Source organism: Fundidesulfovibrio putealis DSM 16056 (assembly GCF_000429325.1).
In the GTDB taxonomy this organism is placed as follows: domain Bacteria; phylum Desulfobacterota; class Desulfovibrionia; order Desulfovibrionales; family Desulfovibrionaceae; genus Fundidesulfovibrio; species Fundidesulfovibrio putealis.
On record NZ_KE386885.1, the window covers coordinates 95,100 to 150,179 of the forward strand.

The window sequence follows — 55,080 nt, forward strand, 5'->3', positions numbered from 1 at the left end:
GGTTAGCTTCGCGTAATAACCTGTTACGCTTCAAAAATCTTGTTCTAAAGCCCAGAAACGCGCAAAGCCGCGTTTCTGGGCTTCCTAATTCTTGAAATCATCGTGCCCGGCTACGGCTGTGGGTGGGTGCTGTCACGGTCGGGTTCTGGCGGGCGGGCGACGAATCGTCTTCAAATCGGTTCTAGCCCGCCCGCCAGGACACGAACGGGACAGCACCCACCCACAGCTCGCCGCAAATCTCCCGCCCACGACGCGAAGCGAATAGCCGGGTGCAGGGGAGGCTTCTCCCCTGGCGGGTGCAGGGCGGAGCCCGCCGGGGTGCAGGGGCAGCGCCCCTGCCGGGTTCGGGCAGAGCCCGATTACCTCCTCGCGGCCTCGTAAATCCGTTCCAGCTTCGCCGCCACGGCGTCCCAGTTCAGTTCATCCCGCACCAAACGCGCGGCGTTGGCCTGAATGGCCTCACGGCGGGTGGCGTCGGTGAGCGCCTCCACGATGCGGTCCCCGAAGGCCGCCGCGTCGGTGACGGGCGCCACGTAGCCGCAGTCGTACTCGCGCAGATAGCGCTCGATCTCCCCCACGGCGTTGGACACGATGGGCACGCCCGAGGCCAGGTAGTCGCCGAAGCGGATGGGGAAGCGCGCCTTCTCGATGGGGTCGTCGTCCATGGGCAAAAGCAGCGCGTCGGACGCGGCCAAGTAGGCGGGCACGTCAGTGGGCGGCTTCTCGCCAAGGCGCAGAATGCTGTTGCCAGCACGCTCAAGGTAGGGCTGCAAGCGGCGTTCGAACTCGTCGGGAATGTGCATCTTGCCCAGGAAGGCGAGCTTCAGGTCCGGCACGGCGACGCGGGCGCGCTCGAAGGCGTCCAGCAGCAGGAAGAGCGACTCGGTGTAGGTGTGGCCCATGGACAGCACCAGCGGCACGCCGGAAGGCAGGCCCACGTGCGCGCGGGCCTCGTCGCGGGTGAGCGGCGAGCGAGTCATCGTCGGGCAGTTGGGAATGGCGTGGATGCGGCTGTCCGGCACGCCAGCGGCCCGGAAGGAGTCCATGAGCATGGCGCTGGCCGCAGTGCACTGCTGTGCCATCAGGGGCATGTTGTCGTTGAACCAGCCGACCACTCGCTGATAGGGGCCAGGATGCTGGTTGGCGAAGCCGCCCTTCCAGAGGTCGTCGTGATCCAGCACCAGCTTGAGGCCGGGGCGCAGGTAGCGCGCGGCCAGGGTGGGCACGGCCATGGGGTGCAGCGGGAAGGCGAAGGTGTGCAGCACGTCGTAGCGCGAAAAGAGCGCGTAGGCCGTATTGTAGAGCATGCGCAGGGTGTGCAGCGTGTGGAAGCCGCGCAGCTTGTACTTGGGCAACAGCACCGTGGTCAGGCCGCCATCCACGCGTTTGGTGGTGGCCAGGGTGTCCTCGCGGTTGGCGCACAGGAGCGTCACCGTGTGGCCGCGCCGGGTCAGGCCTTTGGCCAGATGGTAGCAGCGGAAATAGGTGCCGTAGTTCTCGACGTTGTGATTCAGAAAGAGGATGTGCATCAGAGATTGGTCCGTTTGAAGAGGCATTCCGGCAGGTTGCGGATGATGAACATGATGGGCCGCCAGATGGCCTTGGTATAGATGGAATCCTTGCCGGAGCGCCATGCGGCGTGGATGTCTCGGGCCACGCGCTCGGGCGTGGCCGTGAGCGATGCGGGCAGGTCCAGGTGGGCGGTCATCTTGGAGCGCACGAAACCGGGCGTGACCGTGAGCACGTTGACGCCCGAGGCGAACAGGCGGTGGCGCAGACCCGAGAGATAGGCCGTCAGCCCGGCCTTGGCCGCGCCGTAGGCGTAGTTGGACTTGCGCCCGCGCTCGCCCGCCACCGAGGACAGGCCGATGAGGAACCCCTCGCGGCGCTCTTCGAAGTCCTTGGCGATGATTTCCAGGACGCTGGCCGCGCCGGTGAGGTTCACTGCCAAAAGGCGCAGCGGGTCGGAGGCTTCCAGCAGGCCGAAGGCCAGCACCGCGCCGTCCGGCTTGTGGGGCAGGGACTGGTAAAACGCGGCGTGGGAGGCTGTGTCCGTGGCGTCGAAGGAGACGACGTCCACCTCCACGCCGAAGTCGCGCCGGAGTTCGACGGCCTTGGAATCCAGAGACGCGGTGTCGCGCGATGCCAGGATCAGGTTGGAACTCTCGCGAGCGGCGAACTCACGCGCGATGGCCAGCCCGATGTCCGAGTTGGCCCCCAGCACCAGCACGCGCTCGGCCTTGGGGGCCTTCTTCGGCGCGCCGGACAGGGTGTTTTTCAGCAGGCGGAAGCCGAAGCGGAAGTAGTTGGCCAGGATGCGCCGGTCGGTTCCGGCCTGGAGGAGCTTTCGCCCGATGTAGCTCGGCCGCAGGTGGAACTTCAGCAGCACGTCGCGCCGGAACTTCTCGATTTCCGGCATGGTGAGGGTCATTGTGCCTACGGTAGGGGCGTTGAAGTAGTCCTTGCCCAGCACGGATTCCTGGATCAGGCCGCAGCTGACGGCCTCGGCGTGCAGCTCGGTGCCGGGATAGGGCACGGCGATGTGCAGCTCCAGGAAATCCGGGTCCAACTCGAAGATGTGGCGGCGGGTGGCTTCCAGGTGCTCGCGGCCCTCCCAGGGCATGCCGATCAGGAAGAACCCGAAGGTGAGGAGCCCCGCTTCTTTGGCCCACTTGGCGGCCTGGATGTTCTCCTCCGCCGTGGTGCCCTTCTTGGAGCGGGCCAGCGTCTCCGGGTGGCCGGATTCGTAGCCGAAGGCAACCAGCCAGCACCCGGCGGCCTTCATGGCCTTGAGCGTCTCCAGGGTCAGGGGCTTCACCTTGGAGTTGGCCACCCAGCGAACCTTGCCCGCCAGGTCGGAATCCAGGATGGCCTGGCAGACTTTTAACGTCCACTTCTGGTCGATGGTGAAGGTGTCGGACTTGAAGAAGAAGTCCCGGATGCCGTGCTTGTGGTAGCACTCGCGCATCTCTTCCAGGATGTTCTCGGGCGAACGCAGGCGCAGCTTGGTGCCCGAAATGGTGGGCGTGACGCAGAAGACGCAGCGCGAGGGGCAGCCGCGCGAGGTGGCGATGGTGGCCTGGGGTTCGCCGGTGTCCGGGCGCACGTAGAGATGATTCTCCATGAGCGAGCGGTCCGGGAAGGGCAGGCTGTCCAGGTCCGTCTCCCAGGAGTCGAAGAAGGTGCGCTGCCACGTATCATTCTGCTTGTACAGGATTCCGCGTATTGCCGGGACTTCCTCGGGCGCGTCGAAGTGCGCGGCGGCCAGCTTGCCCACGATGAAGTCGCTCTCCAGGCCGATCAGGTAGTCCACGCTGGCGAGGTCCAGCTGATCCAGCAGCCCCTGCTCGGGATTGAAGAAGATGGCCCCCTTGAGCATGACCATCAGGTTCGGGCGGCGCTTCTTGAGGTCCGCCACCAGCGTCAGGTCCCGGAAGATGGTGGCGTTGGTGATGGACATGAAGACGGCGTCCGGGGCGAAGCGGTCGAAGTCGGCCAGGAGGTCGTCGAGCGAACGCAGGCTGGTCTGGTAGTCGCGCAGGAAGACCTCGAAACCGTGGGCCTTGAGGGTGGCCGCGCCGTAGCCCAGGTCGTTGGGGGCGCGCATGGTGGTGGCCGTGGAGTTCTCCACGTTGCCCTGGGACCGGTCCTCGCCGCGCTGGTAGAATCTGCCGGGCGGGTAGAAGAGCATCACCCGCCGAGGTGCTTGTGTAGTGTGCATGCGCCGGGGAAGTTGGCCGGATTGCGGCTTTCCGTCAAGGGGTTCGTGGGGGGAGGGGGTATGCAGCGAAGCTATCATGCCTCGCTTGCGGCCCTGAAACAGAACGACCCGCTTTTCGAGCGCACCATGCACGTCATGGAGCACTACCTCGGCAAACTTCCTCAGGTAATCAAGAACATGTTCATGCCCGTCCTGGCGAGGGATTTCAGGCAATTCGTGTGGCTTTATGAGCACCTGCGCGAGGCTGCGGCCTTGGTGGAGAATCACGCGCATCACAAGCGTCGCAAGGAAAAGCGCAAGCAAGAGGGTGGTGCTGGAATACGCGCACCAGAAACCGGAAGGACTGCGGCGGACGTCTCGGCGCGCGATGCGGAACGCCGCGCCCTGGTCTCGCGGGTGAAGGCCGGTGGGGCCAAAGAGGGCGACCTGCTCAGGTATCTGGAACTGGTGGGCGCGGGCGAATAGCCCGGCCAACGACGAGCGTGCAAATAATACAAACAAAGGAGAAGAACTCATGGGCTTCAAAGCGATCGCCCTGGATTACATGATGGATAACGGCATGGCGGATGCGTCGCCGAAGACGGCTCTGGCGTGGTTTTCGCCGGAGGAGGCGAAAAAACAAGGTGATTTTCTTCAGCCGCTATCGGCTCAAGCAGGAACGGAACCTCAGTCGGATATGACCACCCCGCAAGACGGAGGCAATGGGATGACTTCTTTTGAGAGGGAGTCCCGAGGCAGCGCTGGGAGCGCTACGCCCGAAAGCCAACCGCCCGGGAACCGTAACACAGCTCAAGCAAACTCTAATCCCAGCATTACATCCTATAATGGGGTGATGGTTGACGTCAGGGATAATGGAGGTCGCCATTATGAACAAAATGGCAAAATTTTCTATAAGAAAGGCGAAACGTTTTACGGCGTCGAAAAAATACCCGGAGGCAACTACTCTGTTGCGGAAGTGCCAGAATCAGAAGCAAAAGGCATCATCGCCAAGGAAATCATGGACAATGGCAAGAGCCTTTACGCCAGAAACAGGATCTATTATTTGCACGACGGCACCGCATATGACATTGGGCAGAAGGCCGACGGCTCCACCGAAGCCTATGCCGTGTCGCCACATGAGGACGCGGACATCTACACCGTCGCTCACTCAAAAGGGCGATCCATGCCCACTGCCGAGGATCCGCTGATTGACCCTGTAGAGGTAGCAACCGCAGGTCTGATTGGTGGAGTTTCTGCTGCCGCAAAAACAGGAGGAACATTGATGGCACGCATAGGGGCTGGGGCTAAGTCCGCAGGCAGGGACATGGCCCAGGAAGCAGCCACACAAGTTATTCAAAACACTCTAAAGCGATGGTAACATTTTAATACAACACCGATGCCAGCCAGCCAAGAGCTGGCTGGCACCAGTATTGCTTGTGCACTTTGTTTTTTTACAAATGCATACATAGAATTCACGAACACAGAGGACAATGTCTTGGACCAGAACAAGCGCGACCGCCTGATAAAGACGCTCATTAACATTGCATACATAGTTGCATTCTCAACCACAATAAACTTGCTAAAGGAGTGCACGAAATGAAGTCTCAAACAACTACATGTTTCACGTCCCACGCCATTACAATTCAACATGACTGCACTTCTTACATGGCCGACACGGCATAAAATCCAACAACAGCGCACAAACAGGCAATCTACCAGAAATCATTTCCCACGCAACTGCCATGCCAACCCCTCTCCCTAGTCGACGAAATCGCTTTCCCGAATCATAAACGCCAAGCGCATGGCAATGGCAACCTGCGGGATGTGGCAGATCTCAAGCCCCACACGAAGCGCACGGGGGGGGGCGGGCCAAAAGGCGGCGGCTAACCTCCGCCATGCAAGTGGGCGAAGTCGCCCCCTTCGTTATTTGAAATGAAAAGTTCGGCAAAAGTTGAAATATGGCTCTATTTGAAAATAGTACAATATTACAAACAGCACAGTCTGCCCAACGACCCGCGAGATGGTTAGGTGTATGATGAACTTCATTTTGGGCACATGTCAAAGTATTCTGCGAACGCGTAATAAGTGAACACGAGCACATACGTATACCCATGCACCATGGACAGAACAAAATCTACGTAGTCTCCGCCTTTGTATACAAGCATCACCACCACCTCACAAACCTATTTATAAGGTAAATAGCAAGCACACTGAGGGGGATGGAGATGGCAAGCGGGACCACTGAGAGAAGAACCTTCTTCCAAATTGGCATTTTGTAGTATTTATGCATGCGTACATTCCTCTTCAAGACATTGCTGTAGTACTGGGCACAAGACCGTACTTTATGCGTTTGACTTGGGCAGCTTGATGCCAAATGGGCAAGCCCCTGGCCGAGCGCCCAACCGCACCGAATCATCATAAGCTTCTTCACTTAGGGCAGCTGGCAAAACAAGGCATTATTTTCCCATCTATAAGGGAATAGCAAAGCACTGCAACTATCAAAAAATGCAAAATTGTCATTGCAACAGCTTTGTTATAGCGCATCACTATCTTCCAAGAATTTTGCACAGGTTCATTGAATTTGCTATCTCTTCAAAATAATTACTCAACACAAGCCACACAAGAAACAGCATAGAAGAAATATTATTAACCCAGACGGTCCAGGCCGGGGGAGGTGATTCACCGGACGTGTCATACAGCCGAAGGTCCGACGTTATCGTCCCTTGGCCTGCCAGTTCCTCAGGCGACAGCGCCTCCCGCATGGCCGACGGCTCTATATTCTTTGACGGCTGGAACGGCCTGGGCTTGAACATCAGCAGGAGAAAGAGAATCGGAATAAGCGCGAGGGACACAAGCCAGACCATCGCCCAGAATTCATTCGCTACTCCACTGACCACATGGCCCTCTCTTTGATTCTTGATGAAAATCGCCTTCTCGAAAATACTACGCCAAGCACGTACTCAAATCAACGCCGCGCCAGCCCTCCCCCCTCTTGTAACCATCCCCCCGCCGTACCCCTCTTGCCTACAGGTGGCCGCGAGGCCTGCCCAATCAGCGAAACGCGCGAGGTCTCATGCCCCCGTTCTGGAAAAATCCGCTCATCCTCGACCCTGCCCTAGGCTGGCTCCTCGGCACGGTCCTTCTGGCCCCCATCTCGTTCTCCATCGGCAACGCCGAGCTGTTCCCGAAGGAGCACGTAATGGGCATCGCCTTCAGCCCCGTGGCCGTCTACCTGGACTGCGTCTGCCTGTTCGCGGGCATGGCCTGCGGCTGGTTGCGGCGCAGGGCGCAGCTTCACGCGGCCCGCCAGCAGGAGTTGCTGCTGGAAAAAGAGACGCTCCTGCGCATTCTGTCTCACGATGTGGCGGGCAGCGTGGACGCCGCCAGGACGCTGGCCGAGTCCGCCGCGCGCGACGGCGAGAGCCACCTCGGCCCCCGCGCCGGGGAGAGCCTGATGGCCGCGCGCCGCACCCTGGAGAACTCCTCGCGCCTGATAGATTTTACGAAGCGGCTGATGGCCATGGAGAACGGCAGGTGGGTGGTGTGCCTGGTCCCCGGCGACATGGCCGGGCTGACGGACGAGTGCGTGTCGCTTCACGAGCTTCAGGCGCGCGAGAAGGACCTGCTCCTGACCCGGACCTTTGCTCCCGGCCCTTGCGAGGCCCTGGTGGAGCCGGTGGGATTCCTCAACTGCGTGCTGGGCAATCTGGTGGGCAACGCGGTGAAGTACTCGATACCGGGCGGCGAGGTGCGCATCGAGGGCAAGCCCCACCCGCGCGGCTACCAGCTGGAGGTAGTCAACCGTGGGCCGGATATTTCCGCCGAGGCAGCCCGGAGCCTGCAAAACCTGTCCGGGCAACGCGACCCTGGCTTGGGCCTTGGCTTGTCACTTGCGGCCCGCTTCACGCGCCTCATGGGCGGGGAGCTCAGCGTGCGCTCCTGGCCGCTTGGCGGCGGGGCCTACGACACCATCTTCCGGGTGGTGCTGCCCGCGCCGCAGGCCCGCAAGGCCCTGACTCCGGCAGCAACCCACGGTGAGGCGCCCCGGCTGGATCTGGCCCGGGCCTGAGCCCATACGCTGAGATCCTTATCGTACATATTTGAGGCCCCGTCCCGGCGTCACGCGCCTGGGCGGGGCTTTTGCCGTTCCGCCCTGACCTGCGTGTGCCGGAAAACAAATGCGGCCTTGGCTGATACGATCCATGGTGCTATGAATACGTCCTTGAGTTGCAGGCTCGCGACGCCCCGGTCCGGCTCCAGGCTCCGACTCTGGCCCGGCCCTGCAGCCTGCCGACAGCTTTACGACGTACATCTCCACGGAGGACTCACCATGAAAGGCGGCACCCGCGCGATCCGAGGCACTTTTTTCGACCTGATCGACGACCCCTGGAAACATATCGGCAAGGAACAGGAGGCAGCGCGCTTCGTGCGCGACGGGCTGCTGGTGGTCAAGGACGGCGTCATCGCGGATTTCGGCCCCTTCGACGAGGTCTCGCCGCGCCATCCGGGTCTTGAGGTCACGCATCTGCGTGACCGCATCATCCTGCCCGGCTTCATCGACGGCCACGTGCACTTCCCCCAGGTGCGCGTGCTGGGGGCCTACGGCAACCAGCTGCTGGACTGGCTCCAGACCTGGATCTTCCCCGAGGAGCTCAAGTACCGCGACCGCGACTACGCCCGCGAGGCCGCCGGGAAGTTCTTCGACGCCCTGCTGGCGGGCGGCACCACCACCTGCCAGGCCTTCACCACCTCGAGCCCGGTGTCCTCAGAGGAGTTCTTCGAGGAGGCCACTAGGCGCAACATGCGCGTGCTGGCCGGCCTCACCGGCATTGACCGCTTCGCTCCGGCGGACTTTCTGAACACCCCCGAGGACTTCTACCGCGAGTCCAAGCGGCTGATCGAGCAGTACCACCGCAAGGGCCGCAACCTCTACGCCATCACCCCGCGCTTCGCCGTGGGCTGCACGGACGAGCTGATGCGGGCCTGCCGCCGCCTGAAGGAAGAGTACCCGGACTGCTGGATCAACACCCACATCTCGGAGAACCCCTCGGAGATCCGCACGGCCAAGGTCCATTACCCGGATTGCGAGGACTACACCCAGGTGCACGAGAAGCACGGCCTGCTGGGGCCGAAGTTCACCGCAGGCCATGGGGTGTGGCTCTCCAACGACGAGATGCGCCGCTTCTCCAAGGCTGGCGCGGCCATATCCTTCTGCCCGCTTTCCAACATGTTTTTGGGCAGCGGCCTGTTCCGCCTGGGCCGCGCCAAGGACCCCGAGCACCCGGTGCGCCTGTCCGTGGGCAGCGACGTGGGCGGCGGCAACGCCTTCAGCCTGATCCGGGTGCTGGAGGAAGCCTACAAGGTGGGCATGTGCAACAACACCATGCTGGACGGCTCGGTGAACCCGCGCGAGCAGGACATGGCCGAGGCCGAGCGCAACAAGCTCTCCCCCTACCGGGCCTTCTACCTGGCCACGCTTGGCGGGGCGCACTCGCTGTACCTGGACGATACCCTGGGCAACTTCGACGCGGGCAAGGAGGCCGACTTCGTGGCCCTGGACTGGAACGCGGGCCAGCTGGCCATGCGGTGGCACCAGTCCCTGGCCGTGGGAGGCGAAGGACCGCAGACCATCGACCAGGCCGCGCAGCTGCTGTTCGGCGTCATGACCTGCGGCGACGACCGCAACATCGACGAGACCTGGATCGCCGGGGAGCGCGCCTACAAGAAGGGCGAGAAATAGCCGTGGACATGCGCGTATCCCGTGCAACAGCAGTCGTGGTGCAACGGGTCCCCGCCGAGAGCGCCGAATGGTTCATGGAGTGGCAGCGGGGCGTCAGCGCCGCGTCCGAGGCCTTCAGCGGGCACCTGGGCACGGACGTCTACCCTCCGCCGGGCGGCAGGGGCGGCGACTGGGTGGCGGTGGTCAATTTCGAGGACGAAACATCCCTGAGGGCCTGGCTGGATTCGCCGGTTCGCAGGCAGTGGGTGGACAAGCTCCAGGCGCATATCGGGTCGTTCGACCTGAAGGTGACGCCGGGCGGGCTGGGGCCGTGGTTCGCGGGGTGCATGCAGGGATCGGGCGCAGCGGCCGTGCCGGGCTGGAAAATGGTGCTGGTGGTGCTTTTGGGGCTCTACCCCACGGTGATGCTGCTGACGCTCTTTCCTGGGCCGTACACCCAGCACCTGGGGCTGGCCGTGTCCATGCTGATCGGCAACGCGCTGAGCGTTTCGGCCTTGCAGTGGGTGGTGATGCCGGTTCTGAACGTGCTGTCCAAGCCGTGGCTCGCGGCCAACGGCGAGGAGCGAAAGACCTACTCGCGCGTGGGGCTTGTCGTGATCGTGACGCTGCTCTTTGGCCTGACCGTGTTCTTCCACGGGCTAACGGGGTGATGACGGGCTGACGCCCCGCACTGTGAGGGCGGGAGCTTGCAGTGGGGGAACGCCTCCGGCGGCCAAAGGGCTGCGCCCTTTGGAATCCGCAACCATCCCAGGTTGTTGCCCTGTCGTGCTTCTGTCTGGACGATGGACAGCGAAGAGTTTGGCACGTCCTGGTGCTCCATCCGGCGCTGCAAGCTAGCGCATGGACCCGCCGAAGGACCGCACCGCATCGATGACGCCCTGGACCTGGTCCTGGGACAGGTCCGGGCGGATGGGCAGCGACAACGTGCGCAACGCGAACTCCTCCGCAGCCGGGAAATCCCCGCGCGCGAAGCCCAGCACGCGAAACCTGGGGTGCAGGTGCAGCGGCACGGGATAATGAAGCCCCGTGCCGACCCCCATTTCGTCCAGGTAGACGCGCATGTCGTCGCGGTCGGGGATGGTCAGGGCGTAGATGTGGCGGTTGGGCAGGTTTCCGGGCAGCACGGCAAGCGGCTCGGTGTAGCCGGTGCCCACGAAGGCCTTGTCGTAGGCGGCGGCCACGGCGCGGCGTGCCTCGTTGGCGGCGTCGAGTCCCTTGAGCCTCACCCGCAGCACGGCGGCCTGGACGCAGTCCATCTGGGAGTCAGCCATCTCCACTTTGCCGCCGGAGCCGAGCCCGAGCCCCCTGGCGCGAACCGCGCGCACGGCCTTGGCCAGCTGCGCGTCGCCCGTGGTCACGGCCCCGCCCTGGCCCAGCGCGCCCAGGTTCTTTTCGGGCGAGAAGCTGAACACGGCGGGGAAGCCGAAGCCGCCAGCCTTGCGCGCCTCGCCCCCGACCCGCTCCGAGCGGGCCTTGTCCGCCGGGGCGAGCGCCCCATGAGCCTGGCGTGCGTCCTCGATGAGCACGAACCCGTAGCGGGCCGACAGGGACTCGAGCCCTGCGATGTCCGCGCACTGGCCGAACAGGTCCACGGCGATCACCGCGTTGGCACGCGGTTTGGACTCGTCGCGCAGGCGGTCCTCAAGGCGGTTCAGGTCGATAAGGCCGGTAGCGGGGTTCACGTCCACGAAGTCCAGGCGCGGCCCGGCCTGGAGCACGGCGTCTGCCACCACGCTGGAGGCGTTGGGCACGCAGAGCACCACGTCCGGCCTGGAAAGCCCCAGGGCGGTCAGCAGCAGCCGGAAGCTGTCCGCGCCGCTGCCCGTGGCCACGCAGTTGCCCGCGCCGAGGTAGGCCGAGAACTCGTCCTCGAAGGCTCCGATTTCCTCTTCCGCCATGAACGAGCCCGCATCCAGGACGCGGGCCATGGCGGCCAGAAGCTCGTCGCGGCGAGCCTTATCGGCAACGGCCAGATCATGATAAGGGACTATGGGCTTGGGCATGGCCCTATTGTTAGCCGATACTGCCCGCAAAAGCCAGACGCTACTTGAACACGTAGAGAATCAGATAGCAGGAGGCAACCCACAGCCCGATCACCACTTGGATGAAGGGGTCGCGCAGCAGCACCTGGGTGGGCGAACCGGAGCGGCTCTCCACGAAGGTGATCTGCATGTAGCGCAGCATGCCCGCCACCACCCACAGGGAGGTGAGGTACAACTGGTCGGTGCCATGTTTGGCCATCACGTCCGGGGAGAGCGTGTAGAGAATGTAGCTGACTATCACCACCCCGGCCATCACCGCCATGCACAGGCTGACGTACTCCAGGGAGTACCCGTCCAGGCATTTGCGCGTGCGCGACCCGCAGGCGGCCAGGAGCAGGTCGTCGCGGCGCTTGGCCAGCCCCAGGAACAACGCCAAGAGGAAGGTCATGATGACGATCCAGTGGCTGGGCGTTATGCCGGAAGCCGCACCGCCCGCGAAGATGCGCAGCACGAAGCCGATGGCGATGCACATGAGGTCCACGATGGCCGCGTGCTTCACCCCCAGCGAATAGGCCACGTTGATGCCCATGTAGGCCAGCACGATGCCCGGAAAGGCCCGCCCTGGCACAAGCGGGGTCAGGGCCAGGGCCGTGCCGGCCAGCGCGGCCAGGAATACCCAGGCCTGGGCGGTGGAAACCGCGCCGGATGCGATGGGGCGGTTCTTCTTGGTGGGATGTTTGCGGTCATCTGCGGCGTCGCGCAGGTCGTTGAACACGTACACGGCGCTGGCGGTCAGACAGAACACGCCGAAAGCCATGAGCGAGCCCCACACCGAGGCCGCGTCTCCGAGCTTCCAGCCGAAGAACAGCGGCAGGAGCACGAAGAGGTTCTTGAGGTATTGGTGGGGCCGGGCCAGCTTGATCAGGCCCCGGATCAGTTCCATGGTGGAGGTGTTCATGGCGTGGGCGTATCCCTACCCTGTTTGCCGCCCGATGAAAACCGACCAGGAGAGAAGGCGGCATAAGCCGCGCAACAAAGACACGCCAGGAGCCCCAGCCCCCCGACGGCCAGGGTAACGCGGTTGCCCACGTCGCGCAGGCGCTGGGGCGAGAAGACCAGTTCCAGATTTTCCTGCGGGGCCTTCGGCAACACGTAGGCGTTCATGAAGCCGTAGGCCTTGAGGGGCGGTTGCGCGCCCGCCAGCCACCTGGGGTTGTAGCCCTCCGAAAACAGCATGAGCCCCCCAGGCGGCATCGCGCCGGACACCTCGTAGCGCGCCTGGTTCACGCGCCGCACCTCCAGCTTGGCGTCCTGATCCCCGGCGGGAGGCGCGATGCTTCCGAGACCTGCAGGCGCATCCGGTACCTGGCTCTCCAGCACGAACATGTCGCAGGCCGTTCCCGGAGGACCGCCGGAGAGGTCCATCACGCCCTGCGCGTCGGTCTCACGCAGGCCCATGTCGAACCAGCGGGGGCCGTCCTGGGTGAGAAGCCGGGCCTTCACCCCATAGCGCCCCGGCCTGAAGGCCGTGGCCGTGAACCGCGCCGGGAGCAGCACCGCCTGCCCCATGGAGGCCGCGCCCGGATAGGGCTGCGCGGGCTCCAGCAGCAGGCGCATGGGCTGGTTGGGGGGCGTGGAAAGCGAGTTGAGCTGGGCCTGGCGCATGGCGAAGCGCAGGTGCACGGTTCTGGTTCGGGCCGTGACCGAGATGCGCGCGCGGCGCACGTACACGTCCTCCCATTTGCCGTCGGTCGCGCCCGGAGTATCGAAGAGGGGCTGCCAGTTCTCTCCGTCCGGCGACCACTGCGCGCGCACAAAAGCCAGCCCGCCCGGATCGCCGAACAGGCGCGGCGAGCACTCCAGGGTGAACCCGGACACCTCCAGGGGCAGCTCCAGCCGGAACAGGACCTGGCCCACGTGTTCGCCCTCCGCTGCCAGGGTGCCGGACCCCACGCCGTCCGCGCCTTCAAGGCGCACGCCCTCGCGCGATGTTTCCAGGCCGGGATGCCCGCCCAAAAGCGGCACGGCCATGGTCCGCGCGTAGGGCCACGCGCCCGGACCGGCCACGGCCTCGGCCTGCACCGCTATGGTGGTCGCGCCGGAGTCGGGAAACGCCGCGTCCAGCGACGCCCTGGCCGATTCGAATTCACGCGCAGGGACAACGAGCATCCCCGACACAATCGCGCCGGGGCCATGGGCTTCGACGATCAGGGGGTCTCCCGAATAATCCAGAACGCCGAGATCCAGCCAGTTCCAGCCCCGGTCCATGGGCGAGGGCGGCTCCTGCGCCACAAGAACCGCACCCTTGTGCCGGATGGACACGCCAGACTGCCCCGGCAGGCTCATGACCCGCACCAGCACCCGGTGCGGCCCGGAACTCCCGACGCTAAGAGGCAACTCCAGGCGCGCCGGTCCCTGGCTCCAGAGGCAGGCCCCATTGAGCGGGGAGCCTTCCAGCCACAGGCTCTGGTGCCATCGGTCGCCCGGAACCATCCAGCCAGCAGGCGCGGGGGAGGAACCGGCCAGGGCAGGCTTCCAGCATTCCGGCGAAAGCCACGGGAGCAGCAGCTCCGGCCAACTCCCGCCCAATACGGTCACGCCGCGCCTTGTCGCGCCCAGCCTGTCCAGGCCCGCCGGGTCGATGTCCGTGGCGAAAAAAAGCGCCCGGCTCCTGAAACCGTCGCCGGGAATCTCGGCCAGCGAGGCCAACAGCGGCAGGCCGCCGCTGGCCAGCCCCGCCGACGCGGCCACGCGCACGCGTGGCAGATAGTCACTGTTGTCGAGACCAAGTATCGGCCCGAAGCTCCAGTCCGGATCCGGACGCAGATCGCGCTGTGCGGCCAGGAAGCGCTCCAGCACGTCGCCGGGGTCGCTCAGGGTCTCGGAACCGCGCTTGGTCTGGGGCATCCAGCCGTAGTCATAGTAGGACAAATAACTCGAGCCCCGGTCGAAGAACACGCGCTTGACCGCGCCAAGCCCCAGAAGCCGCCCGAAGGCGTCCGTGGCGGGATTTCCCCGATGGGCCAGCGACAGCAGGAAGCGGCCGTAAATCTGGCCCACGAAGGCGGGACCCACCAGGTTGTCCTTGCCCAAAAGCGCATAGTTGCGGGTGATGGACGTTGACGGGGGCTCGGGGATGTCCCCGGTGGGGCTTGAAATGGTGGGGAACACGCTGACGCGGTACAGGCCGGGATCGCGGTTCAGGGCCTCCACCAGCTGGCGCTCCTCGGGGACAAGCTGCTGCGCCATGAGCGACATGGTCTGGGTGGTCTCGTTCTTGGGGCGCGTCAGGTCCCCATGCCACCAGGGCAGCAGGTACACGGCCAGCGCGGGCAGGGCCAGCGCGGCCATGGCGGCCTCCGGCCAGCGTCGCCCCCTCCAGATTCCCCTGTCCGCCACGGCCTGGAGTCCCAGCCCCACCAGCAGGGCAAGCCCCGCCTGATAGAGCGACAGCCAGCGCATGGGCCGGGCCATCAGGTAGAAGACCATCTGCACCCGTGCCAGGACCCCCTCGTAGAGGATGCGTCCAGGCGTTGTGTTGATTCCGGCCAGCATCCAGAATCCGGCCAGCAGGCAGGCGGCGGCGAAGGCCTTCAGGGCAGGGCTGGCCGTGCGCGCAAGCAACCCCAGGAGCGCGATCCCCAGGAGCGCGTAGGCCGACACCCACCACCAGCGCCCGAAAGCGCCCTCCACCGGGTAGGCCTGTTCGGTGCCCATGCCCAGGTTCTCGGTGTGGCCGATCATGGCCTGGCGCGGGGGGGCGGAAAAGTCCTTGTACACGTGCAGGTAGTGCGCGCGCAGGTCTTCCAGGCGCAGATTGTACTTGGCCCCGTCCACGCCGGTTGCTCCCGCCGGGATGATCCAGTGGGCCTGCATGCCGAGCGCCAGGGTCATGGCCACGGCCAGCACAGCCGCCGGTCGAGCGCTGCGCGACGCCACAGCCGCCCCCACGGCCCACAGGCCCAGGAAACACCCTGTGAGCACAAGCCCGATGGGCATGGTGGAGAACCCGAGCCCGGCCAGGAGCCCGGCGGCCAGAGCGCGGGACCAGAACCCCGCCCCGCGCGAACGTCTGGCCCCTTCTGCCGCGTCCACCATCCAGGGGCAGAGCATGAGCGCAAACCCCACCTCGAAGGCGTGCCCGGAAACGACCATGCTGTAGGTACGCGGGTTGAACTGGCTGAGCAGGCACGCGGCCAGCCCAGGCCAGAGCCCCAGCCCGAGCCGCCTCCCCAGCCGCCAGAATCCCGCTGCGCCGATCAGCGCATAGAAGAGATAATGCCAGTGCCCAAGGGCGGGCGCTCCAATCCAGGCCATGCCCTGGCGCATGATGAGGTCGAAAGCGCGCCCTATGCCGGTAAAGGTTGCTGGTGAACCCATCTCGAAGATGGAGGACCATGCGTCGCGCGAGATCCTGCCGTACACGTCCAGCTGCGACGGGTACGGCGGGATGGTCTGGTCCCAGTTCTGGTAGATGTGTCCCGGTTCGAACAGGATGCCGCGATAGGACAGCAGGTAGAAGGCCGTCACCAGCGCGAGCACGGCGGAAAGCCCCAGGAGGGCGCGGGGGCGGTGCTGCGTCACGCCTGCTGAAGTGCCACGACGGGCGAAGTTTGAAAAGGGGCGCGCACCGGCATCAGGCCAAAAGCGCCAGCGCGCAGACAAGCTCGCCAAGCACGATGGCCGCGCCCATGAAGTCGCCGTTGAAGCCGTTCTGCCGGATGGACAGGCGCGCAAGAAACGCCAGCACCAGCCCCGACCCGAAAAGCCCCAGGCACACGGAGGACACCGGCGCTGCGGCCAGCCCCAGGACCACGGCCTGGGCCAGCGCGAACGCCGCAACTCCCAAAGTCGCGCCCGGCGCGAACAGGGAGGACAGCCCCGGCCTGACCCGGATGCGGCACAGGGCCAAGGCGGCGACGCTTACGGCGCGTCCCATGACGAAGCACCAGCATACGGCCAGGAACTGCCCTGTCGCGGCCAGGGCTCCAAAGGCCAGGGCTTGGCCCAGGATGACCATCACCAGCCAGAGGACCCCGAACGGCCCGGCGCGGCTGTCCTTCATGATGGCCCAGAATCTATCTCCGGTGGCGGCGCTGCCCCAGGCGTCGGCCACGTCGGCCAGTCCGTCCGCGTGCAGCCCCCGCGTTACCCAGAGGCTAAGTCCCGTGATGAGCCAGCCTTGCAGCAAGGGGTGGTCGGTGAACAATCCGAGCCAGGCGGGCAGCACGGCGGCAAGGCCGACAGCAAGGCCGACAGCCGGGAACCAGTTCAGGGTTTTGGGGAAATCGGCATCGTCCACCACGCGCGGCGGCACAAGGCGCGTCAGAAAGGACAGCGCGGAAATAAAAAGACCAGGATGCATGCTCGGTATACGTCCTTGAAATCCTGACTACGACTAATCGCGTTTATCCAGGCTGATGGCAACGACCGCTCCGCTGGAAAGGCCCAGGATCGCTGCCGCCGACTGCTGGTTGGCTGCCAGTTCCAGATAGCCCTGGCTGCCCCTGATGAGCCCCAGCTCTCCCGGCGCGAGCTTCTCGTAGGTTACCACCGGGAAAAGCTCCCGGACGGACGGGACGACGAGCGAGGGTGTCTTGGACTTGAACAGCACCGGCGTCCAACTGGCCACGTCCAGGTTGGTGATGCAGTTGCCGAAGCGGTCCACATGCAGGATCGTGGCCTCGATCACTTCGCCGTTGCGCACCGGCTCCGCACCGGGCAATCGCGCCAGGGAGTGCGGGTTGACCTCGTCGCCCAGGTCGGCGGTGGGCGCGTCGTTGGCCAATCGTGCCGCCAGGGGGGCGAAGACGTCGCGGCCATGAAACGTGGCGCTGGCGTCCCTGCGCCAGGCAGGGGTGACGTCGCGCACCCGGCTGGCCCCGCCGCGCTGCATCACAAAGGACACGAGCCCGTTGTCCGGGGCCAGGAAATACTGCTGGTGCTTCTCCACCAGGATGATGCGCCTGTCGCCGCCCACGCCCGGGTCCACCACGGACACGAACACCGAGCCCTCCGGGAACCACTGGCGGCTCACCCCCAGGAAGAAGGCCGCCTGGAGGATGTTGAAGGGTTCCACCTGATGGCACAGGTCCAGGATGCGCGCCTGTGGGGCGTGTCGCAGCAACGCGCCTTTCAGCTGACCCACGTAGGGATCGGCCAGGCCGAAATCGGTCAAAAGGACGATATCTCGCGGCATAGGGGCTCCCGGCTTATGGGGCGCGAACACCCGACCCAGACGTGGGAACGCGCGAAGCGCGTGCATGGTCCGGATTTATGGCCGGGGAGGGCGAATGTAAAGCATTGGCGCAACAGCCCTGGCGGAGGCGCAGGCTGGCCGAAGGCCTGCCTACTTCTGCTGGCTGTCCAGGGTCAGGCTGAAGGCCACGGCGTAGAGGTGGTGGAAAAAGTCCACGTACTCGATGGACACCGTGTCCGGCACGCTGATGCGCGAGGGAGCGAAGGTGATGATGCCGCGCACGCCTGCGTCCACCAGGTAGTTGGCGGCGCGCTGGGCGCGTTCCGGCGGGGTGGTGATGATGCCGATCTCGATGCCGAGCTCCTCGCACTTCTCCTTCAGGCGGCGCGAACAGATGACCTCCAGCCCGGAGACCTCCTCGCCGATCTTGAAGGGGTCGCAGTCGAAAGCGCCCACGATGTGGAAGCCCCGGCGCTGGAAATCCTGGTGGCGCAAAAGCGCCTTGCCCAGGTTGCCCACGCCGACCAGCGCGGCCTTCCAGACGCGGTCCACGCCCAGGGCCTGCTTGATGGAGGAGATGAGGTCCTGGACGAAGTAGCCGACGCCGCGAACGCCGAACTCGCCAAAATAGGCCAGATCCTTGCGGATCTGAGAGGGGTTCACGTTGCAGGCCTTGGCCAGCACCTCGGAAGAGAGCACCTCGGAACCTTCGCGGCGGAAGGTTTCCAGTACCTGGATGTACAGCGCCAGCCGCTGGATGGTGGCGCGGGGGATGTGCTCGCTTTTCACGGATATGGTTTTCGCATGTGGGTGATGTGTGAAGAAAAAACGGGAGGCCCGTGTGGGCCTCCCGCGAGGAACCGATGCTTAGGCGCCGAAGGGCTTGACGAACATGAGCAGCAGGCAGACGACCAGGGCGTAAATGGCCAGGGATTCGATGAAGGCCAGGCCCAGGATCAGGGTGGTGGTCAGCTTGCCGCCGATCTCGGGGTTGCGGGCCATGCCTTCGCAAGCGCCCTTAACGCCGATGCCCTGTCCGATGCCGCAGCCCAGAGCGGCCAGGCCCATGCCGACAGCGGCGCCCCAGGCGGACATGGCGCCGACGCCGGAGCCGTCAGCGGCGAAAGCCAGGGAAGCGATAGCGAGCATGGCCACGGTGTTCAGGGCGGTGATCAGAGTCTTACGCATGGAAAATCTCCTCATGATGGTATGTTGTTTGGTCAGATGACCATTTCCCCTCGATTTTAGTGCGCGTGCTCGAATGCGCCCTTCAAGTAGACCAGGGCCAGCATGAAGAACACGAAGGCCTGGATGAAGTCGGCCAGCATGAACAGGAAGTAGATCGGGAACGTGGCCGCGATGGGGGCCAGCATGAACAGCAGGATAAGAACCAGCTCTTCACCGCGAACGTTGCCGAAGAGTCGCAGAGTGAGCGACAGGGGCCGGGCCAAGTGGCTCATGAACTCAAGGATGAGCATCATGGGAGCCAGGGCGGGCATGGGGCCCATGAAGTGCTTGATGTAGCCGAGGCCCCAGTTCCTGATGCCCCAGTAGTTGTAGTAGACGAAAACGAACAGCGCCATGGCGGCGTTGTGGTTCACGCTGTTGGTGGCCGAGTCGAAACCGGGCACCAGACCCATGAAGTTGCAGGTCAGGATGTACAGGAAGATGGTCACCAGAATCGCGGTGACCTTGCGTCCGTCTTCGCCCATGGTTTCAACGATGAAGTTCTCAAGCCCGCCTATGACGAACTCGAAGAAGTTCTGCAGGCCTCCCGGAACCATCTTGAGGCTGGACGAAGTAATGAGCCCCAAGGTCACGAGGACAGCAATGGCAAGCCAGGAGAAGAGAACTTCGTTGGGGATGTGAAGCCCCGCACCTTTGGCCGCCAACTCCAAAAACAATACCGGATGATCCAACCCGCCAGCCATGTTCCTAGGCCTCCTTCACGCTGTTAGCCCCGGACCTTCGAAAGGCCCCCCACACCAGAATAGTCACCATTACCGTGGACATGCCGGCCAGGATCGCCCAAACGGGCCATGCTGCCGCCACGATCATCGCGTATAAACCGGCGCCTGTTACGGAAAGGCGCACAAAAAACCTGAAGAACGTCCCGCCCACTGCTCCAGCCGCGCTGGCGAGCAATCCCTGGGCGAAACGGATCAGCCACCAGAAATTCACCGTGATCAGAAGCGCACCACAAGCGTAGGCCACTCCCCATTCACCAAGTTCCGACACGGACAGCGCCATGAGGCTCGTGAAAAGAGCCATGATGATCTGGTCGCGCATCAGGGTTCGCCCTTCGGGGTGGGTGAAGCCTATCCGCAGGAGCATCCGGTCAAGAAAGCTACGCATCGCCAGAACCTCCCGCGCCGGGTTTTTGGCCCTGCGTGCGTTCCGGCGCGTCCTGCCCGGGTTGCGCCGCCTTCTCTTCCGTGGCGTTACCTTCCGTGGCCTTCGCATCCGTGGCTGCCGGAGAATCCCCGGCGGCCTTGGAGCTGGCGGCGGCGCCCACCGTCTGGGACCGCTCCATCTTCATGGCGTCGCGGTACATGTGGCGGAAACCCGCCACGATGCCCATGAGCAGCCAGAAGATCAGGCCCCAGGGCTCGGTGTGGAACCACTTGTCGCAGTAGTATCCCATCACCAGCCCCACCACCGTGTGGGCCACGAAGTTGGTGCCCATGGTGGCGGCCTTCTCGATGCCGTCCCAGGTGTCTTTATTCCTGTTCTTAAAGATCATCCGCATTCCTCCGGCCGGCAGCCGGTCAGCCGCGGTACTCGTGCATTGCTTCACAAGTGCGGCTGGCCTAGCACAGGCGCGATGATTTCGTCAACGCATCTGACCCCTACGGCCGGGATTTTTCACGAGTTTTTTTCATGTTCGGGGGACTATGTTCCAAAAAGAACAAATCAACAGAGCAACTTGTGCCGTTTGCAACAAGGTCCGGCCCATGAACCCGCGCGCGTTTCCGGCTGGGGCCACCCCTACGTCAGGCCAGCGCAAAAGGAAATCCCCCCTGCCGGCCGCGCCCGAGGGATCCGCATGCGCGCGCCGTTGGTGCGCGTCCTGGCCCCTCAGCCCGTGGCCCGGACCACCACCAGGGTGGCGTCGTCCTCCAGGCTGATGCCCGCAAACTCGTGCAGGCGGGCGAACACCTCGTCCAGCACCGCCCGTGCCCCCTGGTGCGCCCTGGCGCGCACGGCGTCCATCAGGCGGGCCTTGCCGAACATTTCGCCTGCGGCGCTTCGCGCCTCCCAGATGCCGTCCGTGCCGATAACGAGAACCTGCCCCGTCCGAAGCGCCACGGCCCGGACCTCCTCGAACGGCGCGTCCTGGATGATTCCCAGGGCCATGCCCCGCCCGCCCAGCTCCTGGAAGCCGTCCGTATCCGGATCGTAGAGCAGGGCCGGGTCATGTCCGGCGCGCACCCAGCCCAGGCCCCCGTCCGGGCAGATCTCCATGAGCATGAGCGTCATGAACCGGCCCGTCTGGCCGGTGTCGCGGCAGAGGTGGGCGTTCAGGTCGCGCACCACGTCCAGGAGGCTCCCCGGCTGGGCGGCCCGCATGCGCAGGAAGCCGCGCGCCGTGGTCATGAGCAGGGCCGCGTCCAGGCCATGGCCGGTCACGTCGCCCACCGCCGCCCGGAAGCAGCCCGCGCGGGACAAGTCGTCCTCCAGGTAGTCGAAATAGTCGCCCCCGGCGTACTGGCTGGGTTCGCTGGAACCGGCCACGTCCAGCGCGTGCACGCGGGGCGGGCCGGAAGGCATGAGGCTTCGCTGCACCTCGGAGGCCAGGGCCAGGGCCTTCTTGCTCTCGGTCATGTCCGAGATGAAGGCCACGTTGCCTACGGCCGTCCCGTCCTGGCAGCGCAGGACGTTGCCGTGGATCAGCACCGGGACGGCGTGCCCGTCCGCGTGCAGCAGCGTGCCCTCGAAGGTGCGGTAGTCCCTGGACAGCAGGTGCTCCAGGTTGCGCTCCAGATATTCGCGGAAATCGGGCGTGCCGAGGTCTGCCGGGGTGCGCCCCAGGATTTCCTCGCGCGACCTGCCGACCATCCGGCAGGAGGCCTCGTTCACCTCAAGGATCACCAGATTCTTGTCCATGTAGACGAAGCCCTCGCCAGCGGTCTCCAGGATGCGACGGTGGCGGACTTCGCTTGCGGACAGGGCCTCCTCCGCCAGCTTGCGCGCGGTGATGTCCACGGTGACGCCGTCGATGAGCTGCCGCCCGCCGGAATCCCTGTACAGGCGGATGTTGGCCAGTCCCCATACCGGAGTCCCGTCCGCGCGCTTCAGGTGCACCTCGCGGTTGGTCACGGAGCCGTGTTCGAGCAATTCCGCCACCATGGCGTCGCGCAGCCCCGGCTCCATGTAGTGTTGCAAGGCAAAATTTTCGATGGGCAGCATGTCCTCAACGGACGCGTAGCCGAGCATGGCCGCAAAAGCGGGGTTGGCCGTCACGATGCGCCCGTCCAGCGTCCCCTCGTACATGCCCTGCACGGCGTTCTCGAACATGGAGTTCATGTGCGCGGCGGCTTCCGCAAGCCCGCCAAGCACCGCCCTGGCCGGATCGTCCGGGGACATACCGCGCAGGATCGTCCCTGCCTGTTCGATCAGGCGGGAGGCGTCGGAGATGAAGGCGCACATGTTTCCTGCTATGCCCTTTTCGGACCGGACGCGCAACGGCGCTCCTGCGTTCTTGCCCCCCGGGGGCTTCAAGGCTATGAACCCCGGAACATCCCGCTTTCAGGAATATTCATGCCCACCAGCCAGCTGCCCCGCACGCTTGTATCGTCCACGACCCCCATGGCGTTCGCGCTGCTGGCCGTCGTCCTGCTCGGCGGTTGCTCGCTCGGCCCGGCCAAGCTCCCGGCCACGCGCATGGACTACAACCTGGCCGTGCAGCGCTCCGCCAACGAGGAGATGCTCCTGAACCTTGTGCGCATGAAATATTTCGAGCAGCCCCTGTTTCTGCAGGTGGGCTCCATCGCCTCCAGCTTCAACTACAACGTGACCGGGACCGCCACCGGCACCTTCCCCGACCAGCGCGATTTCCTGCGCAGCATCTACTACAACTATACTCCCAGCATCTCCGCCACCTACTCGGACTCCCCCACCGTGACCTACACGCCCTACCAGGGCCAGACCTACGCCCAGCAATTCCTGGCCGAAGTGGACTTCGACCGCTTCGTGGTGCTCTACAAGTCCGGGTGGGACATCGAATACCTGCTGCGCGTGCTGGTGACCCGCCTGGGCCGCCTGGACCACTCCTTCGACCCGCGCGTGGGCTATTTCGACCTGGAGGCCCACCGCCGCTTCCTGGAGCTGACGAAAATCATCGCGGACATGGACGACCGGGGCAACCTGGACATCGTGACCGCCTCGCCCGGCAAGGACAAGGCCAACGTCACCCTAATGACGCTGCGCTTCGCAAGCGAAGCCGAGGCCGCGCGCGTGGCCGAGCTTACGGGCGAGGACCTCAACCCCAAGCGCACGCCCCAGGGGCATCTGGTGGCCAAGGTGCGCCTCGTTCCGGTCAAGGAGCGCGAGCTGGCCCTGGAGCAGCAGGACGCGGGCGGCTTCCCCACGCTGGCCCTGGGCCTTCGCAACTGCCTGCGGGCCATGGACCTCCTGTCGCAGGGCATCGAGGCCCCCAAGGAGCTGGTGGCCAAAAAAGCCGCCTTCGACCTGCGCGAGCACTTCTCCGACGTCATGGACATCCGCTCCTCGCGCACCCGCCCGGAAGGCAGCTTCGTGGCCGTGAACCACGACGGCTGGTGGTACTCCATCCGGCGCGAGGACACCCGCTCCAAGGAAGTCTTCCAGCTGATGCTGAACCTCTTCGCCCTGCAATCCGCCGACCCGCCCAAGAACACCCCGGTCTTGACCCTGCCCGTGGGCGGCAATTAGGGTGGCTTCTTCATACCACGCTTCAAGGATGACACATGTTCAAACCTGATTTCGAAAAGGGCGGCGGCCTGATCCCGGCCATCGCCCAGGACGCCGCCACCGGCGAAGTGCTGATGCTGGCCTACATGAACGAACTGGCCTGGGAAAAGACCCTGGAAACCGGCGAGGTTCACTACTGGAGCCGCAGCCGCAGCAAACTCTGGCACAAGGGCGGCACCTCCGGCCACACCCAGAAGGTCAAGTCCATCCGCCTGGACTGCGACCGCGACGCCGTCGTCGTGCTGATCGAGCAGATCGGCGGCGCGGCCTGCCACACCGGCTACCGCTCCTGCTTCTTCAGCGAGCTCGGCCCGGACGGCGAGGCGCGCGAGTGCTCGCCCAAGGTGTTCGACCCCGAAAAAGTCTACGGGCCGGGGGCCTGATGGCGGCAAGCGCGCACCGCTCCCGCCTGTTGACCGCAGCCGTTGGCCTGCCCCTCTTGGCCGTGTGCGTCTGGCAGGGCGGCGGGTACATGTTCGCCGTGGTGCTGGCCGCATCCCTGGCCGGGCTCTGGGAGTGCCTGGGGCTCTTCCCTGGCGCGGGCATGTGTCTGCGCGGCTTGACCCTGGCGCTCGGCGCGGCCATGGTCTGGCTGGGCTGGCGCTTCGGCCCGGCAGCCGCCCTGGCCGTGCCCCTGGCCGCGTTCTGGCTGGAGGAGTTGGCCCGGCTGGCCCACGCCCCGTTGGGCGGTCCAAATGGCCCTCCCCGCTGGCTGCTGGCGGCCTCGCTCTTGTACGTTCCGGGCAGCCTCCAGTTCCTGACCTCCTTCACCCCCGGCGAGACCGCCCTGGTGATGGCCGTGGTCATGGCCACGGACACCGGCGCCTACTACGCGGGCCACGCCATCGGCGGACCCAAGATCTGGCCGTCCGTGTCGCCCAAGAAGACCTGGGCCGGAAGCTTCGGCGGCCTCGCGGCAACGCTTGTCGTGTGTCTGGCCGTGGGCGCGCTCTGGGGACAGGCCTCCTTGTGGGCCTTCGCGGCGCTTGGCCTCTGCATGTCCGTGGCCTCCCAGATGGGCGACTTCATGGAGTCTTCTTTGAAGCGCTCCGCCGACATCAAGGACTCCGGCGCCCTGCTGCCCGGCCACGGCGGCATCCTGGACCGCATCGACGGCCTCCTCCCCGCAATTCTCGTGTACGCCCTGGCGCGCACCATGGCCCACTACCTATGATCGACTACATCTCCGCCCTCCCCGGGGCCACCGGCCTGCCCCCCTTCCCCCGGCGTCTGTGCGTCTTGGGGTCCACCGGTTCCATCGGCGAGTCCGCCCTGGCCGTGGTGGACGACCATCCCGGCCAGTTCGAAGTGCTCGCCCTGGCTGGCGCTCGCAACGTCATGCGTCTGGCCGAACAGGCCGCGCGGTTTCGTCCCCGCTATCTGGCCGTACTGGACGAGGCCGGAGCCGCATCGCTCAAGAGCATGCTCCCCTCCGGCTACAGCCCGGAGATTCTCTGCGGCCCCGACGCCTATGTCACCCTGGCCTCCCTGCCTGACGTGCAGGTGGTGCTCTCGGCCATCGTGGGCGCGGCAGGTCTTCCGCCGACGCTGGCCGCCGCCAAGTCCGGAAAAATCATCGCCCTGGCCAACAAGGAATCACTGGTGCTGGCCGGGCATCTGATCCGCCGGGCCTGCCGCGAGTCCGGGGCAGTGGTACTGCCCGTGGACTCCGAGCACAACGCGCTCTTTCAATCCTTGGCCGGGCACAACGGCGACGACGTGGACCACCTGATCCTCACGGCTTCCGGCGGCCCCTTCCGCGACTGGCCCAGCGCCGATCTGGCCAACGCCACCGCAGCCCAGGCCCTCAAGCACCCCAACTGGTCCATGGGCGCGAAAATCAGCATCGACTCGGCCACGCTCATGAACAAGGGGCTGGAGGTCATCGAGGCCTGCTGGCTCTACGGCCTGCCCGAGGACCGCGTGAAGGTGCTGGTGCACCCGCAGTCCATCGTGCACTCCCTGGCCGCCTACCGCGACGGCTCCCTCCTGGCCCAGATGGGCCAGCCCGACATGCGCATCGCCATCGCCTACTGTCTGTGCTATCCGTTGCGCCTGCCGCTGAAGATTGCGCCCCTGGACCTTGCGGCTCTGGGCACGCTGACCTTCCGCGAGCCGCGCACCGACGACTTTCCCTGCCTTGATCTCGCGCGGCGCGCCGTGGCCGCGAGCCCGGCACATTGCGTGGCCCTGAACGCCGCCAACGAGGTGGCCGTGGAGCTGTTCCTGGCCGGGCGCATCGGCTTTTCAGACATCGCGCGCGCCGTGGAATGGGCGCTTGCGCGGCAAGAATCACTGGACGATCCCGATTTCATGACCATAATGGAGGTTGACCTGGCCGTCCGAAGTACGGTGGCCACATACCTCACAGGAACCACATGATCGACTTTCTGGGCAAGGCCCTCTCCTTCGTCGTCGTCATCGGCGTGCTCATCTTCATCCACGAACTCGGGCACTTCCTGGTGGCCCGCTTCTTCGGAATGGGCGTGCGCGTGTTCTCACTGGGCTTCGGCCCCAAACTGCTGTCCTTCACTTCAGGCCCCACCGAGTACCGCGTCAGCCTAATCCCCCTGGGCGGCTACGTGCAGCTGGTGGCCCAGGACTCCGAGGACGACGAGACAGTCGTCGGATTCCACCCCAGCACATGGTTCATCCGCCGCCCCTCCTGGCAGCGCATGCTGGTGGTGGCCGCCGGGCCACTGTTCAACCTGGCGCTGGCCTGGGCGCTCTACGCATCCATGTTCTACACCAGCGGACGCTTCGAGACGCCCGCCGCCGTGGGACAGGTCAACGCCGCCAGCGCCGCCGAACGCGCGGGCATGCAGGCCGGGGACGCCATCCTCACCGTGGACGGCCAGTCCGTACAATACTTCCGCGAGCTCCAGGCCCGCGTGGAGGCCAGCAAGGGCGCGCCCCTCAAGCTGACCCTCAAGCGCGGGACCGAAACCCTGGACGTCACCGTCACGCCGGACATCATCGCCCAGAAGAACCTCTTCGGCGAGGACATCAAGAAACCCATCCTGGGCATCCGGTCCACCCAGGAGTCCGTCAACATCCCCCTGGGTTTCGTCGCTTCGGTCTCTGAAGGCCTCAAGCAGACCTGGGAAGTCACCGCCCTCACCGGGCAGGTGTTCTGGAAGCTGGTGCAGGGGATCGTGCCCATGTCCTCCATCGGCGGCCCCATCATGATCGCGGAGCTTGTGGGCAAGCAGTCCGAGCAGGGACTCGCGCATCTGGCGGCGCTGACAGCCATGATCAGCGTGAACCTGGCCATTCTGAACCTGTTGCCCATCCCGGTGCTGGACGGCGGGCATATCCTGTTTTTTGCCCTGGAGACCCTGCTGCGCCGCCCCGTGCCGGAACGAATCCGCGCCGTGACCACCAAGATCGGCTTCGTGCTGCTCATGGCGCTCATGCTCACGGCCACCGCCAACGATATCATCCGGCTGGTGACGGGCGTCGGCAAGTGATCCTGATCGTCAACACCGCCGAGGAGACCCTCCAGGCGCTCCTGGTCCAGGACGGCCGCGTCCTGGACAGCTTCCAGGAGCCCTGCTCCGGGCGCATGAACGAGGTGATGGGGCCAGCCGTGGAGCGCCTGCTCTCCGGCCCCGGCCTTTCATCTCTCACTGCCCTGGCCTGCGTACGCGGCCCCGGCAGCTTCACCGGCCTGCGCCTTGGCCTGGCCTACTGCCACGGCCTGAGCCTCGCGCGGGAACTCCCCATGGCCGGGCTGGACCATCTGCCGCTTTTGGCCGACTCCGCTTTCGAAGCGGGCCAGACCTTCGACGAAGTGCACGTGCTCACGCACTCGCGCACAGCGCGCGTCTATCATCAGGCCTTCGCCCCAGGCCCCGAGGCGCTCTCGCCGCCGCGCGATCTGACCGCGCAGGCCGCCTGCGACCTGATCGCCGCACGCGCCGACGCCCCCGCCCGCAAGATCGCCCTGCTCGGCACAGGGCTGCGCCGCAACGCAGCCGCGTTCGCGCCCCTGGCCGACCTCGGCCACGTGACGCTTATGGACCTGGAAGTGCCGTCGCAGCAGGCGCTTGTGCGCGCCGCCCAGGTCGCGAGCTATGACGGCCCGCCCGTGGAAGCCTGCTATCTGCGCGGCTCCGACGCCGAGGAGAACCTCGCCGCCATCGCCGCAGGGCGGGGACTGAGCGAAGCCGAGGCTCTGGCGCGCATGGAAGAGGCGATGAAGTAGGAGTGTCGGGCTCCGCCCGAACCCGCCAGGGCTCTGCCCTGGACCCGGCAGGGGAGAGTCAAACGCACTCTTGGCCCTGCACCCGGCTCTTCGCTTCGCGTCGTGTACGGGAGGCTTGAGGCGGGACGGGCCTGATGGCCGGAGCTGGGAGTTGTCCCGTCCGCGCCATGGACGGCGGGCTCGAACCGATTTGAAGACGATTCGTCGCCCGCCGTCCATGGCGCGTCCGTTACACCTCCCACCCCCGGCCTGCGTAAACTGCGTTTTATCCTGAGGAAATCCGATTCAAATCAGGATCTTTTGACACAGTACATTCCGGCTGGCATCGTCGGGAGAGTCAATTTCAAGAACAAGCCCTGAAGCGCGGTTTTGCGCGCTTCAGGGCTTTCTTGCGAGATATCGAAACACATCGATTTGTTGCGGGAAGCGAGCTGAAGCCCCCGAAACCACAGGGCCGAGACCACCCATGAAATAAATCGAAAAAACAGACCACTTTCCTCTGGACAACCATCGAAGCCGAGCATATCTGGAAGACGTGTTCAGGCGACTGTTGATTCAACCTCGAACGGAGGGATGCCATTGAATCATGCTGAAACTGAAAAGTACATTCTCGGATTGGGCAAGTTAAGCTAAGAACACAAACTGTATTTTTACGGCTACGATGTCTTTTGTTGATGATGATTGGAATGTCTCTGGCAACAGCTACAGTTGACGACGACTTGATTGCCTTGAGTTACCGCTACGAAAGACCGAAATGCCTCAGACTATGTGCATGGCTACAGATGATTTGAACGCTTTCTGATCAGGCTACAGCTACTGACGAGTTACGTTGCTTCTGGCTACAGTTACGAGCGATTGGAATGTCTCTGGCTACGGTTACTGCTACGAGTGACTTGAGTGCCTTTTGTTCAGTTTGCAGCTACTGACGATTTGAGTTGCCTCTGACCACAGTTACGAGCGATTGGAATGTCTCTGGCTACAGTTACTGCTACGAATGACTTGAGTGCCTTTTGTTCAGTTTGCAGCTACTGACGATTTGAGTTGCCTCTGGCTACAGTTACGAACGATTGGAATGTCTCTGGCTACGGTTACGGCTACAGATGATTTGACGTCTTTGGTTTGTGTTATGGCTGAGGACACTGCTACTTGAACTGTGACGATAGCCCGCATCGATACTGAGGCCCTCTCCGCCAACGGAGGGGGCCTCTTCATTTGTACTGTTTCCCCCTGAGGACGGCGAATCCAAATACCGGCTGCTTGCTTCGCGTGGTATGCGGGAGGCTTGTGGTGGCCGGGGGTGGGAGCTGTCCCGTCCACGCCATGGGCGGCGGGCTCGAACCGATTTGAAGACGATTCGTCGCCCGCCGCCCATGGCGCGTCCGTTACACCTCCCACCCCCGGCCCGCGTGAACTGCGCTTTATCCTGAGGAAATCCGATCCAGATCAGGGTCTTTTGACACAGTGCATTCTGGCAGCCATCGCCGATAGCGTCGCAATCAAAAAACAAGCTCTGAAGCGCGGCTTTGCGCGCTTCAGGGCTTTCTTGCGAGATATCTGAAACGTAACGGTGCTGCCCGCGAAGCGGATGCAGGGTCCAGGGGGATCATCCCCCTGGCGGGAGAGTGCAGAGAGGGCGGAGCCCTCTTTGCCCGCCGGAGGCTCTTACTCTTTACTCAACAAAAAAATCCCATACGTGGCCCGCAGGTTGGGCAGCCAGCGCAGCACGAGACCTGATCGCGAGGCCGGATCGGTCTTGACGCCCACGGCTTCCAGGATGGTGATGCCGTAGCGGTTGCAGAAGCGTGTGAAGTCCTTGAAGGCGATGACGCGGATGTTGGGCGTGTCGTGCCAGTCGTAGGGGAGTTCCGGCGTGACGGGTGCCTGGCCCTGGAAGAACAGCTGGCAGCGGTTTCGCCAGTGGGCGAAGTTGGGGAAGCTGACCACGGCTTTTTTGCCCACGCGCAGGATCTGCTCCAGCACGGGCAGCGGTTCAGGCACCTGCTGGAGCGTCTGGGAGAGCACCACGAAGTCGAAGGTCTTGTCGGGGTAGTCGCGCACTTCGCGGCTGAAGTCGCCTTGCAGCACGGATACGCCCCGGCTGATGGCGGACGCGGCCTTGGCCTCGTCCTGCTCCACGCCGAAGCCGCGCACCTGCTTGGCCTCGTGCAGGAACTCCAAAAGCTCCCCCTGGCCGCAGCCCAGGTCCAGCACGCGCGAGCCGGGGGTGATCCAGGAGGCGATGAGGTCCAGGTCGTAGCGCATCAGAGGAGCCCTTTTTCCAGGTCGTGCCGGGTGCGTTCCAGATGCCCGGAGATGAGCCCGGCGAGGCGCGGGTTGTCCAGCAGGAAGGCGTCGTGCCCCCACTGGGCCTCGATCTCGCAGAAGCTGACGTCGCGGCCTGCGCGCTTGAGGCCCTGGACCAGCTCGCGCGACTGGTAGGTGGGGTAGAGCCAGTCCGAGCTGAAGGAGACCACCAGAAAGCGTGTGCGCCCGTTGGAAAAGGTCTTGGCCAGGGAGCCGCCCCCGTGGGTGGCGGCAAGGTCGAAGTAGTCGGCGGCGCGGGTGATGTACAGAAACGAGTTGGCGTCGAAGCGCTCCACGAACTTTCGGCCCTGGTAGCGCAGGTAGGACTCCACCTGGAAGTCGGCCTCGAAGCTGAAGGAGAAGTCCGCGCGGTCCTGGAGGCCGCGCCCGAATTTGTGGCGCATGGCCTCGTCGGAGAGGTAGGTGATATGGCCGATCATGCGGGCCACGGCCAGGCCGTGCTCGGGTTTGTTCCCGGTGTAGTAGCTGCCCGCGTTGAAGTCGGGGTCGGCCAGGATGGCCTGGCGGGCGACCTCGTGGAAGGCGATGTGCTGGGCGGAGTGCTTGGCGGCGGTGGCCAGGGCGATGGCGGAGACCACCATGTCCGGGAAGCGCGCGGCCCAGTCCAGCACCTGCATGCCGCCCATGGAGCCGCCGATCACCGCCAGGAGGCGCGTTATGCCCAGGTGCTCCAGCAGGGCCTTCTGGGCGCGCACCATGTCGCCTATGGTGATCACCGGGAAATCCAGGCCGTAGGGCTGTCCGGTGGCCGGATCGGCGCAGGCCGGGCCGGTGGACCCCATGCAGCCGCCCAGCACGTTGGAGCAGATGACGAAGTGCTTGTCGGTGTCGATGCCTTTGCCGGGTCCGATCATCACCTCCCACCAGCCGGGCTTTGGGTCGGCGTGGGAGGACAGGCCTGCCGCGTGGGCGTCGCCGGTGAGGGCGTGGCAGACCAGCACTGCGTTGGAGCCGTCTGGGGCCAGGGTGCCGTAGGTCTCGTAGGCCAGGGTCACGGGGCCGATGGACGCGCCGGATTCCAGAGGGAAGGGTTCGTCCTGGGCGAAGGTGAACAACCTGGTGTGGGAGAGCCCCACACTGGTGGAATCAGGGGAGATTTTAGCAGCGTATTCGCTCATGCGTCAGGCCTTTGGGGCGCAGTTCAGGCAGGCCAGAGCCCGGCTGACGGCCTCGTCCAGAGTGATGAGCAGCGCCCGCGTTGCCTGCATGTCGCCGCTCCTGGCCGCGCTCTCCACCTCTCCGGCCAGGGTCTGCACGGGAGTGGCGCACACCACGGCGGCCATGCCTTTCAGGGTATGCGCGGCCTTGGACGCTTCGGCCAGATCGTCCTTGTCGAGCGAATCCCGCAGCGCCTGCAGGGCCGGACCCACGTTCTTCTGGAACAGGCCGAGCAGCTCGGGCAGGAAATCCCGCATGTTCGCAAAACGCTGCTCCTGAAGGGCGGTGTCGAACGGCGGGGCCTGCGCGGCAGGCGTGCCGGAGCCGGCCGCATCGCTTGGAGCGTCTTTGGGCGAACCGTCAAAACGGGGCGCGGAGGCCGCCACCTCCCGCACCACTTGTTCAAATTGCGCCAGATCGAGCGGTTTGGCAAGGTAGGCGTTCATCCCCGTGGACAGGAAGCGTTCCTCGTCGCCCTTCACGGCGTGGGCCGTGACCGCGATGATGGGAATGCCCGGATTGAAGGCGGAGCCGTCATGGGCGCGAACGGCCATGGTGGCTTCAAGGCCGTCCATTTCGGGCATGGAGATGTCCATGAGCACCAGGTCGAAATGTTCTTTGGCCAATGCCTCCAGGACTTCCCTGCCGTTGCTCACCGCCGTGACCTCATACCCGCGCATGCGCAGGAACTTGACCGCGAAACGGCGGTTGAGCTCGTTGTCCTCCGCCAGCAGGATGTTCCTGGCCTCGCAGCCGCCGTCCGGGAGAGACTGCGGCTGCGGGGCCGGTTGTTCCCGGACCTCTTGGCGCACGATCTCCACGGGAATGGAGAAGGAGAACGACGACCCCTCGCCCACAACACTGGCCACGCGGATGGACCCGCCCAGCAGCTCCACCAGCCGTTTGCTGATGGCCAGCCCCAGCCCGGTGCCGCCGTAGGACTTGGTGGTGGTCAGGTCGGCCTGGATGAAGGTGTCGAAGATGACGTCGAGCTTGGACCCGGGGATGCCGATGCCGGTGTCGACCACGGAGAAGTTCACGGTGGCGAAGGACGAGCCGTCCTCGCCGTGCAGCTGTCCGGGGCTGGCCCAGGCCTTTATGGTGACCTGCCCCGCCGGGGTGAACTTCACGGCGTTGCCCACCAGATTGAGGAGGATCTGGCGCAGCCTGCCCGGATCGGTGCGCACGGCGCGGGGGGTGCCGGTGGCTATCTCCAGGCGAAGCGGCAGGCCCTTGCGCTGCGCAGAAGGCGACAGGGTGCGCACCAGGGCGTTCAGGAGGCTCCACAGGTCGAAGTCCTCCAGCTTGATGTCCACCTTCCCGGCCTCGATCTTCGAGAAATCCAGTATGTCGTTTATGATGGACAGAAGCGCGCCCCCGGCGCTCTCCACGTCCGCCAGCAGGTCGCGCTGCTCGGGAGCGAGGGAGCCCTCCATGAGCAGTTTTGTCATGCCGATGATGGCGTTCATGGGGGTGCGGATCTCGTGGCTCATGTTGGCCAGGAATTCGCTCTTGGTCAGGCTGGCGCGCTCGGCGGTCTCCTTGGCGGAACGCAGCTCGTCTTCCAGGCGGCGGGTCTCGGTGATGTCCTCGGCCAGGCCAACCACGCGGTAGGTCTTGCCCTGGTTGTCGCGGATGGGAAAGGCCCTGGCCCAGACCCAGCGTATCCCGCCGTCGGGGCGCACAACGCGAAAGCGCTGGGACACCTTCTCCCCGTACAGCCGCAAACGCTCCATGGCCGAGCGCGCGGAGGCGCGGTCGGCCTCGTGGATGGCCTCCTCGAAGGTGGCGGGGTTGGCGTAGAGCGAGGAGGTGCTGCGGCCCCACACGTCGACGTAGGCCGAAGACACGTACAGGATGCGCTCCGAGGGGAGGTCTCGCACCCAGAACACCTCGCGGATGTTCTCCACCAGCTGCCTGAAGCGTATCTCCGAGTCCCGCAGGTCCTCTTCGGCCTGGATGCGCTCTGTTATGTCCGTCACGGCAGAGAGGCACACCTCGCCGAGCGTGCCCGCCCGCATCACCTGGGAATGCACGGCGGCGAACACGCGCTCCCCGTCGCGGTTCATGAAGACCAGCTCGCAGGTCTGGGGCGAGCGCTCCTCGAACACGGCGGTGCGGTGCCGGAAAAAGACGCCCTGGCTCTCTGGGGCCAGGTAGGTGATGAGGGGCTTTCGCAGAAGGTAGTTGCGCTCCACCCCCAAGAGTCTCGCTCCGGCCAGGTTGGCCTCGAGGATGAGGCCCTCGTGGCTCAGGCTCAGGTAGCCGAGCGGCGCGAAGTCGTAGAGTTGCTGATACTTGTCGCGCGAGCGTTCCAGTTCGTCGCGCGACTTGGCCAACTCCTCGTTCTGCATCTCAAGCTCGATCTGATGGACCGAGAGCTCGTGCAGGATGGCCTTGAGATCGTTCCCACAGACCTCCATGGGTTTCGTACTCATGCCGTCGAGTATGGACTCCGCCTTGGCGCGAAGGGCTGCAAGCCTGTCTTCCGAATTGCTGGGCACGAAACCGTCTCCTTACACGCCTTTGGTCACTTGACCAGGGAACCGATCAGCATGACGCCGCTCAGCAGTCCAGCGTCGTCATAAAGCGCCTTTTCCGTCCACTCCAGCGCCACGGCGCGGCCTTTTTTGGCCAGAACCGCCCCGGCGCGAGGCCCGCTGGCCACGCCGCCCCTGGCGAGCAGTTCCAGGAAGCGGGCGCGTTCCTGCTCCCGCTGCTCCTTGGGAACGAAGGTGTCGAACCAGTTCCTGCCTTCCACGGACTTGCGCTCGCGCCCGAGCTCCTGGCAGGCCTTGTTGTTGGCAAAGCCCACGGTCTGGTCCGCCTCGATGGTCACGATGACGTCCTCGCGCGCGTCCAGCGAGGTGCAGGCCTTGGCCACCTCCGCCGTGCGGGTGCGCACCAGCTCTTCCAGGCGGTTGCGGTGTTCCAGCAACTCGCGCTCGTCGTTTATGCGCCGGGTGATGTCCTCGGAGAGCTTCAGCAGGTTCGCGACGACGCCCGAGTCGTCGGTGACGGGGACTATGGACGCCTGTTCCACGTAGATGGAACCGTCCTTCTTGCGGCTGGTCAGCTGGCCGCTCCAGGTCTTGCCGCCGCCCACCATCTTCCACATGCGCTTGAATTCGGCCTCGGACATGTCCCCGGAGCTGAGCGCCGAGAGGTTCTGCCCGGCGATCTCGTCCGGGGAGTAGCCCGTGTGCTGCGCGAAGCTGCGGTTCACGTACTCCACGCGGCCCTTGGCGTCGGTGAGAGCCACCATGGACGGGCTTACCTCCACCGCCTTGGAGAGCTTGCGCACCCTGGCCTCAGTCTTCTTGATCTCGGTGACGTCCACGAAGGTGATCACCACGCCCTTCACCACATTGTCCACGGTGACGTAGGGCAGCATGCGCATGAGCAGTACGCAGCCCGTGTTGGAGACCACCTCCCGCTGGAGTGGGGCCAGATGATCGAGGACATGCCTGGCGTCGTCCACCAGGTGCTCGTATTTTATGTTGAGCGAGATGTGGGCGATGGGCCTGCCGATGTCGAAATCCATGAGGTTGATCTCTTCGCGGATGGCCGGGGTGAACTTGCGCACGCAGAGGTCGCGGTCCAGGAAGATCACCCCGATGTTCGTCGAGGAGAGCAGGTTGTTCATGTCGTTGTTTAAGTCGGTCAGCTCGGAAATCTTGGACTGGTACTCGGCGTTGACCGTGATGAGCTCCTCGTTGACGGACTGGAGCTCCTCATTGGTGGACTGGAGCTCCTCGTTGGCCGAGAGCATCTCCTCGTTGGTGGCCTGGAGCTCCTCGTTGGTGGTCTCCACCTCTTCGATGGTGGCATGGAGGTTCTCACGGGTGTATTGCAACTCGTTTTCCAGGTCTCCGATGCGCTGGCGGGCCTTGACGTCCAGGTCAAACGGCTCGCCCGGGCGCACGCCCGCGCACTCTTCCTGCACCTCCTTGAAGACGGCCGCCGCCAGCTTTTCGCCGGAGCGGTCGTCGTGGTAGGGCAGGATGCACAGGTCGATGCGGAAGCCCTCGCTGCCGTCCTTGAGGTGGATGTCCTTGTAGATGGTCTGCTTGTTGTCGCGAAGCGCCTTGTTGATGCCGGTCTCCAGGGCGATGGCCAGGTCCTTTCGGACAAGACTCGAGACGTTCAGGCTGGTCTTGCCGGTGCGCAGCCCCACGAAGCGGGATACGTCTCCCCGGATGTGCATCACCTCGTAGTCCTGGTTGATGATGAGCGTGGGCGGCACGTAGCGGTCCAGCAGATCTTCCAGGATGCCCGAGATGGCACGCTCGAACGGGGACTCCACGCTTGCCGCCCCGGCGCGCCCCAGCATCTTCAGGGGGGACTTCTTGCGCACGGTGGTGATGCTGAAGCCTTCGGCAGGCAGGGGCAGGTGCTTGCCCCGGCAGCGGTAGAGCTTCCACTTGGTGTCGAAGGGCGAGAACAGGTTCGTGAAGGAGCCCACCGTCTCCGAGGAGCCCAGCAGCATGAACCCGCCCTCGTTCAGGGCGAAGTTGAAGAAAGCCATCGCCTTCTGCTGCAACACCGGCTGGAGGTAGATCAGCATATTGCGGCAGGAGAGCAGGTCGATCTTGTTGAACGGGGGGTCCTTGACGATGTTCTGCAGGGCGAAGATGACCATCTCCCGGATGGCCTTGACCACCCGGTACTTGTCGCCGGATTTTATGAAGTAGTTGCGGAAACGCTCCTGGGTGAGGTCCGCGACGATGTTCTCCGGGTACATGCCGTTGGAGGCGAACTCCAGGGCGTCCTTGTCGATGTCCGTGGCGAAGATCTTCACGTCGCGGAAGTCGCCCGTCTCGTCCATGTACTCCCGGAAGAGCATGGCCATGGTGTAGGCCTCCTCGCCCGTGGAGCAGCCGCACACCCAGGCCCGTATCGGCCCGGGCCTGCTCTTGAAGATCTCCGGGAGCGCCTTGCGCTTGATGAGCTCGAAGGCCTCGGGGTCGCGGAAAAAACGGGTGACGCCGATCAACAGGTCCTTGTACAGGACGCTGGTCTCGTCGGGGTTGGCGTAGAGATATTTGACGTAGTCTTCCAGGCTCTCCAGCTGATTGATGGACAGCCTGCGCTCGATGCGCCTGAGCACCGTGGACTGCTTGTAAAAGGTGAAGTCCACGCCGGAATGGCTTTTGAGCAACGTGTAGATGCGCGAAAGCCTGCCTTCCTCGCCCGGTTCCTTGGCCTTGGCTTCGCGCTCGCCCCGGGCGAAGGGGTGGCGTGCGTACTTGAGCAGCTCGCCCGGCATCTGCTCCGGGGGCAGGATGTAGTCGGCCAGGCCCGTGCCGATGGCGTTTCGCGGCATGCCGTCGAACTTGGAGGACGACGGGTCCTGCACCATGATCACGCCGCCCTCTTCCTTGATGGCCCGAAGCCCCCGGCTTCCGTCGGAGCCCGTGCCCGAAAGGATGACGCCTATGGCCCGCTCCGCGTTGTCCTCCGCGAGCGAGTTGAAGAAAATGTCGATGGGAAAGGTCGGCACAGGCCGGTCGGCCTTGTCCGCCAGATGCAGCCGCCCCTGGTGGACGGTCATGATCTTCTTGGGAGGGATCAGGTAGACGTTGTCGGCCTCCAGGGCCATGCCCTCCTCGGCCTGATGCACGATCATCTTGGTGTGGCGAGACAGCAGCTCCACCATGAGCGACTTATGATCCGGGGAAAGATGCTGCACGATGACCAGCGCCATGCCGGAATCCGACGGCATGGCATTGAAGAAGCGCTCGAGGGCCTCGAACCCCCCGGCGGACGCCCCGATGCCCACGACGTATGCCGGCCTGGACGCCTCCGGCTGAAACGGAGCGTCCCCGGCCGTCTCCTGAACCGCCGCTTTCTCGCCCTCGCCTTTCTTTTGCGACTTGGCCATGCGTCTTCATGCTCCTGCCGGGCTCCATGCAACCGGAGCCCCCCACCTAAGATATTGCACGCAACAAGGAATACATCTTCTTTTCATTTTTCGTAATAAACCTCAAGCCGCAATCCCTACCGATTTCATCGGCATAGCGGCGCCACAGCTGAACGGCATACCATCCCCACGGTTTTCTGTCATGGCGTTTTCCGGGATGACATCAGCGCCCGGAGCGGCTATCCACCCTGCATCCCACCCAAGCACCGCTTCCAAGGAGCAACCATGCGCAGCAAACTCATGACCGGCGGGATCGAAAAAGCCCCCCATCGTTCCCTTCTCCACGCCCTGGGCATGACCCGCGAGGAGATGGAGCGCCCCCTCATAGGCATCGTCAACTCCGCCAACGAGGTCGTACCCGGACACATCCACCTGGACACCATCGCCGCCGCCGCCAAGGCGGGCGTACGCGCCGCCGGGGGAACCCCCATGGAGTTCCCGGTGATCGGCGTGTGCGACGGCCTGGCCATGAACCACGCGGGCATGCGCTTCTCCCTGCCCAGCCGGGAGATAATCGCCGACTCCATCGAGATCATGGCCACGGCGCACCCCTTCGACGCCCTGGTGCTCATCCCCAACTGCGACAAGACCGTGCCCGCCATGCTCATGGCCATGCTGCGCCTGAACATCCCGGCGGTGCTGGTTTCCGGCGGCCCCATGCTTGCCGGGACCTCGGCGGGCGGCCCCGTGGACCTCATCAACGTGTTCGAGGCCGTGGGGCGCGTCAAGCGCGGCGAGATGAACGAGGCCGAGCTTGGCGACCTGGAGATGAAGGCCTGCCCCGGCTGCGGCTCCTGCTCGGGCATGTTCACGGCCAACTCCATGAACTGCCTCTCTGAATCCATCGGGCTGGCCCTGCCCGGCAACGGCACCATCCCCGCCGTCACCGCCGATCGCGTGCGGCTGGCCAAGCGCGCCGGAGCCCTGGTGATGGATCTCCTGAAAAAGGACATCAAGCCCCGCGACATCGTCACCAAGGCCTCCGTGGCCAACGCCGTGACCATGGACATGGCGCTCGGCTGCTCCACCAACACCGTGCTGCACCTGCCCGCCATCTTCGCGGAAGCGGGCCTGGACCTGACCCTGGACATCTTCGACGCCGTGAGCGCCAAGACCCCCAACCTGTGCAAGCTCTCCCCCGCCGGCCACCACCACATCGAGGACCTGCACCGCGCGGGCGGCATCCCCGCCGTGATGAACGCCCTGGCCAAGCGCGGGCTCATTGACACCTCGGCCCTCACCGTCACCGGCAGGACCGTGGCCGAGAACCTGGCGGAGCTTAATCCTGTGATCCGCGACGCGGACGTGATCCGCGACGCCGAGCCGTATTCGCAGCAGGGCGGCATCGCCGTGCTGCGCGGCTCCCTGGCCCCCGACGGGGCGGTGGTCAAGCAGTCGGCCGTGGCCCCGGAGATGATGAAGCGCAGCCTCACGGCCCGCTGCTTCAACTCCGAGGAGGAAGCCTACGCGGCCATCCTCGGCGGCGAGGTCACCAAGGGACAGGCGCTCATCATCCGCTACGAAGGCCCCCAGGGCGGCCCCGGCATGCGCGAGATGCTCTCGCCCACCGCCGCCATCATGGGCATGGGCCTGGGCTCGGACGTGGCACTCATCACCGACGGGCGCTTCTCCGGGGGCACGCGCGGCCCGGCCATCGGGCACGTTTCGCCTGAAGCCGCCGAGGGCGGCCCCATCGGTCTGGTGGAAGACGGCGACACCATCGAGATCGACATCCCGGCGCGCCGCATGGACCTGATGATCAGCGAAGAAGAGATGGCCCGGCGCAAGGCCGCTTTCAAGCCCGTGGAGAAACCCATGCCGTCTGCACTGCTGCGGCGCTATGCCAAGAGCGTGAAGTCGGCGGCGCACGGCGCGGCCTACAAATAGCGCGGGATTCGGCAAGAGAACGCAAAGGGGAGCGCGAGCTCCCCTTTTTCGTTTGGGGAGCCTGGGGAATTTTGGAGCGATCACGCCGGAGAGTTGTTCAGAGGGGGCGGGAGAGCGGCAAGGGGTGGGGGAAAGTTGCGCTGGGAAAAGCCTCCGGCGGCCAAAGGGACAAGTCCCTTTGGAATCCCCTATAATTATAGCGGATTTTGCACATTCTGACGAATTTTCCCGATCACGTCCGGGAGCGGAGGAAAGAACATATGAGGCCGCGAAAGCGGTCCCCTCACGCGCCTGCTATGAAGTCACGCAGCACCAGCGCATGATTATGCTCCAGGTCTTTCGCGGCGAACAGAAGCGTGACGTTTCCGGCTGCGGCCTCGTCGCGCAGCCTCTCAAGCAGGTGGCCGACCTGCCGCGAGGCGAGTTCGTCCGCGTAGCGGCGTTTGAACTCGTCCCACTTGGCCGGCTCGTGCCCGAACCACTGGCGAAGCTCCGTGCTGGGGGACAGGTGCTTGTGCCAGCCGTCCAGGTTCAGCTCCAGCTTGCTCAGGCCGCGGGGCCAGAGCCGGTCCACCAGATAGCGCTTCCCGTCGTCCGGCGCGGGCGCGTCATAGACTCTTTTGATTCGCAGCATGGCTGCCCCTGCTGTGGAGTTCTCAAGGTATACGCCCATACACTGTATGAACTTAACCAGAGAAAATCATTGCTTTTGTTATTGAAAAACATTTCATGTTTTTCAATAACGCGCCGCTACCGGAACTTGAGCAGCAAGGACACCTTGGTGCCGCCATCGACGAAGGCCAGGTCCATCTGGAGCTTGGTCTTCTCGATGGAGTAGGTCTCCAGGGACTTCACCTTGATCTCGGTGAGTTCCTTCTTCTGTATCTTGAATTCCTTGCGGGCGTTGCCCAGCTTGAAGACGATCCGGTTGCCGCCGTTGTACCAGAAGTAATAGCTGCGCTGCTGGGTGAAGAAGTATTCGGGGGCCAGATCGATGACGTCGCGCTGGAGTTTCTTCTTGAAGGTCAGGTCCAGCCTGTAGATGTCCTGGGCCACGGCGGCGATGTTCTGCGCGGCCATGAAATAGCGGCCCGAGGATTCGGGCGTCTCGGTCTGGATGTCGGCGTAGCCGCCGTCCACCACAAAATCCAGGGACTTGGGCGAGGGGGCGGTCTCACCCTTGAAGAATTCCTGAAGGCTCTGGGCGTTCTGGTCGGGAGTCGTCGCGGCCTTGGGCGCGGCCTTCTGGGCGGCCAACGCCGTGCCGGACGCGGCCAGCGACAGAACAAGGCTCAAAGACACCATCGCGGCTAGGGAGAAAACGCGTAAGACGTATTTCATGACGGGCCTCACGGGGACGCATTGGCCGTTTAGATAGGCCGATTCTGCCGGGGTGGCAATGCGGCTTGGCTCTTTGCACAACATGGGCCAGGACCATTGCGGCCTGCCTCCGGCAACGGCGTCACTGCCAGCCTTCACCGGCCATCGTCGAACGAACCGGGACATCCCGGCCCCATATGGGATTCCACAAGGGCGAAGCCCTTTGGCCGCCGGAGGCTGTCTTTTACCATACGACAACAACCATCCCCAACATACCCCAACAACTCCGTCCCCTCCCGCGCCATCCTCCCTCCAAGCATTACTCCTGCTATCCGGCTAGGCCGCGCGTCCCGCCGCCTGCTCCGGCTCCAGGCTCATGACGCCGGTGTCGTCCTCGTAGGCCAGCACTGTCGCGTAACGCCCCCAGGTGACGGCGGTTTCCAGCTGCTTTTCGGCCTCGCGCGGCGGGAATTCCAGCTCCAGGGCCATCTGCACCACGTCCCACTTCAGCTGGTGCCGGTCGGACTTGCGAAGAAGCGTCAGGAGCCACTGGAAGAAGGGGAGCCTGCGGATGCGGCTGGCGAAGATCTCCTTGCGCGCGCTGATGGAGGCTTCCGCGAAGGTCTCGCCAAGGACGGTCAGGGAAATGTCGCCTTTGCTGACCACGGCCAGACCCAGAAGCTCTGCGGCCTCCACCAGGGGGAGCACCTCGTCCACCTCCATCTGGAACTCGTCGGCCATGCGGTAGATGTCGGCGGTGTTGCCGGGGATGGAATCGATGTGCTCCACCAGGCCGAACAGGTCGCCCAGTTCGATGTGCGGAAGCGCGCGGGTCTTGCCGGGCGCGCCAGGGGCGGAGCCGTGCTCGTCGGCCTCGGGCAGGGTCTGCCCGGCCAGAATGGCGAACACTCTGTCCACTATTTCCAAGAACTGCCTGGACTTGCGGTCGCGCGGGTGCGGCATGTCAACGGCCAGCTCGGCCACGATGCGTCCGGGCTCCTTGTCCATGAGCACGATGCGGTCGCTTATCAGGGCGGCCTCCTCGATGTTGTGGGAGACCATGACCAGACACTTGGTGGGGATGGCCCCGGTGGTCCACAACTCCAGAAGCTCGCCGCGAAGCGACTCGGCGGAGAGGGGGTCCAGCGAGGAGAACGGCTCGTCCAGGCAGAGGATCTCCGGCTCGATGGACAGAGCGCGCGCAAAGCCCACCTTCTGGCGCATGCCCGCCGAGAGCTCGCGCGGGTAGGCGGTCTCGAAGCCTTCCAGGCCCACGCGGTGCAGCATGTCCAGGGCGCGGCGCGTGCGCAGCTTGGAAGACACACCGCGCGCCTTGAGAGCCACTTCCACGTTCTCCTGCACCGTGAGCCAGGGAAACAGCGCGAAGGTCTGGAAGATGATGGCCGCCCTGGGGTTGACCCCGGCCAGGGGGGTGTCGCGGTAGACCACCTGCCCGGCGGTAGGCTTCTGCAGGCCGGTGATGATGCGTAGAAGCGTCGACTTGCCGCAGCCGGAAGGGCCGAGCAGGGAGACGATCTCGCCTTCCAGGAAGGACATGTTGATATCCTTCACGGCGTGGAACTGGCGGAAGCCCGTGCCGTAGACCTGGCTTACACCCACCAGGCGCTCAAGTTCGGTGCGGTTCTGCATGGCTCACTCCATGACGTAGCGTTCGGCGGCCAGATTGTAGAGCCTGCGCCAGAAATAACGGTTGAAGCCCACCACCGTAAGCACCATGACCAGGGTGGAGGCCAAAAGCAACGGATAGTCCCCGGCGGCGGTGGCTTGGGCGATCACCGCGCCCAGGCCCGTGGTGGCCACGTGCCCGCCGCCCACCAGGGCGTACTCGGCCACGATGGAGGCGTTCCAGGCCCCCCCCGTGGCGTTGATGCCGCCTGTGACCAGAAACGGAAACAGCGCGGGCAGGTATAAGGTCTTCAGGCGCTCGAACCCCCGGATGCCCACGGTGTCGCTCATGCTGATGAGCTCGCGCGGGATGGCCGAGGCACCGGCCATCACGTTGAAAAGCATATACCAGACCGAGCCCATGAACATCAGGAACACCGAGGCCACGGCCAGCCCGCCCGGAAGCTGCATGAGCGCCATGAGCACCACCGGGAAGAGCGCCGTGGAGGGGATGGAGGCCATCACCTGCACCAGGGGCAGGCCCACCCGGGCCACGCGGGGGTTCAGCCCGATGGAGAGCCCCAGGGGCAGGGTGACGGCCAGGGCCAGGGCCAGCGAGGTCCAGACCCGCAAAAGCGTGGCCAGCAGACCCACCATGATTTCGTACCACTGGTCTCCGGGAACCTGCACCAGGAGGAGCGAGGCCTGGAACGCGCCGTAGGCGCACACAAGCCCCAGCGCGCCGAGAGGAACCCAGAGCAGCCAGGAGGCGCGCCCGGCGCGCACGCGGAAGCCCCCCTCGGGAAGCAGCCGGGACATCAGGGCGTCCATGCGCTCCAGCAGGCCGTCGATCACCACGTCGGTAAACCAGCCGATCAGCCGCGAGGACCGGGCCGACTCCAGCACCCAGGAGGTGGGCGGGTGCTCGGACTCCAACATCTCCAGCTTGAAGCGCTCAGACCAGGCCATGAGAGGCCGCCACACGAAGATGTCCAGGATGACAATGACCGCCACCAGGGTGCCCACGCCCCAGGCAATGGCCTCCATGTCGCCCTTGGCCGAGGCCTCCTGCAGGAAGGCCCCAAGTCCGGGCAGGCGAAAGTCCTTCTGCCCCACGGTGAACATCTCCGAGGCCATGAGGAAGAACCAGCCCCCGGCCCAGCTCATCATGGAGTTCCACAGCAGGCTGATGGCCGCGAAGGGCAGCTGCACCACCCGGAACCGCAGCCAGGGGTTCATGCGGAAGATGCGCGCCGCCTCGGTTATCTCGCCGGGGATGGTGGTCAGGGATTGATACCAGCAGTAGGTCATGTTCCAGGCCTGGCTGGTGAAGATGAGCACGATAGCCGAGAGCTCCACGGCCAGTTGCGTGGGCATGATGGCGGTGAGGCTCAGGATGACCACGGGCAGGAACGAGAGCAGGGGTACGCTCTGGAGGATGTCCAGAACAGGCAGCAGCACCGGCCTGGCCCGCAGGCTGGACGCGGCCATGGTGCCGTAGGTGAAGGTGAAGATAAGCGAGAGGAAGTAGGCCGCAGCCATGCGCCCCACCGAAAGCAGCGCATACCAGGGCAGCTCGGAGGGGTCCGTGGAGATGGCCGGGCCGTCCACGATCTCCGGGGACTGGCCCGCCAGGCGGATTCCGGCGTACAACAACACGAAAATGCCCAGCAGCACCAGGCCGTCGGCAACCGCAACCCCTCTGCGGGCAGGCATGGATGAGACAAAGCGCGGCATCAGCCCCCCTTATCAAGTCCAGCCTGGGCTACTCGGGCAGGGGGCAAAAATCAAGGCCAGCGCCCACGTCGTTACATAAACGTCATCCACGGCGCTCCGGCAGGCGGCATTGCCCCGGCACGGCGGGCGTGAAGCGCGTCGGTTCCGACACTATCGCCGCCCCGCAAGCCTTGGCCAGTCCCCGGATCATGCCCCGAAACAGCACCAGATGCGGGAGGAACAGCCCGTACCAGTACACCAGCCCGACCAGTCCGCGCGGCTGGAACCGGGCCAGCAGGGTGAACTCCGTAGCTCCGCCCTGGGCTGGCTCAAGCGACAGCTCCAGCGCAGCCTCGCCCGGCGACTTCATGGCAGCCAGCAGCACGAGGCGCCGGGGCGGCTCCGAGGCGTGCACGCGCCAGCAGTCCAGGCTGTCGCCCACCAGCAGGCACTGGGGATTCTTCCGGCCAGGGCCAAGCCCCACGCCGCCCATCATACGGTCCACCAGACCGCGCAGCTTCCACAGGATGTCCGCGAAGTACCAGCCCCGCTCCCCGCCGATGGACTCGACGGCGGTCCAGACCTTTTCCGGCGGGGCCGAAAGCACGGCCTTGTAGCCTATCTCGTAGACCTTGCCGCCAGCGTAGGGCACGTCGCCGCACACCAGCCACTCCGGCGCGCGCACCTGCCCCGCATCGGACCAGCAGGTGGGAACCAGCCGGTCCTTCAGTTCGCGCCGTGCGGCCTGGAAGGTCTCGCGCACGCTTTGCAGCGGCACGGGGATCACCTCGCGGATGCGGTTGTCGGCGCAGACCACCTCGTTTCGCAGCCCCTCCACCAGGGGCGCGAACACCGAGGGCGGCACTGGCGTTATGAAACGCAGCCAGTATTTGGACAGCTTCGGGCTCAGAAACGGCACCGGAATGATGATGCGCCTGGGGAGCCCGGCTACATCGGAATAGATGTGAAACAGCTCCTCGTAGTCCAGGATGTCCGGCCCGCCGATATCGTAGGTCTGCCCGGCGGTCTCGGGGTGCTCCAGGCACCCGGCCAGGTAGTCCAGCACGTTGCGGATGGAGATGGGCTGGCAGCGGGTGCGCACCCAGCGCGGGGTGATCATCACCGGAAGACGCTCCACCAGGGAGCGCAAGATTTCATAAGAGGCGCTGCCCGCCCCAAGGATGGCAGCGGCGCGCAGGAACGTGACGGGAACCGGCCCCGAGGCCAGGATCCTGCCGGTCTCCAGGCGCGAGCGCAGGTGATGCGACAGGTCTGCCCCCTCGTCCCCGAGCCCGCCCAGGTAGATGATGCACGCAACGCCCGTCTCAGCGCAGGCCTGGGCGAAGAGGCGGGCGGACTCGTGGTCGGCCTCGGCGAAGTTCTTGCCAGCCGAGCCCATGGAGTGCACCAGGTAGTAGGCGGCACGGCATCCGGCCAGGGCTTTTCGCAGGCTGTCCAGGTCCAGCACGTCGGCGCGGGCCAGCTCGCAGCGCGGGTCCGAAGCCCAGGGCCGGCAGGAGAGCTTGTCCAGGGAGCGGGCCACGGCGCGGATGCGGTATCCCCGTTCCAGAAGCAGCGGAGCCAGCCGCCCGCCTACGTAGCCGGTGGCCCCGGTGACCAGTATGGGGGCGTTGTCAGGATGATTGGTCATAGGCCTTCCAGGTCAGCGCCGGTTGACCGGCGGCTGGAGTTGTAAACATGATGATCGGTCGGACGCCTCAGGGTCGAGGCTCTGCCCTTGGCCTTTCAATACCCTTGCGGCATGGCCGAGGCAAAGAATTTCGAAAAAAATGCGCACCAGACGGAATTGCGCATTGACAGGTCCGCGCCCCGAGAGTAGATGAACACTCCTTCAGCGTCGGGATGTAGCGCAGCCTGGTAGCGCACCTGAATGGGGTTCAGGGGGTCGGAGGTTCAACTCCTCTCATCCCGACCACGCTAGATCAAGGGCTTACGGTTAATCGCCGTAAGCCCTTTTTCGTTGGTGTTGGATTTGGGTCCGCCCTGGGTCCGCTTTTTCTTGTGGTGGGTTGTGTTTGCCCAGGAAATTTCGTGAGGGGAAAGCCTAAGATAAGCCGAGTGAGGAGGCGTCCCGATTAGAATTGAGACAAAGCATAGTTCACCAGTAGACCTCTCTCGACCCCACCCTAAAACTAAAGACATCTTCTGTTCTTATACCCCCCATATTTTCATGGCCGAATCTCAATAGGATCTGCCATGCCTCTCCTGCCACATATCTGCCGTCAAAATTCTGGATAGCACTCTCTCTTCCAGTTTCCCTACCTTGTTCATCGCCTTGAGTTCAGACCATAAGAAATAATCTTTCCGGGGACCTGACTGTATACTCAGCCCATCCCACGGCAGGCCAAACCAGCCAGAGACCGCCTGGACAGCGCGCCCAGGCGATGTGGACGCTTACCCAGTTCTGTTCTGCAAAAGGTGGATGAAAGGGGCGAAGTGAGGCGGCGGGGCGCCAGTTAAAGAGAATCGATAGCGGCGAGATAACACTGTTGTGGTTGCTGTGCCGGAAAGGGCTGCCCGCTGGTTATCAACAATTGAACTCGAAGCATCTTCCCCAAAATCTACTTAGCCTGACAAGGTCAAAGGCTTACATGCCTGCCAACTCATCTCCTCCCAAGACTGTCCGCGGGTACCCTTTGTGGGGGAAGCTCCACACTACGGCCCAGAATCAACAGGTCATTCATCCCCTTGAGGCCCATTTGGCAGACGTTGCAGCCACTTTCGAAGCCCTGATCACCTTGCCGTGTATAGCCAATCGCATCGACTCATGTTTGGGCCGTCCTCTGGGACCAAGCTTGCGGGCTGCCCTGACCGTGCTTGTGGTATTGCATGATCTGGGTAAATACGCTCCCGTTTTTCAAAGAAAGCGTACGGGTGAAGCTGGAACCATGGGGCATGTTGCAGTCCTGCCCGGGCTTTTCTCCGAGGCGGTCGGTCCCCGTCTCTGCCAAGCTCTGCCTTTCCTGGTGTTGTGGCAAGAGCAGGCAGCAGATGTCCTTTGCCAACTGCTGGGAGCCAGCTGGTCGCACCATGGCCGCCCGACGGCTCCCTGGGAAGTATCGCCCTGGGACCGTGAGAATCTTGCCCAGGCTTGGGACAATGCTGACGGACGCGAACCGCTGGCCGACATCGCCGCCCTGGAGCCAAAGTTGAAGGACTGGTTCCCCGAGGCTTTTGACCGGTCTATCACTTGGCCCGAGCAGAGCGCATTCAGCCATCTTTTCGCCGGTCTCGTGGTTTTGGCCGATTGGATTGCTTCTGATGAGCGTTTTTTCCCTTTTTGCGGTGAGGCTGGCCGCCCCATTAACGGCGATCCAATGCTTTTCGCACGTCAGGCCGCAGCACGGGCCGTTTCAAGCCTCGGCCTGATGGCCGATCCCTGGAGGCAGGGCAGCGAACCTGAATTCGCCTCGCTATTTGACGGCCACACTCCCAATGCCGTGCAGCAGGTGTTGGAAACAATGTCTCTGCCCAAAGGGGGTAGCCTTACTATCGTAGAGGCGGAAACAGGCAACGGCAAAACAGAGGCCGCCCTGGTTCTTTTCCGGCGGCTGTTCTGGGCCGGGTTGGTGGACGGCCTGTACTTCGCAAACCCTCTGCGTTTGGCCGCAACCCAACTCCATCAACGCGTGACGACTTTTGCCCGCAAGGCCTTCGGCACTGAAAGCCCCCCGGTCATTCTGGCCATCCCCGGCTATCTGCGTGCCGACGAGCACCAGGGCCTGCGACTACCTGACTACAAGGTGCTGTGGCCGGACGCTCCAGAACCGACCCGCTTCTGGGCTTGCGAAAGCCCCAAGCGATTCCTGGCGGCCCCTTTGGCCGTGGGGACCATCGACCAGGTCTTGATGGCCGGGATGCGCCTGCCCCACGCTCATTTGCGGGCTGCATCGTTGAGCCGTAGTCTGCTGGTGGTAGATGAAGTCCATGCGAGCGACCGCTACATGACCCAACTTGGCCTGAATCTGGTGCGCTTCGCTGCACGGACGGGCGGCCATGTGCTGCTCATGTCGGCCACTTTGGGCGGCGAGGCGCGCCAACTCTACTTGGACGAGGCCCAGCGGACCAAGGCGCACTGCCGAGTGAAACCGACACTCTCAACCTGCCGGGACGCTCCCTATCCCCTTGTGACCACCCTCTCAGGGGCGCACCTGCCCGGAGCAGGCCATGGGCGATCAAAAGCCGTGACCGTGAGGCCGATGACCCTCATGACTCGTCCTGAAGCGGTGGCCGCTTTTGCCGTGAAATGGGCAGAACAGGGGGCCAGCGTTCTCGTGCTGCGCAATAGCGTGGCCCAGGCCGTGGCCACGGCCCAGGCTTTGGAGAACTTCGCCGGAGAATCCTCGTCCATCCTCTTCCGGGTGGAAGGAGTGCCTACCCTGCATCATGGTCGCTTCGCCCGCGAAGACCGCCTGCTGCTCGACACGGCTGTTGTGAGCCGCGTCGGAAAGCACGCCCCTCGCCTGCCTGGAGTTGTGGTGGCCACCCAGACCCTTGAACAATCCCTGGACGTGGATTTCGACATCCTCATTACCGACCTGGCCCCGATGGACGTCCTCTTGCAGCGAATCGGGCGCCTGCATCGCCATGAACACCCTCGGCCCGCCTGCGCTAGGGAGCCCCTCTGCCAAGTCCTGACGCCTGAAGGGGACCCGGAGTCCTGGCTGCTCTCCTATACAGCCAAGAAATACGGTTTCGGTAAGGATAGGGCCTATGACAATCTGGTCAGCGTGGAGGCCACGAGGAGGCTTGTATCCGGTCCAGACGGTGAAGGCACGGCCATCAACATCCCTGCGGACAACCGACGATTGGTCGAGGAAGCCACGCACTCCCAAGCCTTGGGGGACCTGGCTGAATCGTTGGGCGGAAAGTGGCCGGAGGAGCTGCAAACGTATCAGGGAACCTGCTACGCGGCGAGAGGAGCGGCAAACGCGGCCCTCGTCGACTGGGACCAGCCCTATGGTCCGAAAAGCGCCGGGGTGGGGAGCGACCAGAAGAAGCAGTCAGCTACACGTCTGGGATTAGACGACGCGGACGTACCCTTTGATCCCAGACTCCCCGGACCGTTCGGGCAGTCGGTGTCAAGACTGCGCATTCCGGGCTGGCTGGCTGGCAGCACTCCACGGGACGCCCGCCCAACTGCCGTAACAGCCGAAGCAGGCGTGATAAGATTCCACTTCGGCACAGCATCACTCATCTATGACCGTTTCGGCCTGCGCCGCGCGGATGCGCAACCAAAGGAGAGTGCATGACCCGTGAAAACCTGCTTGTCGATCCTTTGCTGACCATCGACACGCCCGATGGCGGACAGCGTCAGGTGAGCCTGCCCGGCCTGTTCGCGGCCATGGAGCGCGGCGAGGTGTTTGCTTTCCCCAAACTGCGCCCCCATCAGGACCACCCCTGGCATGCCTTTCTGTGCCAGCTGGCCGCACTTGCCCTTCGAGACAGCCACCTGCCACAGGCTAGGCCCGGCCACCCTGAAACATGGCTGGGCCAGCATGACGAGGAGGGCTGGCGCGTCTTGCTTCGCACCCTGACCTCGGATTTTCGCGACGATGAACCCTGGCGGCTGGTGGTGGAGGACCCGGCCAAGCCCGCGTTCATGCAGCCTCCGGTGGAAGGTTCCGCCCTGGCCAAACAGAAGCCTGAAGATTTTTGGGCCACCCCCGACGACATGGACGTTCTGGAGACTGCCAAGCGTCACGGCATCAAAAACGCGCTGATAGACCCCGGAAGCCTGGAGCACTGGGTCTACGCCTTGGTCTCGGTCCAGACCCAGGCACCGTTCGGAGGGAGCGGGCATCAAGCCAGCTCACGGCAAAATGGAGCATACGGTGCCCGATCTGGCGTCGGCATCAGACTGTCCCAACGGGTGGACATGTGCTGGGCCAGAGACACCCGCATTCTGCTCGACCATCCTGACCACTGGGCCGCTTGCGGCATAGACTACGACTTCCGGCACGGACTGGCTCTAGTATGGTTGGTTCCCTGGAACGGCGAGACCAGCCTTGCCCCAACCCGGCTGCACCCCTGGTACATCGAGATCTCCCGCCTGACCCGGTTGAAGAGGACTCCAGCCGGGCTTCTCCATGCCACGTATATCACTGCTTCCAGCACCAGAGTCGAAGCGAAAGAAACACATGGGAACGTTGGGGATCCTTGGGTGCCTATCCTCAAGGAGACTACCCCGAAATCCTACAATTCAGTCCCCCGGTACCACAAAGTGTGCGAGGTACTTTTCGACGACGAAAAGTACGTCCCCTCTTTGATGCAAATGCCAGCCAAAATTGATGGAACTGGCCCGATGACGGTCTGCTTTCGATTCCTCTCCAGGGGACAAAGCAAAACCGAAGGGTATCACGAACGCCATGTGCCTTTCGGTCACGCACAGTCAAGATTCCTGGGAGCCAGAAAGAATCTGGCGCTGGAAATGTCCAGAAGCATGATCGAGCTGGCCAGCCGGGTCGAGCAGGCCCTTTATCTTGCCGCCCTCAAGCGCATGCAGGCAGGCCGCCCGGTCCCGGACGCCAAGCAACCTGAGACCAGCCGCTGGGCCAACCGGATCCGCCGAGACATGGACGACGAGGTCAACGAGCATTTCTTCCCCCGGTTATGGGACTGCTTGGAACGGCATGAAGACGGGGCGACCCTCGTGGACAGCGTGCGCCCCTGGCTGGATTGGCTGGCCTCATGCGCCCGGACTCGGTTTGCGCTGGCCGGACAGTCCCTGCCGTCCTCATGCACCCTGGGAATGTTCGCTCAGGCCCAGGCCGAGATACTGCTGGAACGAAAGCTTTCCGGGATATTCAACCCCCAGCCCCTGAGAAGGAACGCTCATGGAAAATGAACGAACCGACATCCCGTCTGGACCTGGTTCGTCTGCGCTGACTGATGTAGCCAGAAATCTGGCGCGCATCATCAACCGGGAATCCTTCCCGTCTGGAATGCGGGCCGCCCTGCGCCGCCTGCGGCCTGGGCAGGTGTGGCCCATGGCCTTCTGGGATCTGGCCCTGGCCCACATCCCAGAAGACCTGCTCCGTAGCGAGACCCAGGAGAGGCAGTGGGCAGTGGTCATGCAGGCCATGGCCCTTATGGCTCCGGTCGGACAGGCGGGCATCGGCTTGGGAACCGCCCTTGCCCGCGTGGGCGGCGACACCATGCGCCACCGCTTGATGCGACTGGTGCAAAGCCGCGACCAGGGCCTGGAAGATCAAATTCGCCTGACCGCCCGGCTGCTGGCAAGCCACGATCAAGCCGTGGACCAGACCGATTTCGCCCGGCTGCTGCTGTATCCGGGAGAGACCGCCGTGCGTGTGCGCCGTGAGCTGGTGCGATCTTTCCTGTCCGCTTGCTCAAAAGCGGCTGCATGCCCGAAACCGGACGCCCCTGTTAAAGCCGAATAGAGCATTCCAACTACCATTCCAGGAGATTGCCATGTCCCTGCCCACCTTCCTGCAGTTGTCCACCCTGACCAGCTACCCATCTGTCCTGCTCAACCGGGACGACTCCGGCCTAGCCAAGCGGATGCCTTTCGGGGGCGCCGTACGTACGCGCATCAGCTCGCAGTGTCTCAAGCGCCACTGGCGTCTCGCGCAAGACCCCCATTCCCTGACCAAGGCGGGCGAAGACCTGTCTCTGGCCGTCCGTTCCCGTGAGGTCATCAGCCGGAGGCTGGCCGCCCCCCTCATGGCCGAGGGATTTCCCATGGATGTTGTCAACGCCGTCCTGGCTTCCTTCCAGGCCGATCTTTTCGGGAAAAAAAGCGGCAGTGGGGAGGAAGAAGAGTCCGCGAAGACAAAAGGCGGGAAGAAGGCCGATGCCGACCCCAACAAGCGCGGCGAAGTGGTTGTTCTAGGCGAGGCGGAACTGGCCTTCCTGCTGAGCCTGGCCCGAGATGTTTGCACCCAGGCGAAGGGCGATCCAAAGAAGGCCAAGGCGGACAAGCTGCTCAAGTCCCGGATGAAGGAGTTCGTTCAGCAGGGGGCCGGTGTGGACGCCGCCATGTTCGGCCGATTCTTGAGCGGCGAGCCCACCGCGAGGGTGACCTCCGCCGTCCATGTGGCCCACGCCCTTACAGTGCATGCCGAGGCCGCCGAGACAGACTATTTTACAGCCGTGGACGACCTCACCCGCGAAGAGCACTCTGGCAGCGGGCATCTGGGCGCAACGGAACTCACCAGCGGCTTGTTCTACACCTATGTGGTGGTGGACGTGCCAGGACTGGTGGAGAACCTTGGCGGCGGACCGCGCGAAAAATGGCTGTCGGCGGACCGCACCGTGGCCGCCCGCCTTGCGCGCCACCTCATCCATCTGGTGTGCACGGTCACGCCTGGCGCCAAGCTGGGCTCCACCGCGCCTTATGCCCGTGCTGGTTTCGTGCTGGCCGAGCTGGGCGAGTCCCAGCCGCGCACACTGGCCAACGCTTTCCTCGACCCGCTGCGCCTGGACCAGGAGGATATCCTCTTGCGGGCAAGCCAGGCTTTGTCCACCCACCTGACCTCCCTGGACGCCATGTACGGTTGCAAGGAGTCCCGTCTGGTGGCCAGCCTGGACTCGGCCATGACCGCCCCCGCCGCCAGCCGCATGTCCCTGCCCGAACTGGCACAGGCTGTGGAGCGGGCCATTCTCACGGCTGGGCAGTCCTGATGGAGACCTACCTCATCCTTCGGCTCGACGCCCCGCTGATGGCCTTCGGGGACGTAGCCATCGACGAGATCAGGCCCACTGATGTATTTCCCGGAGCTTCACTGCTCGCCGGACTTTTGGGCAATGCGCTGGGCCTTCGCTATCCGGACCAGCCTGCTCTGGATCGGCTGCAAAGCCGCCTGGTTTTCGCATCGCGCCTGGACCGCCGGGGCCAGGATCTGCGCGACTACCAAACCGCGCAGATCAACAAGAAAGACATCCTCTGGCGGACCAATGCGGAGATTGGCTCGGAAAAGGAACGTAAGGGAGGAATTGAAAGCTACAAGGGGCCCGTGCAGCGTTACCGCCACTACCGGGCTGACTGCCTTGTCACCGTGGCCCTGACTTTGAATCCGTTCAACGAAGACCCTGTGCTGGACCGGATTGCCCAGGCCTTGGCCAGGCCCGCCCGCCCCTTGTTCCTTGGGCGCTGTTGCTGCCCGCCCTCCCGTCCCATCCACGCAGGCGAACTGGTGATGGCTGCTTCACCCAGGCAGGCCCTGGAGCAAACCGCTTCTGTCGGCCATGCCGACCCTGGCCCCTGGCTTGCCGAATGGCCTGTCGCCGATTTGGATGCCCCACAGCCGCAGCCCTGCCACCTGCTGCTGCGCCGGGACCGCCGCGACTGGCATAACGACGTCCACAGCGGCGTTCGCCCGGTGACACGCGGCATGCTTCATCTCCAGGAGGATCCCTCATGAGCCTTTACATGCTCCAACTCACGCTCGCGCCGAGACCCCTGCTGGCCTGGGCGCATCAGGTTCGGGTGCCGACGCAGGACACCGGTTATCTGATCCATGCGGGGCTGCGCGCCCTGTTCGCGGAGGCGGCCCCCCAGCCCTTCGCCGTACTGGGGGACGCAGCTGGCGGAATGAGCGGCTCCGTGTTCACCGTGCTGGGCTATGGCCCCCACCCCAAGGACATGCTGGCTGCCAATGCTCAGATCCTGGCGGAACCGCTGCTCCATTCCGCCCTGGTTGGTCCGATCCTTGACAAGCCGATGCCTTTGGACTGGCCGACAGGGCGGCTGTTCAATTTCCGAACCAGGGTCTGTCCCGTGCGCCGTCGCAGCACCACGCCCAGGCGCATGGTCGAGCGCGATGCCTTCCTGGCGGCCTGCGAGCAATATCCTGACCGCCAGCATGACCGGGGGGAGACTTACAGCGCGTGGCTTGGCGAGCAGCTTGAGCGGGATCAGGCCGCAACCTTGCTGGACTGCCGCATGACCGCCTTCTGCCTGACGCCTTTGAGGCGCAAGACGCGTTCCAGCCGCTCCCAGCGGCTGGGAGATCGACCTGACGTTCGTATGGAGGGTACGCTTCGGGTGAATGATCCAAAAGCCTTCGGGACCCTGATGGCGCGAGGCGTAGGTCGACATCGGGCCTTCGGGTTTGGGATGCTTCTGCTGCGCCCCGCATGAGCCGCCCATTCACTCGTTTGGGGCTGGCGAGCGCACGCATCCCTCAGGCCGATCGGCATGGCCTGCTGTGGCTATACCGGGGTAACCTGACCGTTGAGGCAGGCACGCTGCGATTCACCACGGCGGGCATAGAAGGCTTGGCAGCAGGAAGCTATGACATCCCTTATCAAACGGTCTCGGTACTTCTTCTTGGCCCTGGCACTACCGTCAGCCACGATGTCTTCAGGCTGGCGGCCAGCCACGGCACAAGCCTCGTGGCCGTCGGACAGGATGGCGTGCGCCTGTACACGGCGCATCCTGCCGGGCCGGACCACAGCCGCCTGGCCCGGCTGCACGCCAGTTTGTGGAGCGACCCAATCAAGCGCCTGGACGTGGCCCGACGACTGTACGCCTGGCGCCTGAACGAGGTGTTGCCAACGAAGGATATCAGTGCCTTGCGGGGTATCGAAGGGGCTCGGATGCGTGAAACGTACAAACTGGCCGCCCGTCGTTTTCAGGTGGAATGGCACGGTCGGCGCTTTGACCGCGAAGCCCCGGAGTCCACAGACATTCCGAACCAAGCCATCAACCATGCTGCGGTCGCGGTGGGAGCTGCTGCAGATATCGCGGTGGCGGCCACTGCGACAATCCCCCAATTGGGCTTCATCCACGAGGGCTCTTCAAGGGCTTTTGCGTTGGATATCGCAGATTTGTATCGGGACGACTTTACCTTGCCCATTGCGTTTGAGTCCGTTCACATCTTCAACAAACAAGACCAAGACAACATTGAGCGTGTCGTGCGGCGTAGAGCTGGTGAAGTCATGCGCAAGAAGGAACTCGTTGCCTCAATGATTGATCGAATCAAGGCGCTTATAGATGAGCATGACGGTCATAATCACGCGTAACGTGGCCCAGCGCTTTCGAGGTTTTCTGGCATCGTGCATGCTGGAGGTGGCCAGCGGCGTGTACACCAATCCTGGGATGTCCGTGGCCGTGCGCGAGCGAGTCTGGTCCGTGATGGAGGACTGGCACTCCCAGCGACCGGAGGGGTCGTTGGTCTTGATCTGGGCCGACTCCAAACAGCCAGCCGGGCAGGGCTTGCTTATCCTCGGCGAGCCTCCCCGGAAGGTAATTGAATACGATGGCGTGTACCTCAGTCACTTGACATAACCATATTTCATACGCTCTTTGACAACTGAAGTTAAGAGTCTCCCCCGCGTGTGCGGGGATCGACCCTGCC

General features: G+C 64.2%; 43 protein-coding genes and 1 tRNA gene. 21 read left to right on the forward strand and 23 right to left on the reverse strand.

Annotated elements, in window-relative coordinates:
• Positions 1-359 precede the first annotated feature (359 nt).
• Both G453_RS0117235 and G453_RS0117240 read right to left on the reverse strand, forming a co-directional pair.
• Positions 360-1,529 (reverse strand): glycosyltransferase family 4 protein, encoded by a 1,170-nt coding sequence (locus G453_RS0117235; RefSeq protein ID WP_027192035.1) that lies wholly within the window; start codon positions 1,527-1,529, stop codon positions 360-362.
• Positions 1,529-3,721 (reverse strand): SDR family oxidoreductase, encoded by a 2,193-nt coding sequence (locus G453_RS0117240; protein ID WP_027192036.1) that lies wholly within the window; start codon positions 3,719-3,721, stop codon positions 1,529-1,531. The genes G453_RS0117235 and G453_RS0117240 overlap by 1 nt, the downstream gene beginning before the upstream one ends.
• A 60-nt stretch (positions 3,722-3,781) precedes the next feature.
• Between G453_RS0117240 and G453_RS0117245 the strand changes: the two genes are divergently transcribed.
• Complete coding sequence (locus G453_RS0117245) at positions 3,782-4,186, forward strand: hypothetical protein (protein ID WP_027192037.1); 405 nt, start codon at positions 3,782-3,784, stop codon at positions 4,184-4,186.
• A gap of 49 nt (positions 4,187-4,235) precedes the next feature.
• Positions 4,236-5,078 carry a hypothetical protein gene (locus G453_RS0117250; protein ID WP_027192038.1) on the forward strand — a complete coding sequence of 281 codons (843 nt, stop codon included), beginning with the start codon at positions 4,236-4,238 and terminating at the stop codon, positions 5,076-5,078.
• Positions 5,079-6,246: 1,168 nt separating this feature from the next.
• Here the strand turns inward: G453_RS0117250 and G453_RS0117260 are convergent.
• The gene (locus G453_RS0117260) at positions 6,247-6,597 is read right to left on the reverse strand and encodes a hypothetical protein (protein ID WP_156920997.1); all 351 of its coding nucleotides are present in this window, start codon (positions 6,595-6,597) and stop codon (positions 6,247-6,249) included.
• Between the two features lie 176 nt (positions 6,598-6,773).
• Here G453_RS0117260 and G453_RS0117265 point away from each other — a divergent pair, with 176 nt between their 5' ends.
• The 3 genes from G453_RS0117265 (at position 6,774) to G453_RS0117275 (ending at position 10,090) form a co-directional block, all read left to right on the forward strand.
• On the forward strand, positions 6,774-7,769 hold the full coding sequence (locus G453_RS0117265) for a sensor histidine kinase (RefSeq protein ID WP_027192040.1): 996 nt from the start codon (positions 6,774-6,776) through the stop codon (positions 7,767-7,769).
• A gap of 261 nt (positions 7,770-8,030) precedes the next feature.
• Positions 8,031-9,440 (forward strand): guanine deaminase, encoded by a 1,410-nt coding sequence (gene guaD, locus G453_RS0117270; RefSeq protein ID WP_027192041.1) that lies wholly within the window; start codon positions 8,031-8,033, stop codon positions 9,438-9,440.
• Between the two features lie 38 nt (positions 9,441-9,478).
• Entirely contained in the window at positions 9,479-10,090 is a 612-nt protein-coding gene (locus tag G453_RS0117275; protein ID WP_235731796.1) for an antibiotic biosynthesis monooxygenase, read from the forward strand.
• A gap of 183 nt (positions 10,091-10,273) precedes the next feature.
• On the opposite strand, the gene G453_RS0117280 is transcribed toward G453_RS0117275, so the two are convergent.
• The 11 genes from G453_RS0117280 to G453_RS26665 all read right to left on the reverse strand — a co-directional run bounded on the left by G453_RS0117280 (position 10,274) and on the right by G453_RS26665 (position 22,271).
• Entirely contained in the window at positions 10,274-11,443 is a 1,170-nt protein-coding gene (locus tag G453_RS0117280; RefSeq protein ID WP_043646304.1) for a DegT/DnrJ/EryC1/StrS family aminotransferase, read from the reverse strand.
• Between the two features lie 40 nt (positions 11,444-11,483).
• A complete protein-coding gene (locus G453_RS0117285) occupies positions 11,484-12,380 on the reverse strand; it encodes a decaprenyl-phosphate phosphoribosyltransferase (RefSeq protein ID WP_235731797.1) in 897 nt (298 codons plus the stop codon).
• On the reverse strand, positions 12,377-16,006 hold the full coding sequence (locus G453_RS24905; RefSeq protein ID WP_051272562.1) for a hypothetical protein: 3,630 nt from the start codon (positions 16,004-16,006) through the stop codon (positions 12,377-12,379). The genes G453_RS0117285 and G453_RS24905 overlap by 4 nt, the downstream gene beginning before the upstream one ends.
• A 52-nt stretch (positions 16,007-16,058) precedes the next feature.
• Positions 16,059-16,787, reverse strand: coding sequence for an adenosylcobinamide-GDP ribazoletransferase (locus tag G453_RS0117295; protein WP_043646306.1), 729 nt, complete (start codon positions 16,785-16,787; stop codon positions 16,059-16,061).
• Positions 16,788-16,820: 33 nt separating this feature from the next.
• Complete coding sequence (locus tag G453_RS0117300; RefSeq protein WP_027192046.1) at positions 16,821-17,621, reverse strand: SAM hydrolase/SAM-dependent halogenase family protein; 801 nt, start codon at positions 17,619-17,621, stop codon at positions 16,821-16,823.
• 150 nt (positions 17,622-17,771) lie between these two features.
• Positions 17,772-18,410 carry a redox-sensing transcriptional repressor Rex gene (locus tag G453_RS0117305; RefSeq protein WP_027192047.1) on the reverse strand — a complete coding sequence of 213 codons (639 nt, stop codon included), beginning with the start codon at positions 18,408-18,410 and terminating at the stop codon, positions 17,772-17,774.
• Between the two features lie 78 nt (positions 18,411-18,488).
• On the reverse strand, positions 18,489-18,809 hold the full coding sequence (gene atpE, locus G453_RS0117310) for an ATP synthase F0 subunit C (RefSeq protein WP_027192048.1): 321 nt from the start codon (positions 18,807-18,809) through the stop codon (positions 18,489-18,491).
• A gap of 56 nt (positions 18,810-18,865) precedes the next feature.
• A complete protein-coding gene (atpB, locus tag G453_RS0117315; protein WP_027192049.1) occupies positions 18,866-19,552 on the reverse strand; it encodes a F0F1 ATP synthase subunit A in 687 nt (228 codons plus the stop codon).
• 4 nt (positions 19,553-19,556) lie between these two features.
• Entirely contained in the window at positions 19,557-19,976 is a 420-nt protein-coding gene (locus G453_RS0117320) for an ATP synthase subunit I (RefSeq protein WP_051272563.1), read from the reverse strand.
• Positions 19,969-20,364, reverse strand: a complete 396-nt coding sequence (locus G453_RS26660; protein ID WP_051272564.1) for an AtpZ/AtpI family protein — start codon at positions 20,362-20,364, stop codon at positions 19,969-19,971. Before G453_RS26660 ends, G453_RS0117320 begins: the two co-directional genes overlap by 8 nt.
• Positions 20,365-20,699: 335 nt before the next feature.
• Entirely contained in the window at positions 20,700-22,271 is a 1,572-nt protein-coding gene (locus tag G453_RS26665) for a SpoIIE family protein phosphatase (RefSeq protein ID WP_156920999.1), read from the reverse strand.
• 111 nt (positions 22,272-22,382) lie between these two features.
• Here G453_RS26665 and G453_RS0117335 point away from each other — a divergent pair, with 111 nt between their 5' ends.
• From G453_RS0117335 to tsaB, 6 genes are read left to right on the forward strand one after another with little or no spacing between them, the layout of a single operon-like run.
• Positions 22,383-23,534, forward strand: a complete 1,152-nt coding sequence (locus G453_RS0117335) for a hypothetical protein (RefSeq protein WP_027192051.1) — start codon at positions 22,383-22,385, stop codon at positions 23,532-23,534.
• A 35-nt stretch (positions 23,535-23,569) separates the two neighbouring features.
• On the forward strand, positions 23,570-23,956 hold the full coding sequence (gene hisI / locus G453_RS0117340) for a phosphoribosyl-AMP cyclohydrolase (protein ID WP_027192052.1): 387 nt from the start codon (positions 23,570-23,572) through the stop codon (positions 23,954-23,956).
• Positions 23,956-24,747, forward strand: a complete 792-nt coding sequence (locus G453_RS0117345) for a phosphatidate cytidylyltransferase (RefSeq protein WP_027192484.1) — start codon at positions 23,956-23,958, stop codon at positions 24,745-24,747. The genes hisI and G453_RS0117345 overlap by 1 nt, the downstream gene beginning before the upstream one ends.
• Entirely contained in the window at positions 24,744-25,955 is a 1,212-nt protein-coding gene (gene dxr, locus G453_RS24920; RefSeq protein WP_051272566.1) for a 1-deoxy-D-xylulose-5-phosphate reductoisomerase, read from the forward strand. Before G453_RS0117345 ends, dxr begins: the two co-directional genes overlap by 4 nt.
• The gene (gene rseP / locus G453_RS0117355; protein ID WP_027192053.1) at positions 25,952-27,043 is read left to right on the forward strand and encodes an RIP metalloprotease RseP; all 1,092 of its coding nucleotides are present in this window, start codon (positions 25,952-25,954) and stop codon (positions 27,041-27,043) included. The genes dxr and rseP overlap by 4 nt, the downstream gene beginning before the upstream one ends.
• A complete protein-coding gene (gene tsaB, locus G453_RS24925) occupies positions 27,040-27,780 on the forward strand; it encodes a tRNA (adenosine(37)-N6)-threonylcarbamoyltransferase complex dimerization subunit type 1 TsaB (protein WP_051272567.1) in 741 nt (246 codons plus the stop codon). The genes rseP and tsaB overlap by 4 nt, the downstream gene beginning before the upstream one ends.
• A 1,662-nt stretch (positions 27,781-29,442) precedes the next feature.
• Here tsaB and metW read toward each other — a convergent pair.
• From metW to G453_RS24935, 4 genes are read right to left on the reverse strand one after another with little or no spacing between them, the layout of a single operon-like run.
• Positions 29,443-30,042, reverse strand: a complete 600-nt coding sequence (gene metW, locus G453_RS0117365; protein ID WP_027192054.1) for a methionine biosynthesis protein MetW — start codon at positions 30,040-30,042, stop codon at positions 29,443-29,445.
• Positions 30,042-31,223, reverse strand: coding sequence for a homoserine O-acetyltransferase MetX (gene metX, locus G453_RS0117370; protein WP_027192055.1), 1,182 nt, complete (start codon positions 31,221-31,223; stop codon positions 30,042-30,044). The genes metW and metX overlap by 1 nt, the downstream gene beginning before the upstream one ends.
• A gap of 3 nt (positions 31,224-31,226) precedes the next feature.
• On the reverse strand, positions 31,227-33,767 hold the full coding sequence (locus G453_RS26670) for a hybrid sensor histidine kinase/response regulator (RefSeq protein ID WP_051272568.1): 2,541 nt from the start codon (positions 33,765-33,767) through the stop codon (positions 31,227-31,229).
• A 26-nt stretch (positions 33,768-33,793) separates the two neighbouring features.
• Positions 33,794-37,147 (reverse strand): chemotaxis protein CheB, encoded by a 3,354-nt coding sequence (locus G453_RS24935; protein WP_051272569.1) that lies wholly within the window; start codon positions 37,145-37,147, stop codon positions 33,794-33,796.
• Between the two features lie 264 nt (positions 37,148-37,411).
• Between G453_RS24935 and ilvD the strand changes: the two genes are divergently transcribed.
• Positions 37,412-39,073, forward strand: a complete 1,662-nt coding sequence (gene ilvD / locus G453_RS0117385) for a dihydroxy-acid dehydratase (protein WP_027192056.1) — start codon at positions 37,412-37,414, stop codon at positions 39,071-39,073.
• 283 nt (positions 39,074-39,356) lie between these two features.
• Here the strand turns inward: ilvD and G453_RS0117390 are convergent, their stop codons facing one another.
• The 5 genes from G453_RS0117390 to G453_RS0117410 form a co-directional block, all read right to left on the reverse strand.
• Positions 39,357-39,707 (reverse strand): DUF488 domain-containing protein, encoded by a 351-nt coding sequence (locus G453_RS0117390; RefSeq protein WP_027192057.1) that lies wholly within the window; start codon positions 39,705-39,707, stop codon positions 39,357-39,359.
• Between the two features lie 116 nt (positions 39,708-39,823).
• On the reverse strand, positions 39,824-40,414 hold the full coding sequence (locus G453_RS24940; protein ID WP_156921000.1) for a hypothetical protein: 591 nt from the start codon (positions 40,412-40,414) through the stop codon (positions 39,824-39,826).
• 315 nt (positions 40,415-40,729) lie between these two features.
• On the reverse strand, positions 40,730-42,043 hold the full coding sequence (locus tag G453_RS0117400) for an ABC transporter ATP-binding protein (protein ID WP_043646309.1): 1,314 nt from the start codon (positions 42,041-42,043) through the stop codon (positions 40,730-40,732).
• A 3-nt stretch (positions 42,044-42,046) separates the two neighbouring features.
• Positions 42,047-43,756, reverse strand: coding sequence for an ABC transporter permease (locus tag G453_RS0117405; protein ID WP_051272571.1), 1,710 nt, complete (start codon positions 43,754-43,756; stop codon positions 42,047-42,049).
• An 82-nt stretch (positions 43,757-43,838) separates the two neighbouring features.
• Complete coding sequence (locus G453_RS0117410) at positions 43,839-45,386, reverse strand: SDR family oxidoreductase (RefSeq protein WP_027192060.1); 1,548 nt, start codon at positions 45,384-45,386, stop codon at positions 43,839-43,841.
• A 208-nt stretch (positions 45,387-45,594) separates the two neighbouring features.
• Between G453_RS0117410 and G453_RS0117415 the strand changes: the two genes are divergently transcribed.
• From G453_RS0117415 to cas2e, 9 genes are all read left to right on the forward strand, one after another.
• Positions 45,595-45,671 (forward strand) — tRNA-Pro (locus G453_RS0117415).
• 676 nt (positions 45,672-46,347) lie between these two features.
• Complete coding sequence (locus G453_RS24945) at positions 46,348-49,008, forward strand: CRISPR-associated helicase/endonuclease Cas3 (RefSeq protein WP_084502493.1); 2,661 nt, start codon at positions 46,348-46,350, stop codon at positions 49,006-49,008.
• Positions 49,005-50,603: a hypothetical protein gene (locus tag G453_RS26675; RefSeq protein ID WP_051272573.1), complete on the forward strand. Its 1,599-nt coding sequence runs from the start codon at positions 49,005-49,007 to the stop codon at positions 50,601-50,603. The genes G453_RS24945 and G453_RS26675 overlap by 4 nt, the downstream gene beginning before the upstream one ends.
• Complete coding sequence (gene casB, locus G453_RS24955; RefSeq protein WP_084502495.1) at positions 50,593-51,159, forward strand: type I-E CRISPR-associated protein Cse2/CasB; 567 nt, start codon at positions 50,593-50,595, stop codon at positions 51,157-51,159. The genes G453_RS26675 and casB overlap by 11 nt, the downstream gene beginning before the upstream one ends.
• Before the next feature lie 31 nt (positions 51,160-51,190).
• The gene (gene cas7e / locus G453_RS0117435; RefSeq protein WP_027192061.1) at positions 51,191-52,402 is read left to right on the forward strand and encodes a type I-E CRISPR-associated protein Cas7/Cse4/CasC; all 1,212 of its coding nucleotides are present in this window, start codon (positions 51,191-51,193) and stop codon (positions 52,400-52,402) included.
• Positions 52,402-53,142: a type I-E CRISPR-associated protein Cas5/CasD gene (gene cas5e, locus G453_RS0117440; protein WP_027192062.1), complete on the forward strand. Its 741-nt coding sequence runs from the start codon at positions 52,402-52,404 to the stop codon at positions 53,140-53,142. The genes cas7e and cas5e overlap by 1 nt, the downstream gene beginning before the upstream one ends.
• A complete protein-coding gene (gene cas6e, locus G453_RS0117445) occupies positions 53,139-53,861 on the forward strand; it encodes a type I-E CRISPR-associated protein Cas6/Cse3/CasE (protein WP_027192063.1) in 723 nt (240 codons plus the stop codon). The genes cas5e and cas6e overlap by 4 nt, the downstream gene beginning before the upstream one ends.
• Entirely contained in the window at positions 53,858-54,745 is an 888-nt protein-coding gene (gene cas1e, locus G453_RS0117450) for a type I-E CRISPR-associated endonuclease Cas1e (protein ID WP_027192064.1), read from the forward strand. Before cas6e ends, cas1e begins: the two co-directional genes overlap by 4 nt.
• Positions 54,717-55,010: a type I-E CRISPR-associated endoribonuclease Cas2e gene (gene cas2e, locus G453_RS0117455; protein WP_027192065.1), complete on the forward strand. Its 294-nt coding sequence runs from the start codon at positions 54,717-54,719 to the stop codon at positions 55,008-55,010. Before cas1e ends, cas2e begins: the two co-directional genes overlap by 29 nt.
• Positions 55,011-55,080: the final 70 nt, after the last annotated feature.

What these genes read in the sequence shown, in the direction of transcription:
- G453_RS0117280 (WP_043646304.1), bottom strand. Translation starts at nt 11,443, where the DNA reads ATGCCCAAGCCCATAGTCCCTTATCATGATCTGGCCGTTGCCGATAAG.
- G453_RS0117285 (WP_235731797.1), bottom strand. Translation starts at nt 12,380, where the DNA reads ATGAACACCTCCACCATGGAACTGATCCGGGGCCTGATCAAGCTGGCC.
- G453_RS24935 (WP_051272569.1), bottom strand. Translation starts at nt 37,147, where the DNA reads ATGGCCAAGTCGCAAAAGAAAGGCGAGGGCGAGAAAGCGGCGGTTCAG.
- G453_RS24940 (WP_156921000.1), bottom strand. Translation starts at nt 40,414, where the DNA reads ATGAAATACGTCTTACGCGTTTTCTCCCTAGCCGCGATGGTGTCTTTG.
- G453_RS0117345 (WP_027192484.1), top strand. Translation starts at nt 23,956, where the DNA reads ATGGCGGCAAGCGCGCACCGCTCCCGCCTGTTGACCGCAGCCGTTGGC.
- hisI (WP_027192052.1), top strand. Translation starts at nt 23,570, where the DNA reads ATGTTCAAACCTGATTTCGAAAAGGGCGGCGGCCTGATCCCGGCCATC.
- G453_RS0117335 (WP_027192051.1), top strand. Translation starts at nt 22,383, where the DNA reads ATGCCCACCAGCCAGCTGCCCCGCACGCTTGTATCGTCCACGACCCCC.
- atpB (WP_027192049.1), bottom strand. Translation starts at nt 19,552, where the DNA reads ATGGCTGGCGGGTTGGATCATCCGGTATTGTTTTTGGAGTTGGCGGCC.
- G453_RS0117235 (WP_027192035.1), bottom strand. Translation starts at nt 1,529, where the DNA reads ATGCACATCCTCTTTCTGAATCACAACGTCGAGAACTACGGCACCTAT.
- G453_RS0117390 (WP_027192057.1), bottom strand. Translation starts at nt 39,707, where the DNA reads ATGCTGCGAATCAAAAGAGTCTATGACGCGCCCGCGCCGGACGACGGG.
- G453_RS0117320 (WP_051272563.1), bottom strand. Translation starts at nt 19,976, where the DNA reads ATGCGTAGCTTTCTTGACCGGATGCTCCTGCGGATAGGCTTCACCCAC.
- G453_RS26675 (WP_051272573.1), top strand. Translation starts at nt 49,005, where the DNA reads ATGACCCGTGAAAACCTGCTTGTCGATCCTTTGCTGACCATCGACACG.
- cas7e (WP_027192061.1), top strand. Translation starts at nt 51,191, where the DNA reads ATGTCCCTGCCCACCTTCCTGCAGTTGTCCACCCTGACCAGCTACCCA.
- G453_RS24945 (WP_084502493.1), top strand. Translation starts at nt 46,348, where the DNA reads ATGCCTGCCAACTCATCTCCTCCCAAGACTGTCCGCGGGTACCCTTTG.
- cas5e (WP_027192062.1), top strand. Translation starts at nt 52,402, where the DNA reads ATGGAGACCTACCTCATCCTTCGGCTCGACGCCCCGCTGATGGCCTTC.
- G453_RS0117250 (WP_027192038.1), top strand. Translation starts at nt 4,236, where the DNA reads ATGGGCTTCAAAGCGATCGCCCTGGATTACATGATGGATAACGGCATG.
- rseP (WP_027192053.1), top strand. Translation starts at nt 25,952, where the DNA reads ATGATCGACTTTCTGGGCAAGGCCCTCTCCTTCGTCGTCGTCATCGGC.
- cas6e (WP_027192063.1), top strand. Translation starts at nt 53,139, where the DNA reads ATGAGCCTTTACATGCTCCAACTCACGCTCGCGCCGAGACCCCTGCTG.
- cas1e (WP_027192064.1), top strand. Translation starts at nt 53,858, where the DNA reads ATGAGCCGCCCATTCACTCGTTTGGGGCTGGCGAGCGCACGCATCCCT.
- metX (WP_027192055.1), bottom strand. Translation starts at nt 31,223, where the DNA reads ATGAGCGAATACGCTGCTAAAATCTCCCCTGATTCCACCAGTGTGGGG.
- cas2e (WP_027192065.1), top strand. Translation starts at nt 54,717, where the DNA reads ATGAGCATGACGGTCATAATCACGCGTAACGTGGCCCAGCGCTTTCGA.
- G453_RS0117405 (WP_051272571.1), bottom strand. Translation starts at nt 43,756, where the DNA reads ATGCCGCGCTTTGTCTCATCCATGCCTGCCCGCAGAGGGGTTGCGGTT.
- G453_RS0117245 (WP_027192037.1), top strand. Translation starts at nt 3,782, where the DNA reads ATGCAGCGAAGCTATCATGCCTCGCTTGCGGCCCTGAAACAGAACGAC.
- atpE (WP_027192048.1), bottom strand. Translation starts at nt 18,809, where the DNA reads ATGCGTAAGACTCTGATCACCGCCCTGAACACCGTGGCCATGCTCGCT.
- G453_RS0117400 (WP_043646309.1), bottom strand. Translation starts at nt 42,043, where the DNA reads ATGCAGAACCGCACCGAACTTGAGCGCCTGGTGGGTGTAAGCCAGGTC.
- G453_RS0117265 (WP_027192040.1), top strand. Translation starts at nt 6,774, where the DNA reads ATGCCCCCGTTCTGGAAAAATCCGCTCATCCTCGACCCTGCCCTAGGC.
- G453_RS26660 (WP_051272564.1), bottom strand. Translation starts at nt 20,364, where the DNA reads ATGATCTTTAAGAACAGGAATAAAGACACCTGGGACGGCATCGAGAAG.
- dxr (WP_051272566.1), top strand. Translation starts at nt 24,744, where the DNA reads ATGATCGACTACATCTCCGCCCTCCCCGGGGCCACCGGCCTGCCCCCC.
- metW (WP_027192054.1), bottom strand. Translation starts at nt 30,042, where the DNA reads ATGCGCTACGACCTGGACCTCATCGCCTCCTGGATCACCCCCGGCTCG.
- casB (WP_084502495.1), top strand. Translation starts at nt 50,593, where the DNA reads ATGGAAAATGAACGAACCGACATCCCGTCTGGACCTGGTTCGTCTGCG.
- G453_RS0117240 (WP_027192036.1), bottom strand. Translation starts at nt 3,721, where the DNA reads ATGCACACTACACAAGCACCTCGGCGGGTGATGCTCTTCTACCCGCCC.
- G453_RS26665 (WP_156920999.1), bottom strand. Translation starts at nt 22,271, where the DNA reads ATGTGCGCCTTCATCTCCGACGCCTCCCGCCTGATCGAACAGGCAGGG.
- guaD (WP_027192041.1), top strand. Translation starts at nt 8,031, where the DNA reads ATGAAAGGCGGCACCCGCGCGATCCGAGGCACTTTTTTCGACCTGATC.
- G453_RS0117410 (WP_027192060.1), bottom strand. Translation starts at nt 45,386, where the DNA reads ATGACCAATCATCCTGACAACGCCCCCATACTGGTCACCGGGGCCACC.
- G453_RS0117300 (WP_027192046.1), bottom strand. Translation starts at nt 17,621, where the DNA reads ATGCCGCGAGATATCGTCCTTTTGACCGATTTCGGCCTGGCCGATCCC.
- G453_RS0117295 (WP_043646306.1), bottom strand. Translation starts at nt 16,787, where the DNA reads ATGCATCCTGGTCTTTTTATTTCCGCGCTGTCCTTTCTGACGCGCCTT.
- ilvD (WP_027192056.1), top strand. Translation starts at nt 37,412, where the DNA reads ATGCGCAGCAAACTCATGACCGGCGGGATCGAAAAAGCCCCCCATCGT.